At 59.2% G+C, this 41,965-nt stretch carries 34 protein-coding genes (1 of these 34 running past the window's edge); 29 read left to right on the top strand and 5 right to left on the bottom strand.

What is annotated here, in order from left to right; translation table 11 throughout:
* The 7 genes from KF841_15375 to KF841_15405 form a co-directional block, all read left to right on the top strand.
* Positions 1-839, top strand: partial view of an efflux RND transporter periplasmic adaptor subunit gene (locus KF841_15375; GenBank protein MBX3396737.1) — the end only. 1,480 nt of this gene lie to the left of the window's left edge; only the last 839 of its 2,319 coding nucleotides appear in the window; its start codon lies off the left edge, out of view; the stop codon is at positions 837-839.
* 6 nt (positions 840-845) lie between these two features.
* Complete coding sequence (locus KF841_15380) at positions 846-3,920, top strand: efflux RND transporter permease subunit (protein MBX3396738.1); 3,075 nt, start codon at positions 846-848, stop codon at positions 3,918-3,920.
* Between the two features lie 219 nt (positions 3,921-4,139).
* Positions 4,140-4,565, top strand: coding sequence for a heavy metal-responsive transcriptional regulator (locus tag KF841_15385; protein MBX3396739.1), 426 nt, complete (start codon positions 4,140-4,142; stop codon positions 4,563-4,565).
* Positions 4,565-4,882 (top strand): hypothetical protein, encoded by a 318-nt coding sequence (locus tag KF841_15390; GenBank protein ID MBX3396740.1) that lies wholly within the window; start codon positions 4,565-4,567, stop codon positions 4,880-4,882. Before KF841_15385 ends, KF841_15390 begins: the two co-directional genes overlap by 1 nt.
* A 45-nt stretch (positions 4,883-4,927) precedes the next feature.
* Positions 4,928-6,100, top strand: coding sequence for a cation transporter (locus KF841_15395; protein ID MBX3396741.1), 1,173 nt, complete (start codon positions 4,928-4,930; stop codon positions 6,098-6,100).
* Positions 6,101-6,291: 191 nt separating this feature from the next.
* Positions 6,292-6,570, top strand: coding sequence for a MerR family DNA-binding protein (locus KF841_15400; GenBank protein MBX3396742.1), 279 nt, complete (start codon positions 6,292-6,294; stop codon positions 6,568-6,570).
* Positions 6,567-6,866, top strand: coding sequence for a hypothetical protein (locus tag KF841_15405; GenBank protein ID MBX3396743.1), 300 nt, complete (start codon positions 6,567-6,569; stop codon positions 6,864-6,866). The genes KF841_15400 and KF841_15405 overlap by 4 nt, the downstream gene beginning before the upstream one ends.
* A gap of 14 nt (positions 6,867-6,880) precedes the next feature.
* On the opposite strand, the gene KF841_15410 is transcribed toward KF841_15405, so the two are convergent.
* The 3 genes from KF841_15410 to KF841_15420 form a co-directional block, all read right to left on the bottom strand.
* Entirely contained in the window at positions 6,881-7,720 is an 840-nt protein-coding gene (locus KF841_15410; protein MBX3396744.1) for a zf-HC2 domain-containing protein, read from the bottom strand.
* Entirely contained in the window at positions 7,717-8,379 is a 663-nt protein-coding gene (locus KF841_15415; protein ID MBX3396745.1) for an RNA polymerase sigma factor, read from the bottom strand. Before KF841_15415 ends, KF841_15410 begins: the two co-directional genes overlap by 4 nt.
* A gap of 174 nt (positions 8,380-8,553) precedes the next feature.
* Positions 8,554-10,044 carry a SpoIIE family protein phosphatase gene (locus tag KF841_15420; GenBank protein ID MBX3396746.1) on the bottom strand — a complete coding sequence of 497 codons (1,491 nt, stop codon included), beginning with the start codon at positions 10,042-10,044 and terminating at the stop codon, positions 8,554-8,556.
* Positions 10,045-10,343: 299 nt separating this feature from the next.
* Between KF841_15420 and KF841_15425 the strand changes: the two genes are divergently transcribed.
* From KF841_15425 to bcmE, 20 genes are all read left to right on the top strand, one after another.
* The gene (locus KF841_15425) at positions 10,344-11,327 is read left to right on the top strand and encodes an HD-GYP domain-containing protein (protein MBX3396747.1); all 984 of its coding nucleotides are present in this window, start codon (positions 10,344-10,346) and stop codon (positions 11,325-11,327) included.
* A gap of 267 nt (positions 11,328-11,594) precedes the next feature.
* On the top strand, positions 11,595-12,173 hold the full coding sequence (locus KF841_15430) for a hypothetical protein (protein MBX3396748.1): 579 nt from the start codon (positions 11,595-11,597) through the stop codon (positions 12,171-12,173).
* 71 nt (positions 12,174-12,244) lie between these two features.
* On the top strand, positions 12,245-12,553 hold the full coding sequence (locus KF841_15435; protein ID MBX3396749.1) for a glycogen-binding domain-containing protein: 309 nt from the start codon (positions 12,245-12,247) through the stop codon (positions 12,551-12,553).
* A 164-nt stretch (positions 12,554-12,717) separates the two neighbouring features.
* Positions 12,718-13,047 carry a hypothetical protein gene (locus KF841_15440; GenBank protein MBX3396750.1) on the top strand — a complete coding sequence of 110 codons (330 nt, stop codon included), beginning with the start codon at positions 12,718-12,720 and terminating at the stop codon, positions 13,045-13,047.
* Positions 13,023-13,649 carry a methyltransferase domain-containing protein gene (locus KF841_15445; protein MBX3396751.1) on the top strand — a complete coding sequence of 209 codons (627 nt, stop codon included), beginning with the start codon at positions 13,023-13,025 and terminating at the stop codon, positions 13,647-13,649. Before KF841_15440 ends, KF841_15445 begins: the two co-directional genes overlap by 25 nt.
* 416 nt (positions 13,650-14,065) lie before the next feature.
* Entirely contained in the window at positions 14,066-14,344 is a 279-nt protein-coding gene (locus KF841_15450) for a hypothetical protein (protein MBX3396752.1), read from the top strand.
* Complete coding sequence (locus tag KF841_15455; GenBank protein ID MBX3396753.1) at positions 14,345-14,656, top strand: peroxidase-related enzyme; 312 nt, start codon at positions 14,345-14,347, stop codon at positions 14,654-14,656.
* Between the two features lie 643 nt (positions 14,657-15,299).
* Positions 15,300-15,452: a YHS domain-containing protein gene (locus tag KF841_15460; protein ID MBX3396754.1), complete on the top strand. Its 153-nt coding sequence runs from the start codon at positions 15,300-15,302 to the stop codon at positions 15,450-15,452.
* A 61-nt stretch (positions 15,453-15,513) separates the two neighbouring features.
* A complete protein-coding gene (locus KF841_15465; protein ID MBX3396755.1) occupies positions 15,514-16,461 on the top strand; it encodes a hypothetical protein in 948 nt (315 codons plus the stop codon).
* A gap of 63 nt (positions 16,462-16,524) precedes the next feature.
* The gene (locus tag KF841_15470; protein MBX3396756.1) at positions 16,525-17,580 is read left to right on the top strand and encodes a trypsin-like peptidase domain-containing protein; all 1,056 of its coding nucleotides are present in this window, start codon (positions 16,525-16,527) and stop codon (positions 17,578-17,580) included.
* Positions 17,577-17,945 (top strand): hypothetical protein, encoded by a 369-nt coding sequence (locus KF841_15475; GenBank protein ID MBX3396757.1) that lies wholly within the window; start codon positions 17,577-17,579, stop codon positions 17,943-17,945. The genes KF841_15470 and KF841_15475 overlap by 4 nt, the downstream gene beginning before the upstream one ends.
* A gap of 162 nt (positions 17,946-18,107) precedes the next feature.
* Entirely contained in the window at positions 18,108-18,848 is a 741-nt protein-coding gene (locus KF841_15480) for a hypothetical protein (protein MBX3396758.1), read from the top strand.
* Positions 18,849-18,931: 83 nt separating this feature from the next.
* Entirely contained in the window at positions 18,932-19,309 is a 378-nt protein-coding gene (locus tag KF841_15485) for a hypothetical protein (GenBank protein MBX3396759.1), read from the top strand.
* 91 nt (positions 19,310-19,400) lie between these two features.
* Entirely contained in the window at positions 19,401-20,909 is a 1,509-nt protein-coding gene (locus KF841_15490; protein MBX3396760.1) for a TolC family protein, read from the top strand.
* Between the two features lie 4 nt (positions 20,910-20,913).
* A complete protein-coding gene (locus KF841_15495) occupies positions 20,914-23,682 on the top strand; it encodes an efflux RND transporter periplasmic adaptor subunit (GenBank protein MBX3396761.1) in 2,769 nt (922 codons plus the stop codon).
* A 15-nt stretch (positions 23,683-23,697) separates the two neighbouring features.
* Positions 23,698-27,528 (top strand): efflux RND transporter permease subunit, encoded by a 3,831-nt coding sequence (locus KF841_15500; GenBank protein MBX3396762.1) that lies wholly within the window; start codon positions 23,698-23,700, stop codon positions 27,526-27,528.
* 108 nt (positions 27,529-27,636) lie between these two features.
* Positions 27,637-28,356, top strand: coding sequence for a heavy metal translocating P-type ATPase (locus KF841_15505; GenBank protein MBX3396763.1), 720 nt, complete (start codon positions 27,637-27,639; stop codon positions 28,354-28,356).
* 717 nt (positions 28,357-29,073) lie between these two features.
* Complete coding sequence (locus KF841_15510; GenBank protein ID MBX3396764.1) at positions 29,074-29,616, top strand: hypothetical protein; 543 nt, start codon at positions 29,074-29,076, stop codon at positions 29,614-29,616.
* Between the two features lie 502 nt (positions 29,617-30,118).
* Complete coding sequence (locus tag KF841_15515) at positions 30,119-32,134, top strand: hypothetical protein (protein MBX3396765.1); 2,016 nt, start codon at positions 30,119-30,121, stop codon at positions 32,132-32,134.
* An 839-nt stretch (positions 32,135-32,973) separates the two neighbouring features.
* On the top strand, positions 32,974-34,212 hold the full coding sequence (bcmE, locus tag KF841_15520; GenBank protein ID MBX3396766.1) for a thiamine pyridinylase: 1,239 nt from the start codon (positions 32,974-32,976) through the stop codon (positions 34,210-34,212).
* Positions 34,213-34,736: 524 nt separating this feature from the next.
* Here bcmE and KF841_15525 read toward each other — a convergent pair.
* Both KF841_15525 and KF841_15530 read right to left on the bottom strand, forming a co-directional pair.
* Positions 34,737-35,177, bottom strand: coding sequence for a transposase (locus KF841_15525; GenBank protein MBX3396767.1), 441 nt, complete (start codon positions 35,175-35,177; stop codon positions 34,737-34,739).
* A gap of 38 nt (positions 35,178-35,215) precedes the next feature.
* Complete coding sequence (locus KF841_15530; GenBank protein MBX3396768.1) at positions 35,216-37,981, bottom strand: autotransporter-associated beta strand repeat-containing protein; 2,766 nt, start codon at positions 37,979-37,981, stop codon at positions 35,216-35,218.
* 305 nt (positions 37,982-38,286) lie between these two features.
* On the opposite strand from KF841_15530, the gene KF841_15535 reads away from it, so the two are divergent.
* A complete protein-coding gene (locus KF841_15535) occupies positions 38,287-38,871 on the top strand; it encodes a sigma-70 family RNA polymerase sigma factor (GenBank protein ID MBX3396769.1) in 585 nt (194 codons plus the stop codon).
* A 528-nt stretch (positions 38,872-39,399) separates the two neighbouring features.
* A complete protein-coding gene (locus tag KF841_15540; protein ID MBX3396770.1) occupies positions 39,400-41,382 on the top strand; it encodes a hypothetical protein in 1,983 nt (660 codons plus the stop codon).
* Positions 41,383-41,965: the final 583 nt, after the last annotated feature.

Genomic DNA, 41,965 nt, shown 5'->3' on the forward strand with positions numbered 1-41,965 from the left:
TCAACAGCGAGCGGGATTATCAGGCCGCCCAAAGCGCGCTTGCGGCTGCCGAAGCTGATTTTGTCGCCATACGTGAGGAGGTCGGCTTTAACGTCGATCAGGCGCGGCTGTCTGCGGAACGCGGGGTTGAAATAACCCGGACTGCTTTGGAGTCCGCCGAGCGCCGGCTGCACATCCTGGGTTTGAATCAGGATCAGATCGCCAAGATTGGAAGCGAGCCGCACGAATCGCTTTCTCGCTTCGAGCTGAGAAGTCCCGCTTCCGGGCGCGTCGTCGATCGCGCCGTGTCCGTCGGCGAGTCGGTAGAAGCAGATAACGTGCTCTTTGTTGTGGTTGACACCTCGGAGATGTGGCTCATGGCCGATGTGTACGAGCGCGACCTGCGTCAACTGCGGGTCGGACTGCCAGTACAGTTCATCGTGGACAGCATGTCGGGCGCCAACTTTGAGGGAAAGGTCGCCTGGATCAGTAGCCAAGTGAGCGATCGCACGCGAACCGTTCGCCTTCGGGCAAGCCTGCCGAATCCTGAAGGCCTGCTCCGCGCCAAGATGTTCGGACAAGCGAGAATTGTCCTCCATGACAACGAGCATGTGGTAGGAGTTCCCGTCGATGCCGTCCAGACCGACGGATGTTGTCAGCTCGTGTTCGTCGAGGAATCTGAAACGGTCTTTCAGCCTCGCAAGGTCGTGCTAGGCGCCCGCGCCAACGGATTCGTGGAGATTCTCAACGGCCTGAAGGAGGGCGAAGCCATTGCCAGCATCGGCAGTTTCTTGATGAAGACGGAGATCCTCAAGGGCAGCATCGGCGCTGGGTGTTGCGAAGTCGAACCAGGAAGGTGACATCGTATGCTGAATGCAATCATTGAATGGTCGCTACGGTATCGCTTTCTCGTCATCGCACTGACCGCGTTGGTCGTCATTACGGGCGCATTCTCGGCTGCGCATCTTCCGGTTGACGCGTTTCCGGACACGACGCCTGTGCAGGTGCAGATCAACACCGTTGCGCCGGCCTTGACGCCACTGGAGATCGAACAGCAGATCACGTTTCCGGTGGAACAGTCCATCAGCGGCCTGAAGTCGCTCAAGGAAGTCCGGTCGCTTTCGAAGTTCGGACTGTCGCAAGTCACGGTCATTTTTGAGGACGGCGTCGACATTTACTTTGCGCGGCAGCTCGTGATGGAGCGGTTGGGCACGGTTGACCTGCCCGAGGGCCTGCCAAGCCCGACGATGGGCCCGGTAGCGACGGGACTCGGTGAAGTGTTCCACTACATCTTGACCAGCCAGACACGCAGCCTGAGTGAACTGCGTACGATTCAGGACTGGATTGTCAAGCCGCAATTGCGAAGCGTTTCGGGCGTCGCGGAAGTCAATAGCTGGGGTGGTCGTGAGCGCCAGTACCAGGTCGTCGTCGATCCCGCCCGATTGCTGAAGTATGATCTGACGCTCCTCGACGTCTTCGAGGCCCTGCGGCGAAACAACATGAATGTCGGCGGCGGCAACATCACCAGAGCCGGCGAATCACTGTTAGTGCAGGGCGTCGGGTTGCTCACAACGCTTGAGCAGGTCGAAGAAGTCGTCATAAAGTCCGAGGATGGCGTGCCGGTGTACATACGCGACCTCGGCCGAGTCGTTGACGGTCACGAGATTCGCCGAGGCGCCGTCACCTACGCCGGCCAAGGTGAAGCGGTGCTCGGGCTCGGCTTTATGCTGATGGGCGAAAACACGCGCGAAGTCACCGAACGCATGAAGGCGCGAATGGAGGAGATTCGCCCATCGTTGCCGGAAGATGTCAACGTAACCGCGGTGTACGATCGCACGGAACTGGTCGACCACGTCCTTCACACTGTGCAGACGAATCTGGTCGAGGGCGCAATCCTCGTCATAGCTGTGCTCTTTGTTTTCCTAGGAAACCTGCGAGCCGGGCTGATTGTCGCCGCGGCCATACCCTTGTCGATGCTGTTCGCCGCCAATTGCATGCTTCAAGCGGGTATCGCGGGCAGCTTGATGAGCCTGGGAGCGATAGACTTTGGCTTGATCGTAGACAGTTCGGTCATTCAGATCGAGAACAGCGTACGGCACCTTGCACATGATGGGGGCAAGCGGTCGCGAATTGACGTGGTGCGCGACGCCGCTATCGAAGTTCGTAAGCCTACGATGTTCGGCGAACTGATTATCATGATCGTCTATCTGCCGATCCTGACGCTGGAGGGGATTGAAGGAAAGCTGTTTCGCCCAATGGCACTCACCGTCATCTTTGCCCTGATCGGATCGCTCGTGCTGTCGCTTACGTTGATGCCCGTACTCGCCAGCCTGCTGCTACCGAGGAAGCCGCGCGAGCGAGACCCCATTTTGGTTCGGGCTGCAAAGCGAGTCTATACACCGGCCTTGGACTTTGTGCTACGCCATCGCGTGCTGGTACTTTCGGCTGTAGCGATCGCACTCGCCGGTGGGGTCTTTCTGGGGTCTCGACTCGGAACGGTGTTCATTCCTCGGTTATCCGAAGAGGCGCTGGTCATCAACACGGTACGTCTGGCGGGCGTCTCAGTGGATGAGTCAGTCCGGTATGGAACGCAACTAGAGAAACTCATGTTGGCAGAGTTTCCGGATGAAATCCTGCACATCTGGTCACGAACCGGAACAGCCGAAGTTGCAACAGATCCCATGGGACTTGAATTGACAGACGTGTTCCTGACCCTCAAGCCTCGTGATGAATGGACCCGGGCCGGCACACAGGCGGAGCTCGTCGAGCAAATGGAGACAGTGCTTGCCGGAATGCCCGCGATGCGCGCTATCTTCACGCAACCCATCGAAATGCGCGTCAATGAAATGGTGGCGGGCATACGCAGCGATCTCGGGATCAAGGTCTTCGGTGATGATTTTGAAGCTCTGAAATCGATTGGCGATGAAATCGCTGGACTGTTGGAACGCGTGCCGGGCGCGAGCGATGTGACGGTCGAGCAGGTCACGGGGCAGCCCCTATTGGAAATCCGCGTGCGACAGAATCAACTGGCACGCTACGGGATTTCCGCCGGCGACGTGCTCGATTTTATAGCCTCGATCGGCAACCTCCAGATGGGTGAAATCCGACAGGGTCAAGTACGATTTCCGCTGACGGTCCGACTTCCAGACGAGTATCGAACGGATCCAGAGCGGGTCGGCAACCTGCTGATTCCTACTGCGTCGGGCGAGCGCCTGCCGCTGTATCGGCTTGCAGAATTACGCATCACGGAAGGGCCGTCCACCATCAACCGCGAATGGAGCAAACGCCGCCTTATCGTGCAGTGCAACGCCCGTGGTAGAGATATCGGCGGCCTCGTGAAGGATGTCGAGGAGCGGATTGCCTCCGAGGTGGTACTCCCGACCGGTTACTACGTACGATTCGGCGGTCAATTCGAGCATCTGGAACGCGCGAGTCGTCGGTTGATGATCGTCGTTCCGCTGGCCTTGCTGCTGATATTCCTACTCTTATATCTGACCTACGGACGAGTGATGGACGTGATTCGAATATTCATGACGCTGCCCCTTGCCGCGATCGGGGGCATAGTCGCCCTACACCTTCGAGACATGCCCTTTAGCGTGTCGGCCGGCGTTGGATTCGTGGCCATGTCGGGCGTCTCGGTTCTCGGCGATATGGTGTTTGTCTCGTTTCTGCGCGGGCTGATGGAACAGGGCAGGAGTCTCCGCGATGCCATCCGTGAGGCAGCCCTCACGAGGATTCGGCCTGTTCTGATGACAGGATTGGTCGCCAGTCTCGGGTTTGTTCCCATGGCGCTGAATACCGGCGTCGGCGCGGAAGTGCAGCGGCCGCTGGCGACAGTCGTGATCGGCTGCGTCGTCACGTCGACATTCCTGACTCTCTTGGTGCTCCCCGTGTTCTACTCAGCGCTCGGGCGGGACCGCAATCCTCAGAGGGCTAACTAGCGGGACGTCTTTCAAGGGGCCGACCATTAAACGCCCGCGGATCACAGCTCAGTGCCTCATCAGTGTCGATTCGGGTCGGTGCCTACGGGCGTTTTGAGTTCGTGTACGTGGCCGTAACAAGCTACCGCGTAAGGATTTAGAGTCAATCACTCCGATCTCTTCCTGGCGTCTCTTGACCTTACATGTAGGTATAAGGTGTATACTTAGCGAGGTGAAACCATGAGAACGCAAAACGCGGGACAACTAACCATCGGCGAGACAGCCCAATCGGCGGGCGTGGCCACCACGACGCTGAGGTACTACGAGCGCAAGGGGCTCCTTTCGCCGACCGACCGCAGCCGGGCGGGCTACCGCCTGTACGACAATAGCGCCGTCGAGCGACTGGAGTTCATCCGCGCGGCACAGGCCGTCGGATTCACGCTGGACGACATCCGCGCGCTACTGCAGTTGAACGGGGACTCGCCCTGCAAGCAAGTGCAGGCGCTGATCGGGCGGCGGATGGCCGAGGTCGATGAGAAGCTCGCCGACCTGCGCCGCGTGCGAGCCACGCTGGCCGACGCGCTTGAGCGCTGCCGCAAATCGAAGAAAGGGTGCGCCGTCGTGGCGGACTTGAAACGGAAACGCGGAATACGGAGATCGAACTGATGAGTACACTCAGGCCACTCACGCTGGCTTTCGCCGCCGCCGTTGGACTTGTTGCCGTCGCGGGCATCGTGCTGGCACAGTCGCGCGCCGAGCGCCCGGACTGTCCTGGTAAGATCACCTGTCCACAGACGGGCGAGATCGTTTGCCGGGACGAATGCCCGACCGTCGATCCGAACCGTCCTGACTGCCCAGGTCGGATCGTCTGTCCGTTGACTGGGGACCTAGTTTGCAAGGATCGCTGCCCGCTCCACAAGAGCGGCGCGACAGCCGACGCACCACAGGCCGAGGTGCCGCCCTGCTGCGCCAGGAAAGGTTGATCGCGATCGGGCCAATCGCACTCAGGCCGCGTCAGAGGAACACACATGCCGCGTTGCCCTCAATGTGGGAACAATGGAAGTAAGGTTAGGCGCGTGACGCTCGTAAGCCTGCTCCGCCCGAAGTGCAGGGAGGACATCGGGGACGACCCCTACCATGTGTGCTCCACGCCGGAATGTGGGACGGTCTACTTTGGCGCCGACGGCGCCACCGCCTTCGACAAGACCGACCTCTCTGTACGGTTCGGATTGAAGGAGACCGCACCGCCCCGTCCGGTGTGCTACTGCTTCGACCACAGCATCGAGGAAATCCACGAGGAGATACTCCAGACGGGTCTATCGACGGTGCTGGACAGCATCAAGACGGCGATGAAGGGGCCGGGTTGCCGCTGCGAATACATGAATCCGATGGGCGGCTGCTGCCTGAGGAGCGTGCAGGAAGTCGTGGAGCAGGGGTTCAGACTTGCTGGCCGCGAGGATGGGTCGGCACGACGCGGTCTCGGCGACCGCGAGGACTGCTGCGTTTCCGGTGCTGCACATAAGAAACTGACGGACAGGGCCCGCGAGGATAGCTGCCGGACATTATCTGGCGCGCACGGCGTCGAAGTGCCCAGTCGCCGGGCGGGCGTTGTCGCGGCGGGCGGGTCGGTGCTGGCTGCGATCCTCTCGTCGGCCTGCTGCTGGCTCCCGCTGGTTCTGATCGCGTTCGGTGTGTCGGCGGCGGGCGTAGCCGGGTTCTTCGAGGCGTACCGACTCTACTTCATCACGGGCGCGCTCGTTTTCCTGAGCTTCGGGTTCTACACAGTCTACTTCCGTCGGGCAACCTGCGCTCCGGACTTCGACTGCGCGGCCCCCAACCGGAGGCTGCGTGCGGTCAACCGAATCATGCTGTGGACGGCCACGGGCTTGGTCGGCGCGTTCGTGCTCTTCCCGAACTATGTCGGCTACCTGTTCGCGGCTCCGACATCGCAGAGTGCTCTCGCACCGGATGTACCCCTCGCCACGGCCAAGTTCCGTATCGAAGGGATGACCTGCGACGGATGCGCGACCGGGCTGCGCGCGGCGCTGGCCAAGCTCCCGAATGTGGCGTCCGTCGAGGTTGACTACCCGACCAAGACGGCGGTGGTTCGGTACGCCGCCGGCAGTCCGCGTGCCGCCGATCAGGTGGTTGAGGCAATGATTGCCGCTGGCTACGCCACCACGTTGTTGGAGCATCAATGAAACCAAGCCGGCGCTTGGACTGATCGTGGGCTAATGCTAATCGCCGGTGATTGAATGCCAATGGACTCGCGACGTGCAATTCGACCACGGTTCTACGGCGAAGAAACGCGTCGAAATGCGTCAACCTGCAAATCCGACGAATCCCGCTAAGTAGGAGTCGAGCGGGGTATCGGCTCTACGACGATCGGACCGTGGAGCGGCTCCGATTCATCCGCTCAGCTCAAGCGATCGGGTTCGCGTTGGACGACATCCGGAGGCTGCTCGAACTCGACGAGGCCGGTTTGAGTGCCTGCCGATCCAAAGTGCGACCGCTCTTGGAGCGCCGATTGGCTGAAATCGACCGTAAGCTGGGCGATCTAAAGCACGTCCGATCCATGTTGGCTCGGGCATTGAATCGATGCCGCGCCTCCTCGGGCGAATGCGCGGTGCTTCGAGAATTGCGGCCCGCGAAGAAAAGGAGTCGATCATGAAGAAATCGAAGGTCATGATTATCACTTTGACTGGTCTGGGTTTGGCAACGCTGGGTGCAGCAAAGCTTGCCACGGCTCAGGCGGACCGCCCGGACTGTCCGGGTAGAGTCGTCTGCCCTCGGATCGGCGAACTGGTCTGCCGCGACAAGTGCCCAACTGTGGATCACGACCGACCAGACTGCCCCGGTCGCATTGTGTGCCCGCTCACCGGGAAATTGGTTTGCAAGGATCGTTGTCCGGCGGAGCAGGACAAGTCGAATGCTAATGCGGCTGTGCCGTCGTGCTGCCGGAAGTAGCTGGAGCACCGAATTTAGTGGCCTGATGATTCGGAGGGCTTCGAGCGCGGGGCGACTGCCTTCAGTACCGGAGCCAACTCAGTTTCGTCGAGCCGACTAAGTACGCAATGGCAGGTGACCGGATCGGTCACATGGACAAGGCGCCAATCGCCAACCGCCACCGCATGGCCGTGGTGGTCACCGACGACACAGGGATAATCCTTGTGCGTGCCAAACTGCTCTGGGTGGACCGTGGGATGGAAGATCGCAACGAGCAACTCGCCGGATTTCTCGTAGCGCGCGGCGACGCCGGGATTCGAACCGAAGCGCAGGCCATATGTGTTCGATCGCTGAAAACCGCCTGGAAGCATGGCCGGCACCTCGAAGTCCAAATCGGGGGCAAAGGAACGAGCTTGACCAGGCGAAATCTCCACACCTTTGTAGAGCGTCAGGAAACGCGAAAACGCCTTCTGCGGGTCGAGCGGCAGCGCATCGAGAATCACGCCAAAGTCGATGGTTGACGCCTGGGCCGTGCTTTCGCCCTGTCGAACGACGAAAGCGAGTCCGCCCAAGCCCACGACGAGCGCAATCATCGCTGCGATGCGAATGGCGGGCGCGGCGCGTCTGCGGGGCCTCAGTGAGACAGTACCCGATGCCTGCCCGGAAAGACGCCGATCAATTGCCGTCCAGAGTGAGGGAGGAACCTGCGTAGCGGGTCCGTCGGCAATCGCGGCGGCGAGTTCGCGCAGTGAAGCGACTTCGGCGCTGCACGAGTCGCACTGAGCAAGATGGGCTCGCAAGCGCTGTGCATCCGTGGGCGGAAGTTCATCGTCCACGTAAGGACCAAGGTTGTCTTTGATCTCAGTGCATGTCATGGCCGTTCACCGCCCGCGGCGCGACGCTTGGCACCGAATTCTTGTGTTTCCCGGTCACCAGCGTCGACGCCGGTCAATCGAAGATGCCCACTTCCATCATTTTGATGCGCAGGAGCCCGGGTTCCTTCCCTAAAAGAATAGCCGTCCGTCAATGCCTCCCTGAGGCGTTGCCGTGCCCTGGAGAGGCGTGAGGCGACGGTCCCTTCCGCGCACTCCAGCAGTTCCCCGATTGCCCGGTAATCATGTCCCTGGTCATACCGTAGAAATAGGATCAACCGGTCCTCTTCCGAGAGCTGGTCGAGTGCCGTCTGCACGTCGAGCTGCTCGTCCTGTCCCAACACGTAAGCGGACCGGGCCTCGTCCCGGCGGGCGGACGAATTCAGGTGGCGATTCTGGGTTTGTCGGCGGCGAAGGAATGCGAGGGTCTCGTTCACCGCGATTCGGTGAATCCACGTGGCGAGTGAGCACTCGGCGCGAAACTCGTCAATCCGAGTCAAGACCCGAACGTAAACCTCCTGCGTGAGGTCAAAGGCATCGTCGGCGTTCCTGACCATGCGGAAGATGAGGCGGTATACCCGCTCAACCGTCTGGTCGTAGAGCCGCCGCTGAGCGCTGCGGTCCATCGCTCGACATGCTGTGATGAGTTGCCGTTCGTCCACCGCGTTCGCCTTGCTACCTGGTCGGAGTCTGTCCCGCTGGACCGCGTATCGGGTAGCATAAGTCCTCTTACTCCAAGATGATAGCCCAAAGGCCAGCGCCGGCGACGGCGATTTGGGTGGTGCCGCAGATGCTTGGGCGGTTGCGGTATGCGACATGAGCTGGTGAGCCTCGAATCAGTCTCGTTGAAGGATGACAAGCGTCACGTCATCGCCGAACGCAGATGACCCCTGAAATTCCTGTGCCTTCGCGATGATGTGGCTGACCTGTTCTTCCGGTGAGAGTTGCCGGGTAGTTTGCACGAGTTGAAGCAACCGCTCCCGGCCGAAAGGCACGCCTCCCGCGTCAAACAACTCGTGCAATCCATCCGTGTACAGTATCAGCCGGTCTTGAGGCCGAAACGGCACGCTACCGGATTGATAGCCTTCACCCGGTGAAATCCCGAGCGGCAGGCCCTCAGTTTCAAGAAGGTCCACGGAACCGTCCAGATGAAGCAGGATCGCGGCATCGTGACCGGCTTTGGAGAATTGAATGTTCTGGTGGTCTGGTTCGACTCGGACGACAAAGCATGTGGCAAAGTCCCCCGCATCGGACACCGCTTGAAGCTGCCGATTCGTTCTTGAAAGCAGGTCATCGAGGCCGGACGTGCCGTTTATCTCGTAACGCAGCACGGTGCGGAGAAGGGCGGTGTAGAGAGCGGCGGGCACGCCGTGTCCCGCAACGTCGATCACCGCCAGAACGACGGATCCGTCGGGGAGTTCCACGCAATCGAACAAGTCGCCGGCTACACTTGTCGTGGGCAGAAAAGCTGAAAAGAGGCTCAGGCCGTGCAGTCGGGTCTCACGCGGTGGCAAGAGACGTTGTTGGATTTTGCGGGCGCGCTCCATCTCTGCCCTGCGGGTGTTTTCGACCCGGCCTAGAGACTGTGCCATCGCGTTGATTCCCCTCGCAAGGAACTGAACTTCGGCACTACCCACACCATCCGCCCGGGTTTGGAATCGTCCTCGGCCGACCTCGTCGACAACGGCTACAAGTTGCCTGAGAGGGCGGCGAATCCAGAACCATAGGCCGACGCCGGTTGCCACGAAAATCAGGAGTGTGAGGGCACCAACGCCGAAAAGCCGGCCGATAGCCCGCGACCGCAGCAATCGCAGCATCGGATCCAGGGACTGCGCGACAACGATTGATCGGCCGCCCCGTGTCGCAGCGGTTGCCACAAGGTAGACGGCGTTCCGGTGCTTGAATTCCGCCGACGGATTCGGCCCACGAACGGCCGCAATCATCTCCCCTTCGAGGTCAGGATCCGCCCTGGCATGGGCTCGGAGCGGGACCGTTCCGCTCGGGTCGAGCACCAGAATGTGGTGTCCCGGTGACGCAGCAGAGCTCATCTGCGTGCAAAAATCGTCGAGGAAAGGTTGAAAGTCGTCCGGGTTTCCGAAGCGAGATCGGGCAACGCCGAGCACGTCCGCTTCCTCCTTGAGCTTCTCGTATTCCTGTGAGAGTAGCGCCCGACGCTCATGTCTGAAGTCGATGAACTCGGCCGAACCGAGCACCAAGATGGCGGTTGTGTTGATTAACATCGCGATTCGGAACGCAAGCGTGTTCCAGAAACGCGGAGGCCGCGACGGCATGTCCGCTGGGTCGTTAGCGCCGTCAGCACCAGTCATGAAGTCTCCACGGCTTCGGGCAAACCGCGCCGAACGGGCTCGCCGGGCACAGTAGTTCTCCTTCGTATTGGATGCGCCAGTCCCGTATTTCCTTCCGCAACACCGTCGATTCTCAGCCGGTTCGGCGTTCTCGGGACTCAAATTGCAGCGGCGAGCACCGGGGCCGGAACCCGTTTCCGACGGACAGGGAAACCGTTGGGATCGAGAAAGTGCCGTTCCCCCTCGGGCTGAACGGCAAGGTAGCCGCTCCTCGCGGGAAGGACCGAACGCGATGGCGCATCAAAACTGGTTGAATGACGATGAATGAACACGCATCGACGAATCTGCTCCCCGTCGCGGCGGGACGGCACCGGGTGCTGACCGTCGCCTTGCTGATTCTGATCGTGGCAGCAGGACATTGGTGGACGCCTCGCGGCGAAAGCCACTTCCTGGTTCTTCACGTCTTAATGCGAAAGCTCTTCATTCTGCCGGTGCTGCTTGCCGCGATCTGGTTCGACTTTCGCGGTGCCGCAATCTCCGCCGCGGCGGTCATGCTGGTCTATCTGCCGCATGTCATCTTGCAGTGGGCCGGGCATGCGGAGGAGAACGTCAACCAGATCGGTGAGATGGCCACGGTATGGATCGTGGCCGGGATCGCGGGAGTGCTCGTACGTCGCGAAAAGTCGGCGCTCAAGGCAAGGGCCCAAGCGTACTACGGAGCGGTGCGAGCGCTGGTAGCGGCCCTGGACACGCGCGAACACGATACGGGGCTGCACTCCGAACGCGTTTGCTCCTTCGCCCTGCGGATCGCGACGGAGTTGAAACTGGCGGATTCCGAACTCCGTGCGCTGGAACTCGGAGCATTGTTGCACGACATCGGAAAAATCGGCGTCCCCGATGCGATCCTCCTCAAACCGGGCGGCTTGTCCGATGACGAGTGGCGGCAGATGCGCGAACATCCGGAGCTGGGGGCACGAATCCTGAGCGCGACTCCCTTCCTGGAAGAAGCCGTCGTCGTTGTAAGGTCTCATCACGAACGGTTTGACGGAAGCGGATATCCATGTGGACTGGCGGGCGATCAGATTCCCCTGCTCGCCAGAGTATTCGCGGTCGCCGACGTGTTTGATGCGATCACGTCGAAGCGACCGTATCACGAGGCGCTTTCAGACGCCGTCGCTGTTCAGGAGATCGAAGAAAGTGCTGGCAGCCATTTCGACCCGCGGGTCGTGGAGGCGTTCCGGAGTGTCCCCGAGACCGAATGGCGCGAACTTCGGGAGCGTGTGTCGGCGGAATCCGGCGAGTGAGTACCGTCCGCCAGCGAATTGAAGGACGCTTGCCCAAGAGCAGGGTAAACGCCGGTGTCAGAAGTGGTTATGGAGTGGGTCGTGCTTGCTCAAGCAGCAATGGCGGGGCGCGCGGCGCCGGTCCAGGGCCAGCGAACCGACAGGCCGTGGCCCATCGGCTGAACACCGAATTCTGCAGAATACGCGAGGGAAGGAACCGCGGCCCTCGCGCATCCAACGTTGAGAATGGTGGCCAACGTTCACCATCGATTCGCTGGAGACCTGCCCATGATCGCTCGAACAATCGCATGCGGGCTTTTGCTCTTGATCGCTGGGTGCAGGGCTTCGCAGCCTTCGCGCGGTTGGCTGACCGGAGCTGAAAACGGCAAACCCTATCCAGACTTCGTGTACGTGGATGATAACGGAACACAACGCTCTCTCCGCAACCTCACCGGCGACTTCACGGTTCTCGCCTTCACGCAATGCGTCCAGGATACCCACGGCCCTGCGGCAGCCGCGCTTCAGCAGATTGTCTCAGAAAATGCGGGAACACCGTTCGTCCGGGTTGTCGGAGTGGATGTGCATTGGTTCGACGGTCAGTGCGATCACGGCCATTGCCACCTCGTGCAGGACCAGCGGAATCTCTTCAGCATCTGCGATGCGACCGGAGCGGTGCGGCGCCTTTACGGCGTCAACGGGGACAATGCCGCGGTCGTCATCGGCCCGGATGGCCGGGTCATTCGAGTCGCACTCGAAGTTGGAAATGAGGAGTTTCGAGCCGAACTCCGAAGCATGATCGTGGACGAGTCGAATCGGCGCGCAGAGGAGTTGGCACAGGAGTACGAGAACATCTCACTGGGAGGATGACCATCCCCGAGATTGCCAAGGTCGGCAAATCAGCGGAATCAATGAAGCAAGGTCATTAGAAGGAGCTGCTCATGAGCACAAGAACGCAACAATCGTCAGGCGTGAAGCCGGTTGAGTTCGAATGTGACGCACCATCGGCCGAAACCGTGATACTCGTCGGAACTTTCAACGATTGGAATCCGGCGGAAACGCCCATGAAGAAGAATGAAACGGGAAAGTGGACAGCGACACTAGAGCTTGCTCCGGGCCAATACGAATACAAGTTTGTGGTGAATGGCTGCTGGTGTTGCGAGCCGGGCGAACCGGACGCCTGTTGTGGCGGCCCTGATCGCGTACCCAACCTTCACGGCACGATGAACCGCGTGATTCGTGTGAAGTGAGTATGACAACCCGTAATCCTCTTCGACCCGTTGGTCAAGGCACGCGCCACGTACGCCGCACAGTTGTTTCACCGGATCCTCGTGATCCGGCCTTCGGGTTCTGGAGCTGGTTCCACGTCGGCGATGCGGTTTTTCTAGCAGCGGTGGGAGCGGAATCTGGCGTCGTGATGCAGTGGCTTCATCAATTGGCGTGGAATTTTCTCGTCCTTTCGCTTCTCGGCATGGCGGCGGCGATGGGTATTCAGATGCTTATGGCCTTTGGCTTGTCGCCGTTGCTGGGCTCGATCGAGACGATGGCGCCTTCGATGGTCGTGGCGATGATCGTTCCGATGCTCGTTGATGTTGCCGAAGTCAGTGGCTGGATGTTCGGGCGCTCCGATGCTGCGGCCCTTGGAGCGGCGTCCGGGTTCCTGTTTTTTGTCTATTTCGAATGGTACGGGGCCATTTTTCGACGCCGATTGGCGCGAGCATGGCCAGCGAAAGCAGTCAAGTGATGACGAGCGTTTGGGATTTGCGTGCCCGGCTCTACGACGTTTGTGAAGGATCGCAATTACGCCGTGGTACAGCGAAGGCTCGCCTGTTTGCTCAGATGCATGGACAGGTGCTGTTCCTTGCCGTCGGGACCGGCGTGGATATCACCCGCTTCCCCGCCGAACAGAAGATCATCGGCATTGACATCAGCGCCGAGATGCTCCGACGTGCGGAAGCACGCAGGCGCGCGTATCGCGGCCAATTGGTGTTTGCCCTCGGCGACGCGGAGCGACTCGCGTTTGGCGACGGCTCGTTCGACACCGTAGTCAGTTCATGCACGATGTGCTCCGTGCCGCATCCTGTAGTTGCGCTAAAGGAACTCTATCGCGTGCTGCGTCCCGGCGGCCGTTTATTGATGTTCGAGCACGTACGCAGCCGGAGTTGGCCATTGGGGCTGGCTCTCGATGTCATGACCTTATGGACCCGACTGCTGGGAACCGAGATGAACCGCGATACCGTCGCGAACGTGCTGACGGCTGGCTTCCAGATTGTGCGGATCGAGAGTGTTTACCTTGACATCATTCTCTCGATTCATGCCGTCAAACCGATTAACCGGGAGGACTAGACGTGCCGCGTTCTCATTCAATCCGATCGCGATGGATGTGCCTCGTGATGTTCCTTCTGACCCTCGTTCTCAATGGAAGCGCATGTAGCCCCGCGTATCGCGAACCGATTCATTTTATGGGCGAGCGGCCGGAAGGCGTCACACTCTCTTGTCAACAATGTTATGACCACGCAGTTCGCGTCTTAACGGGGCCGCCGAAGCACCGGCGGTACAAGGCGGTGGTGCGGCATGCCTGTCCCGACTGCGCGAGTGAGGCGGTGATCTATAACGGGCCAGACGGTAAGCCAATGATACGATGCGAGCAGTGTGCGCCCGAGGGCGTACCGTGCGACCGCTGCCTGCCTCCGAAGAGGACCAATGGATAAGATTGGCTTGATCTGGTGCGAGTTGCGTGCAGGTTGTGAGGTGGCGAATGAGTGAAGCCAGAACCCTGTGAGGAGGCGATTCCTGTGAGTTGGATAGAGACTGTCCCGGAGTCGGAAGCGGCCGACGTGCTCTCGAACATCTACAACGAGAGCCGGGCCAAGTTCGGGCGTGTGATCAATCTCGTCAAGATTCAGAGCCTGCGGCCCGAGACGATGGCGCTTGGGCGCGAGTTCTATCGGCATCTGATGGACTCGCCCAGCGGCCTGTCGCGCTTCCAGCGGGTGTTGCTCGCAACCGTCGTGTCCAAGGTCAATGGCTGTCTCTACTGAATGGAGAGCCATGAAGGCGACCTCCGGTCGGAGATCAAGGACGACGCGATGGTGCAGGCAATCCAGAACGACTTTCGGCAAATAGACCTCGAATGGGACACGCGCGTCCTGCTCGACTTTGCGATGAAGCTGACGACGCGACCGACCGAAATGCGCCGTTGCGATGTGGAGGCGCTCCGTGACGCCGGCTTTTGCGATGCCGACATTCTCGACGCCGCCCACATTGTCGGATACTTCAACTACGCGAACCGCGTGATGGATGCGCTTGGCATCCAACCGGAACCTGAAATGCATCATCGGCCGCGTAAATAGTCGCTTCAGATTTCCGACGACGCCGGTGGCTAAAACACGGCGTGCTCACAGCGAGGGAAGTCGTTTGTCGAAACAGTGTTGAACGGAAAGTGGCGCCGATTGAAGGCGGAAGCGAGGATACATCATGATGGATCACAACGAGGATTTCCAAAGCCGGATTGATTCGCTGCTGGCGCAGGCGGATGCACAGCGGGACACGCATCAGGACCACATCCGGCAGCGGATGGAGGAAGATGCCCGTCATGCGGATCAGTTCAATCGAATTGCGAGCCGGCTGCTTTCAGGGGTGATCCGTCCGCGCATGGAGGCTCTGGCCGGTCGGTTCGATAACGCAACGTTGCTTAACCCAACGGACACCAGTGGCGCTCTTTGCACGTGTGCGTTCGGGCACACGCCGCGGTTCCCGGCCTCGACTCGCTTGAGCTTGAGCGTATCGCCCGGGGAACGCATGGAGCGGGTATCAATCGTCTATCGCTTGCAGATTCTGCCGGTATTCATCCGCTTCAAGGACATGGATCAGATTGACTTCTCGGCTGACGCGATAGACGAGGCCAACGCAGCCAAGTGGGTGGAGGATCGACTGACAGAGTTCGTTGAAACGTACCTTCAGCTTGAGACCGCCAAGCACTACCAGAGTGAGAACATGGAGACGGATCCGGTTTGCGGGATGCCGGTCAATCGGAATTGGGCCGCTGCGACCGCCGAATACGGCGGGAAGTCCTATTACTTCTGCATCGACGAATGTCGCCGGCGCTTTGCAGAAGACCCCAATCGGTTCGTAAGGGAACCGAAATGATGATGGGACATCCCAAACGGGGCGAACAGCCATGACTTGCAACCGAATTCAAGCGAATAAGATGATCTGGAAAACACGGCAATTCAAGCTCAATAGCGGGGTCCCATTCACTTGGACGTTCGCGGCGGTTGCCGCGATCGGTGTCATGTCCGCCGGGCGGATTGTCCTCGCTCAAACGGAGGGGCCGCGTCGGCCGGTGAACGCGTTGTGCCCCGTGATGACTCAAGAGGAAGTCAATCCGGAGTTCACCACGATATTCGAAGGCCGGGTCATCGGGTTTTGCTGCGACAAGTGTCTCGTCAAGTTCAAGGCGAATCCAAGTCGGTTTGCCGCGCGCATAGTTGTACGTGAAGTAAAATCCACGCCGATCGATGCGGAAGATGATCATGACGAGGAGGCAGAGAATTCGCTCGGCGACCGGCAAGCTAAGGAAGCCCATGGCGACCATGCCCACGGTAACGACGCGGCGCAAGACAACAACCGGGGGGAAGCGCATGACCATGATCACAATGAGGATGAGCATTCTGAAAGCGGCGACAGCGATCATGAGCATGGGCATGCGCAGGGTAGAGGATTCTTTGCCAAGGCGATCGGTTGGCTTGGCAAACTCCATCCGCCTATGGTCAACTTTCCGATCGCGATGATTCTGGGGGCCGCCCTGGCGGAACTGCTGCTGGTCGCGACGAAGCGGTCATTCTTCGTGAACGCCGGTCGGTTCTGCTTGTGGGTTGGCTGCGTTGGTGCCGTGGTGGCAGCCGTGCTTGGCTGGTTTTTCGGCGGCTTCCACTTGATGGACGATTCATGGATTCTGACAACGCACCGCTGGCTCGGCACGACAACCGCGGCGTGGTCCGTGCTGCTGCTGGTTGTCGGCGAGCAGACCCACCGTCGCGCGGACGCCACGCGAAGACGATACCGCGCCTTTCTGCTCATCGGCGCGAGTCTAGTCGGCGTCAGCGGTTTCTTCGGCGGATCACTGGTTTACGGAGTGAACCACTATGCGTTCTAAGTTCGCAAGTAACGGAATCCGGGAGCGCGTCTGGGATACGAGTACGTTGTGAGGACGACGAAAATGCCGAACCGGACTTGGACGCAAGTAAGCACTCTGTCGCGCTATGTCGTAATCGCTTTGCCCCTCGCCATCGGCCTGACTGGATGCGCGACAAGCCAGCGCGATTCGCAAGTAGCGACGAATGGAATAGGTTCCAATCAAGCGGAGCTGCTCAACCTCCTTGAAGCCTGTCGTCGTCAGCACGCAGCGGATTTATCGCGTGAAAGCCTGGCGGACTTGAAGCGCGATGCCGGCGACGTGCGGAGGTTCGCCGAGCAGCAGCGTCAACGCCGCGAGAGCATGCGCCGGGCCATGGAAACATACAACCGCGGCGTCTGCCTGATCCACGGCGCGTTCACGTTGATAGAAGAACGCGACGGGCGCCTTCAGCCCGTTGAGGATGCCGATGGACAGCCTCTTGAGTTCGAGTACCTCGGTTCCGGATTCCTGGTTGATGATCGCGGGTGCGTGTTGACGAATCGTCACGTCGCGGAGCCGTGGTGGAACAACGATGCTGTCGCCCCACTCATTGCTCGGGGGCTTGCTCCTGAGTTCACACGACTGACCGCAACTTTTCCCGGGAACGCGCCCAAAGACGTCGATCCGGACACGATTCGAACGAGCCGTGATGGCGTCGACCTAGCCATGTTCGTCGTCACTACTGATGCTGTGCCCGTGCTACCGCTTATTGAGGGTGATGCACGTGACCTGCGCGGGCAAGGGGTCATGCTCCTTGGCTATCCGACCGGATTGAGTGCCCTGCTTGCGCGGGCGGAGCCTGAGGTTGCGGAAGAAGCGATGAATGCAGCCGCGGACACCGCGAGCCTGATTCGCGAGTTGAGCGCCCGTAACGGCATCGCCCCGCTGGCTACGCATGGCACACTCAACGATGTGACCGACGGAAAGCTGATCTACGATGCGGTGACGACCTCTGGCGGTTCCGGCGGCCCCGTATTCGGCCCCGATGGGACGGTTATCGGCGTGAACTTCGCCATGATGCGCGGCTTTCAAGGGTCGAATTTCGGCGTCCCGATCCGATTCGCCCGACCATTGCTCGATCGACTGACAGAAAAATGAGAGATTCGGACGAGGACAGCATGCACGAGGGCGGATCGAATCTCCTCCCAGGGTACCCGCCCGCGATGGGCGAGCCGTCGGCCGGTAGCGTCCAACAGCTTGCCTGCGTCTATCGTGAATATCATCGGGCGATCTGGCCACGGCTGCTATGCACGCCGTGGGCAGGGAGCCTGGCCGTCGAGTCGGAGGATTCCTGGCGCGAGCTGTGGGGCCGAGTCGGACGAGAATTCTATCGGTGCTTCGCGTTCGGAGACCGTAACATACGACGTGACATGATCTTGCGCGCACTCGGAGCCGGGGCAGACGATCTGGCTGCGAAACTCGATCAGTGGAGGTTAACGCTGGAGTTCGACACCGACAGATAGTCGAGGATCGGGCCCCGCGACGGGTGGTGGTTGAGCCAACGCAGGAGTCGCATGAAGAACAGGGAAGGAATAGTCGGCTTCGCGCATCCAACCAAGGTAAAAGGGCGCGGCCACTGTGGTCTGCGCTCAGGATCGTGAACCCACGCTTTGGAGGCCTCAATAATGTCCAATTGTCGAATCAGCATTGGTGGCGTGCTCGCGGTTATCGCAATCGCCGGTTTCGCCGCGACGGCAGCCCACGCACAGAATCATGAAGGCCATCGCCACGATGATCCCAAGGAAGAGAAAAAGTCACCGGTGCTGCCCAAGTGTCCCGTGATGGACGAACCGGTGGACTTGTTTGTCAAGACGATGACAGCGGACGGCCCCGTGTACTTCTGTTGCAAGGACTGCATCAAGAAGTTCGAGGTGGATCCTGAGAAGTATGCAAAGCAAGTTGTTGAACAGCGAAAGATTCTGGCGAAGCTTCCCAAAGTGCAGGTGACCTGCCCAGTTTCTGGCAAGCCCGTCGACGACAAGACATTCATCGAGAAGGAGGGGAAGAAAACATACTTTTGTTGCAAGGGATGCGTCGGCAAGTATGAAAAGGAGCCAAACAAGTATGCTGCGCAGCTTGCCGACAGTTTTAGCTATCAGACCAAGTGCCCCGTCATGGACGAGGAGATTGATCCGAAGGCGTTCATCCGGCTGAAGACCGGACAGACTGTGTTTTTCTGTTGTCCGGGCTGTGACAAGAAGTTTCTGAAGGATCCGGTAAAATACGCGCCGAAGCTCGAAGCCCAGGGCATCCGGATAGATCCCAAGAAAGTCGAAATCGCAGCGGAGCCCGCAAAAGAAGACACAAACGACTCACATGAAGGACATGGTGGGAAGGGACACGACCACGGGGATCACGACCATTGAAGGCGATGAAATGTGTGCCTTCATGTGGGGCATCGGTCCACGCAAATTCTTAGGTTTCGCCGACAACTCTGTATGGTGAGGGAATGAGCAGTCGCCGACGACGCAGGCAAAAGCGCCGTGGTGGTGGCAGACTTGCAAAGCCGAAGAGACACATCGATTCATGGTGGCCGCTCTTTGGGCTTGGATTGGCGCTGGTGGGACTCATCAGCGCCTATTGGTGGCAAGCCACGGGCACCCGGTCAGAGGAGTCGCCAGTTCGCCTGAGCAGGGTTGGCGAGATTCTATGTCCGGTAGGTGGAATGCCGATCAAGCGCGAGATATCCGTCCTAACTTCGGTGGGTCCGATTTACTTCTGCTGTAAGCACTGCATCGATCGATTCAATGCCGAGCCGTCGGCCTTTCAGGACGCCGTCGAAGCCCAACAACGCTCCATGGCTGCCGATTCGCAACCCGAGGGTTGAGTCGTCGACCTGGAAACGACAACGTGATCCCAGGAGAATCTGCCCTGCCATGAGAATGAGGCACATCCAATCAAGCCGATGGCGTCCAAGCGTGCGGTCAGGCCAACGTCCAATTGCCGCTGGAATCACGGCGTCGGTATTCCTGCTTGCCGCGCCGGCAGGTTGCGCGTTGAACCAACAGGGACATCGCGAGGTCGGCGAGGCACTCGCCAATTATGAACGCCGTCATGCGTCTGCCGTTTCGCAATACGCCGGCGTGCCGAAGGCCGCTGGGCGAACAACGACTGGCCCGGCAACTCGCACTCCCCAGCCCGTTATCGAGGATGGCACCCTGGCGAGCTTGATCGAAGCGGCGCTGGAGCGAAATCCGGACATCCTCGCATCCATCGACACCGCCCGGAGCGTCGCAAGTCGGATCCCGCAAGCAACTTCCCTGATGGATCCGATGCTGTTGACAAAGACCTTACCTGAACCGATCCGAACGGCCGAGGGTGACAACTATTTCATATTGGGCGTGCAGCAAAAACTACCTGTGCCCGAGAAGCTGGACCGGCGAGGTCGAATGGCCCTCGCGGAAACGCGGATGGCCATTGAGACCCTAGAGCAAACGCGGCTGCGAGTGATCGGGGAGGTGAAGCGCGCGTACTTCCAGATCTTTGCGATTGATCAAGCGGTGCTGATTACCAAGGAAAACCAAACGCTCATGCGTGATCTGATCGAAGTCGCACGGGGACAGTTGATCGCAGGTCGGCGACAGCAGGAGGACGTGCTGCGGGCACAGGTGGAGCTGTCGAACCTGGAGAGTCAACTAATTGAGCTCGGACAGCGACGGGTGACAACCGTGGCGCTGATCAATTCGATTCTTGATCGTTCACCGTCCACCGAAGTCCCGCCGTTGTCGGAATATGACATTAGGCGCTTGAATCCGCGATTGGATGAGTTGCTTTCACGAGCGTACGAGAGGAACCCAGAGCTTCAGCGATTTGAGCGTCAGATCGAGCGTGATGAGCAAAGTCTGCGTCTGGCCAAGCTGGAATACTGGCCGGATTTTACAGTCGGCTTCGAGTGGATACAGATGGACCCACGTGGAGCGTTCCGACCGCCCGTCAACCCGCAAACAGGGATGCGCCCGCGCGTCTCGCAGATGAGCGAAAATGGTTCGGATAACTGGGCGATCACGTTCGGCTTCAACGTGCCAGTCTGGTTCGAGCGTATTGAGGGGGGGATTCGCGAGGCTCGCGAGCGGCTTTCCGCATCACGACGGCAATTACGCTCCGCCAAGAACCGGATCACATACCAGGTAGAGGACGCCCTGGCGCGGATTGATTCGCAACGAGACATCGCCGATCTCTTTGCAACGGCCATCATCCCGCAGGCCGAGCAGGCCTATCAGGTAACGCGTGAGGGATACATCACCGGAACGTCGGATTTCCAGTTCGTGATCGACAACTGGCAGAAATGGCTGTTCTTCAGATTGCAATACTACAGAACCCTTGGGGATCTGGAGCGAAGCGTGGCCGACTTGGAGCAGGCCGTCGGCGTCAGCGTCATCGAAACGCAGGGTGCCAACGCGCCCCGATCAAACGGGGAGGGAGGATAGGACCTTGCGAAGAGTCATTGTGAGCGGATTCGGTGGATGGGTGCGCGTCTTCGGAACGATGCTTGTTGTGCTGGCCATAGGCGCGGCGGGCGGGTGGTGGTATTTCGCCAAGTATAAAACGGGTGCGTCGGTAGGCCAAGCGGATGCGACCGCATCCGCCGCGGACGATGTCTGGTACACCTGCGGCATGCATCCCCAAGTGCTGCAGCGTGAACCGGGAATCTGCCCGATCTGCAACATGAAACTGACGCCGATGAAGCAGGACAGCGCCGAAGATGAAGGCGAGCCATCTGGTCCGCAGGAACGCAAGATCCTCTACTGGCGGGCGCCGATGGATCCGAGCTACGTCTCTGATAGGCCGGGCAAGAGTCCCATGGGCATGGACCTTGTGCCGGTCTACTCCGACGAGGGTGAGACCGTCGGCGGGTCCATCATCCGCATTGATCCGGTCACGATTCAGAACATGGGTGTCCGCACGACGCGCGTTCGCCGGGGGCCCTTGGTGAAGACCGTTCGGACCGTGGGCCGGATCGATTACGACGAGCAGAAGCTCGTCTTCGTGGATACGAAATTCGAAGGGTGGATTGAAAAGCTCTACGTCAACGAAACCGGACAAAATGTACGGGAGGGCGATCCGCTTTTCGATGTGTACTCTCCCGACATCTATTCGGCACAAGTGGAGTACATTTCGGCGATTCGCAAGCTGCCTACGTTAGAGCGGAGCACGTTCCATGATGCGGTCGAAGACGCACGGCGAATGGTTGATGCGGCGCGGCTCAAGCTGGAGTACTTCGATGTCCCGTCACAACAAATCGAGCGCCTGAGCGAGGTTCTGACACCAGTAAAGACGGTGCAAATCCACTCTCCTGCGGATGGCATCGTAGCGGACAAGATGGCTCTCGAAGGTATGCGCATCATGCCGGGCATGAGGCTCTTCACCATTGCCGACCTGTCCCGCGTCTGGGTCTATGTGGACATCTACGAGTATCAGCTTCCGTGGGTCCACGTCGGCCAAGCCGCGACCATGACGCTCCCGTACATCCCCCACAAGGCCTTTCGAGGCGAAGTTACCTACATCTACCCTTATTTGCAGAAGCAGACGCGCGTCATCAAGGTTCGACTCGAATTCCCGAATCCCACTCTTGAGCTCAAGCCTGATATGTATGCCAACGTGGTCCTTGAAGGGTTGCTCAAGGACGATGCCGTGTTGGTCCCCCGAGAAGGATTCATCGACTCCGGCATGCGAAAGGTGGCGTTCGTTGATCGCGGCAAGGGTAAGTATCAGCCGCGCGACATTCAGGTCGGCGTTGAAGGCGAAGGTGGCGCCGTCGAGGTACTGCTCGGCCTTGAGCCCGGAGACGTCGTGGTCACGTCGGGGCAATTCCTGTTGGATTCGGAAAGCAAGCTCAAAGAAGCCGTCGCAAAGATGATGGAACCGAGCAAGGCAACGCCGAAGAAACTTGCGGCGCATGAAATGTCCCTGACGGAGCCCCATGGCGGTCATACTCAAACGTCGGCGACAACCGCGCCGACAGACATGGCTGCTCATTCGCATGACGAAGGATCTAGCATGCCCAGTGCCTCCGAGCCCTCGGTTGTTCCGGCTGATGCGAATTACGCATGCCCGATGGACCGGCATCCCGATGAAAAGGACCCGGCGAATCGCGGAGCCTACTTCTCCGCTGAGCCGGGCGAGTGTCCCTTGTGCGGAATGAAGCTCAAACCGATAGAGGAGCTTGAGTGGGCGCGTGCTCAGCTTGCAGCCGGCGGCGGGGATGTTGCATATACGTGTCCGAAGCACCCGCATGTGTTCTCAGAGTCGCCCGGAGATTGCCCGGTGTGCGGTAACAAGCTGCAGCCGTTCCAGGCGCTGTACGCCTGCCGCAATCCAAAACACTCCTCGCAGACGAGTGATCGGCAAGTGGATTGCCCCAAGTGCGGAGAGCTGATGGCTGCTCTCCGCGGTCCATGGCTCGGAGAGGCGATGGCCAAGAGTAGCCCGTCCGGCGAACTACCTTCCGATGCAACACCGTCGGCAATGTCCGCGGATGTCGGCCGATCCATCCCGTCCGATGCCCGATTCGTCTGCCCCATGCAGGAATGCTGGCAGTTCTCTCACGACGAAGGTCGTTGCCCGACTTGCGGCATGAAACTCAAACCCATTGAACAAGTGGAATGGGCCGAAAGACTCGTGAAAGTCACGCCGGCGAAGGGACAATTTGTGTGCCCGATGCATCCGGATCGCGCCACAAGCGACGAGCCGGGCAATTGTCCTATCTGCGCGATGCAGCTTCTGCCCAAAAACCGAATTGTCGGTCTGGAGGATGGGGGCGCGTCCGTCGCACAGCAGGTGGATTACCTCATGGAGCACTACTTGGCACTTCAGGAGCGATTTGCCCGCGACAGCACGGCGGAAGTTGCTCTTCACGCGCTCGGCCTCGTGGACGCGAGTGAGAAATTGCGGGATGCGCTCCAAAGGGAAGCCCCGCCGGGCGAGAAAGAGCTGCTCGCCAGCGTCAATGCCGTTCATGCGGCGGCGTTGAAGGTGCGAGGCGCCGACCTATCCAGTGATCGCACGCAGTTTGCACAACTGAGCGCCGCAATGCGAACAGTGATATCGCACCAGCGTCCCGACTCGAATCGGTGGCCCAAGCTTTTCATCTACCGTTGCCCGATGGCCAAGGCCGATTGGATTCAGACAACTGAGAAGAAAGCCAACCCCTATTACGGCTTCAAGATGCTCGATTGCGGCAACCTCTTGGAAACAAAGTAGGGGACACCCAGCACCATGATCGCAAGAATCATCGAATTCTGTTGCCGCAATCGGTTCCTGACACTCATCCTCACGTCGTTCGTCGTCGCAGGCGGAATCTGGACGGTCTTCAATATCCGTGTCGACGCGATCCCGGATTTGTCCGACGTCCAGGTCATCGTCTTCACCGAGTACCCAGGTCAGGCACCACAGGTCGTTGAGGACCAGGTCACCTATCCGTTGACCACGGCGATGCTGGCAGTTCCGTATGCTAAGGTCGTCCGCGGATATTCGATGTTCGGGTACTCGTTCGTCTACATCATCTTCGAGGATGGAACCGACATCTACTGGGCGCGGTCGCGCGTCCTGGAGTATCTGAACTACGTCGCCGGCCGGATACCGAAAGGTGTGACGCCTCAACTCGGTCCTGACGCGACCGGCGTCGGATGGGTCTACGAGTACTCGCTTCGCAACGGCTACTACTGCCCCAAACATCCCAACGGAATGTACCAGAACCCGGAACAACCGGGTCAATGGTATGCAACCCGTGAGGATGCCCCCGAGGAGATTCGCGATCGGCTTGAACGAGTCCGAATGTTTGAGCACGGGGGCAAATGTCCGTGGGATGGTGATACCGATCTGAGATTGGCGGAGTTTGACCTTTCCGAACTGCGCAGCCTTCAGGACTGGTACCTCCGGTATGAATTGACGGCGCTCGATGGCGTTTCCGAGGTTGCAGCCGTTGGCGGGTTTGTTCGGCAATACCAGGTCGTGGTCGATCCGGACCGGTTGCTGGCCTACAACATCCCGCTCAATCAGGTGAAAATGGCCATCCAGCGCTCGAATAATGACGTGGGTGGCCGCGTCTTGGAGATGTCAGAGACGGAATACATGGTCCGCGGCCGGGGATATATCGCCTCGTTGACTCCGGCCCAGGTGAAGGAGGCGCGGGAAGCCGGCATTCCGATCGATCGAGTCCGGGCTCAGCAAGGCATCCATGATCTGGAGCGGGTCGTCATACGCGCAACCGAAAGCGGAACGCCAGTTTATCTCAGGGATATTGCCGAAGTGAGGCTTGGGCCCGAAATGCGGCGTGGCCTGGCTGAGTCCGCGGGTGAGGGAGAAGTCGTTGGCGGCATCGTCGTGATGCGATTTGGCGAGAACGCGCTTCAGGTGATCCGCAACGTTAAGCACAAGATCGACGAATTGAAACAGGGACTTCCGCCGGGCGTGGACGTGGTGACGGAATACGACCGGTCCGGCCTGATCGAGCGCGCGGTGGAGACGCTGACTCATACGCTGATCAAGGAAATGATCGTCGTCGGGCTTGTCTGCATCCTTTTCCTGCTGCACGCGCGAAGTGAGCTGGTTGCTATCTTCGTCCTCCCGACCGGCGTCTTATGCGCATTAATCATCATGCACTGGATGGGCATCAATGCAAACATCATGAGCCTGGGGGGCATCGCACTCTCCATCGGTGTCATGGTAGACAGCTCCATTGTAATGGTCGAGAACTCGCACAAGCATCTGGACCGTGAAGAAGATCGAATCAAGGAGGAACTGGCGGCTGGGCGCACACCGATACATCGCCCTCGCGCTGAGCTCATTATTGAGGCCGCTCGGGAAGTTGGGCCCACTCTATTCTTCTCACTGCTGATTATCACCGTGAGCTTCTTACCAATTTTCGTCTTAGGCGAGCAAAGTGGACGCCTGTTCAAGCCGCTTGCGTTCACAAAAACATTCGCTATGGCAGCTGCATCGGTGCTCGCGATCACTATTATCCCGGTGCTGATGCTGTCGCTGATTACGTCCCGTGTATTGCCGAAAGAGTGGGGATGGCGGAGGAACCTCTCCATTACGCTGGGCGTGATGTTTATGCCGGCTGCCCTGATTTGGATTGCGCCGCTTGGTGCGTACGACCGGTATCGGCATTGGATCATGCTTGCGTGGATCATTCTTGCGGGAATGCTTCTTGTGCCGCAGAAGATTTTCCACGAACGCGTCAACCCCATCAGTAAGGTCTTACAATGGCTCTACAACCCGTTCTTCGGGTTCGCCATGCAACATCGCAAGAAGTTGATTCTGATGGCGATCCTGTTCGCGTTCAGCGGCCTCTTTCCCCTGATGGGGACAAGTCGGGTGCCGCTCGTGGGATCCACGTTGGCGAAATGGTTTCCGCGTCTCGATGCTACCTTCCCTGGCTTGGGTCGTGAGTTTATGCCGCCACTTGATGAGGGCGATCTGCTGTACATGCCGACGACAGATCCGGCCATCAGCATTACCAAGGCGCGAGAGTTGCTCCAGCAGACGGACGCCATCATCGCAAGTTTTCCCGAGGTGCATCACGTGTTTGGCAAGATCGGTCGAGCTGAGACGGCCACCGATCCCGCGCCATTAAGCATGATCGAGACGACCATTATGCTGGAGCCCGACCGTGAAAAGTGGCGGAAACGACGATTTGACCGCTGGTTTGGATTCCTGCCAGCCTGGACCAAAGACTGGAGCGGTCTTTCGACCTTCTGGCCGGAAGAACGGCCAATCACAATCGATGAGTTATGTTACGGATACGGCGATGGTGAAGAACACGTCCCTGGACTCAACGAGGCGGTGGCATTCCCCGGTTTAACCAACGCCTGGACGATGCCAATCAAGACGAGAATCGATATGTTGTCAACGGGCATCAAGACGCCTGTAGGCATCAAAATCATGGGTGACGATCTCGACGTGCTCTCCGATCTGGCTGAACGCATCGCGGCCGAGGTTCGGACCCTGCCGAATACCTTAAGCGCCTACCCAGAGAAGACCGTCGGGGGCCTATACGCAGACTTCAACATCGACCGCGACGAGATTGCTCGATACGGCCTGACCGTGGCCGATGTCCAGGATGTGATTCTTTCTGCAATGGGCGGAATGAACGTCACTTGGACGGTCGAAGGGCTGGAGCGGTATCCGATTAACCTGCGGTATAAGCGTGAGCTTCGCGACAATCTTCCCGCGCTAAGGCGGACGCTCGTCTCCACGCCCTCGGGTGCTCAGGTTCCCATCGCTCAAGTCGCCGACGTGGAGATCGTCCCCGGCCCGCCAATGATCAAGAGCGAGAATGCACGAAAGACCGCGTGGATCTACGTGGACCTGACGACATCCGACATCGTCGGGTGGATCGATCGCGCCAAGGCTCTCGTACGTGACACCGTGCCCTTGCCGGCTGGATACAATATTGTTTGGTCTGGCCAATACGAGTACATCCAGTCAGCCAATCGTCGATTGGCAGTCGCCGTGCCTGCCGCACTCGGCGCGATTATTTTCCTGCTGTATGTTGGGACACGATCCTGGTTCCGGACCATTCTTACACTGGTCACCTTTACCTATACGCTGGCGGGCGCGTTCTGGTTTCTCTATTTCTTGGACTACGACATGTCGTTGGCCATCGTAGTCGGCCTAATAGCCCTGGCGGGTCTCGATGCAGAGACGAATCTCGTAATGCTTCTTTACCTAGATAGCGTTTATGACACCTCCAAGGCTCAGGGCAGGATGCGTCATTTGCAGGATCTCTGGGAAGCAATCCACGAGGGTGCGGTCATGCGAATTCGCCCCAAGACCATGACGGTGGCAACGACATTCATGGGTCTCGTTCCACTCATGTGGGCCGAGGGCACGGGTGCAGATACGATGAGGCGGCTTGCGGCCCCCATGATCGGCGGACTAGCAACGAGCTTTTTCGGCGAGTTGTTGGTGTTTCCGGCGATCTATTTCGTTTACAAGCGTTTCGGAGAAATGAGACGTGAGGGTACGGCCGTTTGGCCAACGTCGAACACCATTGAGAACGATCATCCTGGCACTCCATCGACGGCTACGCCTCCGAGCTAGGATCGGCGATTTGGCGTTCATGCAAGTTCATATCAGCTGGTCGATTGAACGCGGCCAAGAGCTGGAGATACACGAAATATGGAGAAGACGCAGTTTAGGATCACCGGAATGCACTGCCAAGCCTGTGCCACGAAGATTCGCACCGCGCTTGAGGCTATCTCAGGCGTTGCAAGTGCGGAGGTCACACTGTCTCCACCGCGAGCAACGGTAATGCTGGAAACGCCGATTGATGAAGATGCGTTGCGCTCCGCCGTTCGTACCGCCGGTGACTACGATCTCGTTCGGCTTGGTCAAGCGGAGGAGGGGAACGCCGCGACCGGCGCCGCCGACACAATTAGCGATGCACAGGAGGAGAGCCTCTTTCCGCTGGTGTTGATCGTTGGCTTCATTGCAGGAGTGACACTGCTCGTCGGAATTCGGGCCGGTCGGTTCGATATGCAGGACATGATGAGCAACTTCATGGCGGGTTTCTTCATCGTATTTGGGTTCTTCAAGCTGCTGGACCTTCGTGGTTTCGTTGAGACCTACCGCACTTACGACTTGATCGCGATTGCGACGCCGCGCTGGGCGTGGGCGTATCCGTTTGTGGAGTTAACTCTCGGCGCAGCCTATCTGCTTCGCGTGGTGCCGACCGTCATTAATGTGGCCACGCTCGTCCTCATGCTGATTGGCGCCGTCGGGGTGGGTCGAGCGCTGACCAAGAGGCAACGAATCCGGTGTGCGTGCCTGGGAACGGTTCTTAACCTTCCCATGACTACCGTAACGCTAGTCGAGGACCTCGGCATGGCCGTAATGGCCGGCCTGATGCTCGTCTTGCAGTTGCTTTGATCTTGAAATTGCTCCAAGGAGAAAACCATGCAATTCTTCGACCTATTTACCATCTTCTTTGCTCAGTTTCTTAACTTCATTTTCGGACTACTCAGCAATGCGCTATCGCCATAATGCTGTCGAAACACCAGTCGGCGTGTCATCTATCACTTGAAACCGGCCACCAATTATCGAATCAAAACCAGCCAGTTGTTATTGATATACATCATTTCATCGGCTTTGACCAAGTCGCCGGTGTTTCGTTTGTTTTCCTTTTCGATCGTGTTTTGCCGGTGCTGTCGGCTTGAGTCGGCGCCCCATCGGATTTTACGTCCGATCGAGTTTGCGCCATGTCGGCTTTGTTTCGGACACCGCGGTCTTTGCGTTTTGTCCTTCGACCCTGGCATTCGGTCCGACAGTCTTGGCCTCTTGTCCAGCCCGGTCCTCGAACAGACTTCATAAACGGGCTTCCGTAGAGCAATACATCGCCCTTATCCTCCCACCATGATCGATGATCGAGTGCCAATCTTCAAGTTAACGTCCTCTGCTTTGGAAGCTTTGACGAATACACGGTTCCACCGTGGCTTCCCGTGCTTTGGCGTCTCAGACGACGGTGCACTGCTGAGGTTTCCTGGATCACTTACCCACCCGCGGTATGTCGAGGTATCGCCTGAATCTCGCTATCTTGCTCGTCAACTTCGAGGATTTCTACGTGAGCTGTGCTTTGACGGAGTGGACTTGAGTCGAGTGACGATCGACTTCGATGCCAGCGGCGCATTCGTCGTTACGGTCGGACCAGGACGTTCTAGCAAGCAATGGCTACCCCATGGCGGAGCGACCGCGAATCCGGCTCCCGGTCTCGTGATAAACCTCCAACACGGCATCTTGCTTTCGATGTGGAACACGTCGGGGAAGTTGGACGTTCACGATACTGCCTTTTTTCTCTCCGAGGCGGTGCTGCACTTCAAGAACCACCGTGATGAGTTGAAGTCGGATCCCTACCCAGGCGGTTCCTTCGAAACCCAGCTTAAGACCGGCCGTCAAGTCCGGGGCTTTCTTCAGCTTTTCCGCCCCGGCACCCATCCACTCTCCATAGCAGCGTGGGGCGATGCGGTGATCGATGCATACACCAAGGCCAATACGGTTGAGCAAATGCTAGAGGACCTGCCGACGATTCAGCAGGCTGCCAGCGGCAGCAGCGCCGAATTCCGCGAACTAATCGCCCGGCTTAGCAATCCCGGAGGAGACTTGCTCTTATTGGCAGCGATGTTCAAACGCTGAGGCCGCCGAGCGCCGCGCTTGGCCTTGGCGCCGGTGATTCCGTGATCTGAAGCCGGGGTCCGCGAAAGCAGGATGGGGTTGGGCAGCGAGGGGGAACCCCGCCAGGAAAACCGACCGATCTCCCAATTAGCCGATCCCAGCCAGCCAAACCCGCTTGGTGGGGTCAAAAACGCGGATTCCGGCCAGAAAAAGTTCAACTGGTGTCCAGTCGCCCCGAATCAAAATCAGAGATCGGTTCTGCTACGAATTCTCCGCGGCTTTCTCCTTGTCATCAAACAACTTATCATCGCCCCGTTGAGTTCAAAACGAGCGCCGAAAATCGGCGATGTTGAGGGGGGGCGACTGGACTGTCGAACTTTTCACGGTGAAATTGGTCTCACGATGTTCGGCCGCTTCCTTGTCCGAGGGATGCGGTCGGCATCGGTGGCGTGTTCAGGAAGAAAAGACGCGGAAGCCCGGCTCACAAACAGGACGCCGCAATTCCAGAAGGCGAATCTTCATCATGAAGTCAATCCTCCAATGTTCGCTCCGTTGTGTTCAGGGCCTGCTGGAAGGCATGGGAGGCAATGCCTTCTGGGACGGCTTGAGCGAGTCACTGAAGGGATTGATTTCGCCGACGGCTGGCGTTGCGGTTGCCGGGGTCGCCGCGACTCCGAGCGCACCACTACTGTTGCCTATGGCGGCTGGGACCGGGCTTGTCGTTGGTTCACTGGTCCTTTCGCATCGAAGCGCCGTCCGCGACGCTAAGGAGAAGCTCCGACACGAAGCGACCTTGAAGATTCTGCGAAAGCGAACGAAGGCTTCGATCGACCGATTTGATGATTTGGATATTGCGATCAAGCTTACCAATCAGAACTTTCTTATTCGCCTAAACGAATTGGAAGAACTTATCGACGCAAAGGACGACGACGAACGTCTGAAAACGCTGCTTGAGACGAACGAATCTCTGTTCATCGCGCTTGACAAGGTGATTGTCGATAACCACTCGCAATTGAAATCCCTGATTACGGACATCGATCGCGATGTCGCCGAGCTTGGTCAGGATTTGAATGAGCGACTTGCCGCCATGCACGAATCGCAGCGGCATTTGTTTGGCGAGGTGGGCTCTATAAAGCAAACGGGGGAAGATACGAACCAGATTGCCCGAGGCAATTCTGCCAAGCTGGATCAAATCTTGGCAGCCCTTACCAATATCCCCGGCGATAGCCCTAATCCGCGGCAGCAAGTTATGCAAGTCCTTGAGCAAGCCCAACATACCGAAGACGGCGCGACGGCAATCCCTAGTGCTGAAGCCGCTTCTCATAAAGCTGTGCGCGTATTCGCGGGAACGCTCGCGGCTCAAATCGCCGACATGCAATCCACCGAAAATGGAATGAATGTTAGATTCTTCTCTATCCGCGAGACCCTTCGAGAGAAATTCGAGCGCATAGGGGTTGATGTTGACTCCATGCTGATTGAGGTAGAGCGTTTGCGTGAGATGTTTCGATCGGCGCGTTTTTCCACAGGTGGCGGTTCGTCTCCCACAACAGTGGAACAGCTTAGAGTGCTTCGCCGTAATCTACACCTAGTAGCCTTAGAAATGGCGCAGTTCCCAACGGACCTGCTGGAGCGTGCTGCAAAACATGGAGTCTACTACTACCAGTTTGGTGGAGGACTCTCGGAAGCTGGTTATTTGCACCGACTTTTTCCCGACGCACTCGCAATTGAAGATCCCAAGGAAAGATGGAGGGCGGCGGCTGAGATCGGCTTGGATCCACAGCACGATGAGTATGGACTAGAGAATCTCGGGCGAATGCTCAGAACAACAAACGACATCTTATCACTTTCGCCATTAACATTCAGCGACGGTCTTGCGCAGCATGGATGGCTTTCGATTGACGACTGGAAAGCCGACTCTCGTTGCGTGCTGGCTTTCGGCTGCTACAGGAATGCAGATCAGACAAGCTCCGCGACGGCCTCGGCATGGCCGAGTGTCCTGCTGTTCAATTGTCGAGCAGACTGCTCTGTGTCACCGATTGGATGCTTGGTGGCCAGACATGTGAATCTCCGCAGCATCTCTATGCACGAGCGAGATTCCGGCGGGTTCTGGATGTACGCGCGAGACCCTGATTATGCGTATGAGTGGAATAACTCCGCGTCGACGCCGGCGCGAGTGTGGTCGGCACCGACCCGAGATACCGCGCCGATTTTCGATGTAACAAGTTACTCCGATGAAGGCGAACGGAAGGTAGCTGTACGCCGTAGGAATGACATCATATTCGATGACGGAGAAAACACGACTGTGATCGAAGTGCAGGGGCATTATCGTTGTGAACCACGTCTTATTATCGATGAAACGAACAGCGAGTTGCTTGAGGTCGATCGAGTAGCAGAGCATGCGTACTCTGAAAGGCCTAACGCATTCGTTCCGGAATATTTCCGAGTGCAGGTGCCCTTGAAAGGTGCTACCCGATTTTGCGTTCGAATGAAGATTGACGACCAAGCATATCTCGACAGGACTAACCGCCCCATCGTTTGAACCGCTGCGTCGTTAACTGCGGGAGAGCGCCACCCGGATGGCGGTGCACCGACGTTTGTCCTCTCCGCGAGCGAGACCTTGACACGGTTTGATGGTTGGCACCTTCGGACCGTCGGGAAAGTGCCAATCCTCATGCTAAGAGCACGTTCTCAGCCGCGCGGAATGGACAATCCGGAGTCACGGTGGTTGTTCCTGATTGACATTTCCGGGCAGGAACCCAGACTATTCACCCAGCCCATCCGGACTAATGCGAGAATTCTTTCCTCGACCGTCATCGAGTGTGGAGAAAGCATCTTCGCTTTCTGTTCGCTGCTTTCGGACCATGAGTTGAGGCGCGGAGTCGCAGGATGGAAATTGAACAAGCGGTCGGGTTCGTGGGAACCCAGCGGATTCTGGTACGATACAGACTTTTCTAAGTGGAACTTGGAAGATGTTCTGGACATTCATGCAATAGCGCGAGGTAGCGAAGCCGACGTTTTTTTTGTTGTCCGACGTCACAGGGGTATGGAATACAGGCATGTTTTGTGCCACTTCTGCTCCGCAGGCCGGGACGTGAAGGAACTGATAGAGCTACCAAACAACTTCAACGAAGGCAGCTCAGCTATCCTCGCGATACAACGGCATTGACCGTTTGATAGCGAGCTTTTGTCTATGGCCGCGAGCACAAATGGGCCTTTTCATCGCAAAAACGCACAAAAAGTTCAACTGGTGTCCAGTCGCCCCGATTTCATTCACGGTTTCACGATCAACGTGGCTCGGGCCTGACGCTGGGGCGAAGTCTCTCGAAGAATTCGGAATTCACGTAGGCTGTCACCACCTGATTCAGAGGGAGGCCCTGTATGCGGATCACGCGATTATTCGATGCAGCCATCGTGGCGTTGTCACTGATTCTGGTCGTGGCAGGATGCGGTTCGACCGGACGAACGACGGGGGAAGCAGCAAGTAGCTCGAAACCGGTCGCGGAGGCCCCAAGACCACTCCGGGTGGCGCTGTTCCCTTACGTACCCGACAAGAAGCGAATGGAGGAATTGCTCATCGAGCGATGGCGCAATGTGTCGATCTATCCGATCGAGTTCGTGGAGTTCTGGGACGGCTACTCCAGTGACCCAACCGAGGATCTCGACGTGTTCGAGTTCGACGCGATGAGCTTGGAGTATTTCGTCCGCAACGGGTTCGTGGCGCCTGCCGATCCGGCCACCGTCCTTGCACCCGAAGACATTGCGGACTTCGCTTGGGACGCGGCACATGTTGACGGTGTGTTGTACGGCGTTCCTCGACTGGCCTGTACGTTTGCACTTTTCTACCGCGACGGCGATATCGACCTTGAACAAGCCAAAGGGCTGGCCGATCTAGAGCGAGTGCTTGCTCCGGAGGCGGGAGGCGGGACGCCCCCTGAAGCTGGACGCGGGCTGCTGATCGACTTGACGGGTTCGACCGACTGCGTCAGTCTCTATTTCGATGCGCTGCTGGATACAACCGGCAAGTACTGTATCCGGCCTCCACTGCCGTCGGTCGCGCAGCTCGATCAGAACGCTCTCGCGAACCTGCAGGTGCTCGCCCGAACGGCGGGCAGACCGCAGGCGACTTTTGAGGATAACACATATCGGCAACGGTCTCAGTGGTTCGCTGAGGGGCGTGGCCGGGCGTTCGTCGGGTATACCGAACGCGCAGGCGTAGTGCCTCCTGCCGCGACAGCCAAGTGGCGTGTTCGTCTGCTACCTATGGGTACTGAGAACAAAGTCAACATGTGCTTTGTGGATGTGCTGTCGGTCTCACCGCGACTACGCGGAGAGCGGCAAGCTGTCGCACAGCAGTTTGTCGCCTTCGCTACGGCGAGCGAGACTGTGCTCGCGTGCCTTATGCCGCCCTCTGACGGACGAACGCCATCCCAATATCTGCTGCCAGTTCGCCGGTCGGTCGCCGCGGACCCCACCTTGCAGGCCGCAGCCCCGCTTTACAGGGACCTGGTCTGGTTCATTGATCCAGAGAGCAACCCGCGGGCTCATCGGTTTGGGGAAGAGGGGCGAGCATGGCTGGAAGCGAACAAGAGGGCAATCCGCGCGAAGCTGTTTCCGTGATCCCCACGTAATGGAAGCGCGGCGGGCCACGCCAACTTCACCCCTCAGTTCAAAGTACGAGAGTGAGCGGGAGCGGTCGGTCCTCTATCCCGTGCTTTTCACGGTTTCACGGCAGGAGAATCCGCGTTTCCGGCCTCCAAGAGCGGCTTCCCTCGACAAAAAGTTCTATTGGCGTACTGTCACCCCGATTGCCGCCACAGGCGGCAATAGAGCAGGAGAGGAGTGAAAGGAGAGGGTAAAGAAGGCGGGCTTTCTTCCTCCTCGATTGGACGCCCTGTCGGCGCGGTTGCCCTCTCCTGCGGTCTCCTTTCTACTCTCTCCTCTCATGGCCTTCACGTTCGAGAAGCTGATCGTCTATTGCTCCGTTGAAAACCTTACGCGGCACGCCTGAGGATGCTCAGGTCATGAGTCAGCACCTTCCAAAGCGCCTCTTCAGTTCGGCCGCGGTCGCTGGTCGCGCGCAGTTCGCAGCCCAGGCAACGCTTCATTTGCGAGATCGCACTCTCGACGTGCCAACGCCGCCCTTACACGCGCTTGGGAAAGGCCCGCTTCATCTGCCGACGATACCGGGCCGTCGGCCACTTGCGGGCATTGCGTCTGTTCAATTTGATGATCGTCGAGCGGATGCCCAGTTCTTCGCGGGCCAGTCGATGGTTGTGTTCGCCATCGTACCCGGCGTCGGCCAGCAAACGATCGATCGGAAGGTGGTCGCAGGCCAGACGCACCGCCGGCGGAAACTGCGGCGAGTCCTGGCTCGGTCCCGGACTGACCACGGCTGCCGCGAACAAGTAACTATGCGTGTGACAGACCAGAGTGAGTTTGGGCCAGGCATGTCGAAGATGGGGCCGCTGGCCGCTGCGCCAGACGAAGTAACGCGACGTGTGGCGTCTCTCCAGCCCCGTAGCGTCGATGACCGCCTCCGGCCGCGCGTCGATCAGGCCGCCTGCCGGGGCGCGGTCGAAGATGGCGGCCAGGAGAAGTTGGAAGCCCCTTTTTTAACCGGCTAGGAACCGAGCACCGCTGCCAGGAAGTCCTGCACGTCCAGTCCATCTACCGCCAAGTCCTGGTTCATGTCGCCGTGGGCGATGTCGCACGCCGGGTAGGCGTCGACGAATTCGTCCGGGTCGAGCAGCGCCATGATGAAGGGGTCCACGTCGGCGAGGTCGACGACGCCGTCGCAGTTCATGTCGCCGGGCGCTGTCGGAGCCGGCGTGTAGTCCAGGAAGATCAGCCGATCGTCGCGGCGCACGCTGAACGTGCCGCTGTGTGCGTTCGCGAATTCGCTCGTGTCGATCGTGAACGCGGTGGCGTTGAAGTTGGGGTACTGGTTCCCCGCGCCGCTGGCCGAGCCGTCGATGATCAGCCAACTGTACGGCTGGTTCGGATCGAACCCATCGGCCGCGCCCGGCAGACCGGTGTTCGGATCGATGGTCGTCACGACGACGGTCACGCCCGGGGTACTGGTGAAGTTCAGCGGGCTGCCGAGGGTTAGAACGTCCCAGCCGATGCCGGCGCCGCTGACTGCGTCCAGCGCGGCGTCCTTCAGGTTCCAGTGGTAGATGGAACCGCCGCGAAACTCGGACTGCACGGTGACGTGCAGCGACCCGACGGCGTCCGGCGCCGGACCGGGCGAGAGCACGCCATCGGCCCGCACCGACAGCGAGCCGTTGATCACCCCGTCGCCGCCCAGCGTGCCGCCGGCCAGCGCGCGATTGGCCGCGCTGGCGACGGAGCTGTTGATGAACAGCGCGCCGCCGGAAACGTTTGTCGCGCCGGTATGCGTCTTCGGCTCGCCCGCGAGGATGACCACGCCGTCGTCACCGATCACGACGAGGTCGCCCGGACCTTGCACCGGCCCGTTCACCGTCAGCGTCTTGTTCCATCCGACGCACAATCGCCCCTCGCCCTCGGCGAGAACGATCGTCCTCGCGGATGAGAGATTGAGGTCCGCTTCCTGATTCATCAGCACGCCGCCGGTCTTCAGCGTAACCGTGCTCGAGTTCGCGCCCAGCGATCCGTTGGCCACCGCCCGCAGGACGCCCTCGTACACAGTGGTGCCGCCGGTGTAGGTGTTGTTGGTGCGCCGAAGGATCGTCGTTCCCGGACCGCGCTTGACGATTTTTGTGCTGCCGGTGATTTGGTAGGACGCGTTCGCGTTGTCCCAGGTCGAGTATTCGCCGGTGTGGTTGAAGTGAATCGTGCCTTCGCCGTTGCCGGTGGTGATGCTTGGCGCGTCGACGGTTCCGGGCAACTCGGCTGGCGATCCCGCGGGGGCGCCGAGATTAAGTACGCCCATGCCGCCGGCCTGGTTGCCCAAAATAATAGCCGGGGAGCTGGCAAGTCCGCCGTCTACAAGCGTCAGTTCGCCGGCGCCGCCATAGCCGATGTACCGCGTACCGGTCGAGACCCAAGCCGAGCCGGGACCGGTGATGCTTGCCGATGCGATCGATGTCGCCTGGGTCCCAGTCCACGTCGTTCCCGAATTCACGTAGCCGCCATTCGAAATCGTCATGTCGGCCTGACCGCTGCTTCCGATGGCGAGGTTTCCGGATACGTCCCATTGCGATCCCGGCCCGCTGACGAGCACGCTCGCCGTTGAACCCGCGGTGGCCCCGGCGCTGGCAGACGCGCAGGTCGCCACGCCGCCGTTGGTGATGTTTAGTTCGCCGTGACCTGCCGTGCCGATGTTCAAGCCGATGCCTGTGGTGACCGTGAGCGACGACCCCGCCCCGCTGATGCTCACGGTTCCTACGCTTCCGGATTGAAACGCCGACCACAAATTCCCGCACTCGACGGCGCCACCGTTCGAGATAATCAAACCGGCGGCGCCCGCGTCACCCAGGTGGAAGCTGCCGGACGTCAACCAATGCGACCCTGGTCCGTCGACGAAAATGCTCGCGGTCGAGCCGCCCCAGTTCCCCGCGACTGCGAGTTGGCTGTTCAGTACGCCGCCGTTGGTGATGATCAGTTGGCCATGGTCTCGCGAGCCGATATAGGTGGTTCCGCTGGCGGCGACAGTCGCCCCCGCCCCGCTGATGTTGACGGTTCCGTCGCTGCCGGATTGCGTTGCCGCCACAAGGTCCTCACATTCGACCGTACCGCCGCTCTCAACCGTCAACGTCCCTAGACTGCCGTTTTCATAGCCAACGTGTATGGTCGTGCCGGTGATCGCGTGCCCGCCTTCGGCGACAGTCATGGCGCCATAACCTCGAAACCCCACAAAAAAATCGAGGTTACTTTCAAAATAGGAGCCCGCGCCTTCGACGAGGATCTCACCCTGCGATCCAGACCAATACCCGACCTGGACGGAGTAGCCGCCGTTGATTTCGCCGCCATCCACGACGCGCAGCACGCCGGCGCCCGATTCGCCAACGGTGAGGGGGGCCGCAAACGCACCCACCGCCCAGGTCGCCGGCCCAGCGACCTCGACCCGCCCCAGCGAGCCTGCCTGCACGCCGATCGAGCTGCCTCCTGATGTACTCAGCGAGCCATCATGGATGCGGAGGTCACCGAACACGCCGACCTGTCCCACGGCCAAGGGGCCCGAGGTCATGCCAGGCGCGACAATGATGCAAGGTATGGCCGATGCCGGCGAGACGATCACGGTATCTGCCGCGGTCGGCACCCCACTTGGCGTCCAGTTCGCCGACACATTCCAGAATTCGGACGACGACCCGCCCCACTGCTTGGTTGCTCCCAAAGCCCCACCCCGATCGAAGGCCCACGTCGCTGCAAATACCAACATCCAGACAACCTGTTTCGTGTTCAATTGTCATCCTCCGCGTGGCTCGTAAGTGATCGATTCGAAAACCAGTACAGGCGACAATCCGCCGCGCATCCATCACACGGTCGGGGACGCAAGGGCGCAACAAAAATGAGTGGTCGTGAGGCGCCGCCGATCCCGACTACGGGCTGCCTCGTGCCGGTTCGACTCATAATGCGATGAAAACAAAGGATTTAGACGCGGCGACCGGCTTGAAGCCCGGTGGCCGGAAGCGGTATCCTCATTAGGAGTCGCCCTCGCGGGCTGCGGTGTCCACCTGTCCGACGCGGCGGATCGACTGAGAATCGCTCATGAGCGGGATCGAGTCCGACGGAAACGAGATCACCTGCCTGCTGGAGGCGGCCGGGCGCGGGGAAAGCTCGGCCGCCGAGCGCCTGCTGCCGCTGGTCTACGAGCGCCTCCGAGCGCTGGCCGCGAGCTATCTCGCGCAGGACCGTCCGGGGCACACGCTCCAGCCGACCGCCCTCGTACACGAGGCGTATCTGAAGCTGGTCGGGTCGGAAAACATCCAGTGGGAAGGCCGCTCGCATTTCTTCTCGGTGGCCGCCAAGGCCATGCGGCAGATCCTGATGAACCACGCGCGCGACCGCCGGGCGTTCAAACGCGGCGGTTTGGGAGAGCGGGTGACGCTCCACGACGCCCAGGCGTCTTCGTCGGACATCGATGTCGATCTTGAACGGCTCGACGGTGCGCTGACCGAGTTGGAGCGCGTGGACCCGCGTCAGAGTCGAGTCGTGGAGTTGCGATTCTTCGGCGGAATGACCATTGAGGACACGGCTGCCGTAATGGGCCTGTCGGAACGTACGATTCAACTCGAGTGGCGGATGGCCAAGGCCCGGCTGAAGACCTACTTGGATGGCGCGAATCCGTCATGACGCCGGCGAGCAACGACGAGCGGATCAAGGAAGTTTTCTTCGCGGTTTGCGAGGCCCCGCGCGGAGAGCGCACGCGCCTGCTCGACAGGCTCTGCCAGGGCGACGCACCGCTGCGCGACGCAGTCCGTACCCTGCTGACTGCCGACGAACAAAACCGCCCCGGGTTCCTGGAACAGCCCGCGCTGGGCCACCTGCTGCGCGCCGACTCGCTCATCGCGCCGGCGGCGGCCATCCCACTGAAGCACGTCGGCGCTTACGAAATCCTGCGCGTTATCGGAGAGGGCGGCATGGGCGTCGTGTACGAAGCGCGGCAGACCAGTCCTCGTCGTTCTGTTGCGCTGAAAATGATCCGCCCGGGCGTCGCCTCGCGCCAGGCCGTGGAGCGCTTCCGCCGCGAGGCCGACGTGCTGGCGCGGTTGCGCCACCCCGGTATTGCTCAGGTGTATGACGCCGGCGTGTTCGGGGACGGCGAAGCACAGCAACCCTACTTCGTTATGGAGTTGATTCAGGGCGATCCGCTCGACCGCTTTGCGGATAAACACCATCTCGACGAGCGATCGCGTCACCATCGAGACGCCGTTCGATCGCGATCACCTTCTTCGGGTTACCCAGGCCGGCAACCGGCTGACACATTCCAGCCAGACTGCGTTCGGAAACGTCGGCATCTATGATTACGAATATCAGTCGAACAAGCAGTTCAACGTCACCGAGGAGGACCAGGTCACCGACACCTATCAAATCGATAAACTCGAAGCCGTCCGGACCTATGGCTACGACATGCTCGACCGGCTCACGTCGGCCGCGCTGACCGACTCATCCGACTGGAGCGCCGTGGCGACGCAGACGACGACGTGGTCCAGCCTCGACGATCTCGGCAACTGGCTGACCCACAGCGACCGGGGCGCGACGGCGATCAACCGCACGTTTGACAAGGCCAACCGCATGAACGACTGGGGGATCGTCAACACGAATACCCTCCACAACGCCGCCGGCAACCAGGTCAAGCTCCCCACCGTCGCCGGCGACGCCCTGCACCCCGTGGTATACGACCACCTCAACCGCCTCACGGCTGTGCGCAACGCGCCCGACACGCAGAACACCGGCACCTTCGACTACGACGCCCTGGGCCGGCGGATTCTTGTGGCCGACGGCCGCGTGCCCGACCTCGACCGGTGGTATTATTACGATGGCGTGAACGAGATTCTGGAGGCGGCCGACAGCGGGGCCACCGTGCTCCGCTGGTACGTCCACGGCGTTTCCTACATCGACGAGCGGCTGATGATGTACGCCGAGTATGATGTGACCGGAACGAACGCGGCCGACTTGTCCTACTTCTACGCCATCGACCGGATGTACAACGTGCGAATGCTGCTCGATGCGACCGGGGCCATTTTAGAGAGCTATGCGTACGACCCGTATGGTGAGCCGCTTATCCGCGAGTGTGCCGGGCGTGGCGATATGTCAGGCGACAGCATAGTGAGCAAGGATGGGGACGAGGATGCGTTCTTGAATGCCCTGAGTTGTAGCACGTTCGACCCGAGAGCGGACGTGGATGATGACGGCGAAGTGGACCAGGATGACGCAGCCCTCTACGATGCTAAGATCGCCATCTGGGACGGCGGGCATCCTCAGCCGGTGAAAACGGCTCGGAGCCTGATCGGCAACCCCTACATGTTCCAGGGCCGGCCGAATTTTGTGTTCGGCAGCGACATCGGCGGCGAGAACCCGAAGTTCACCCTTAATGATCATCGCAGCCGATTTGTCGACCCCATGACGGGAAGATGGATGACGAGGGATAGCTCTGGGTACATTGATGGGTACAATCTTTTTGCATTCGCACACACCAATCCTGTGCTATTTGCTGATCCACTGGGAGCACAAAGCACTCAGCCTAGTACGCAACCTGCAAGCCAGCCCGCTTCTCAACCAACCGAGAAAAGTGCCTGCGACAAAGCCCTAGAAGAAGTGAAGAATAGCGCGTTTTACAAACAGTATAAGGCCCTCAGTGAAAAGAACACTGAAGACTGTCCTATGCCTGAAATGAGCTGCGCGCCATGTTCGGATCCCGGCCCGGACAAACCAGTTCCTGCGGGGCAGTACGATTGGAAAACGCGTAATCTGCAAATGTGCACAAACGCTCGAAAGATCGGCGGCGGGGGCGGCTTGAGCCAACAAGAATTCAAGGAGAACGTCGAACACGAACTCTGGCACGCATTGCAAGATTGTACGATTAGGATTAACAATCGGACTGGTGGCAAGAGTGGCCGCGTGCCTCCCGGTTGTCCTCCAGACAAAACAATAGATGATTGTCAGTTTTCTGCCGCCGTGGAAGCCGACGCTTATTGGAATACTAACAACAACGCGGGAGGTAAAAACCCAAACGATCCGGCAGTTCATAAAGCGCGATGCAATGCAACATTGAATGGTTGCCGGGCATCGGCGAAGAGTTGTAAGGACTCGGACAGTGCATGCAAGAACATACTCAGAAATCACTATAATTGTAAGTTTTGATTGATTGTTTTCGTTGCCTAATTTCGGAGTCTGTGAATCAGTGCGGCACGGAGCCAGTAAACCGAAGCGTTTTCGTGCTTCGTACAGTGTGCTTCTCTTGGCATCTTTTGCGATTTGTACTGGCTGGGTGATTAGTTATGTGCGGCCTTACGCAGTACGATTAGTAAGCGCTGCAGTGTTGGAGTCGCGTTATGGCGTAGTGTCGGTTTTGCTTAAGAAGCCCGGATCTCAACAGGCCGAAGACTGGTCAAGAATTGCAGTCGAGACACTCTGTGCAGATACCTTAATTGGCGAAATAGGCGAGCCGGAGCGCCCTCCGCTGTATCCAGCCAGGGTATGGCACCCATTTCTTGCCATCGAGCAACACGAATATCTGGGTGTGTTCTTAGATCCGCATAGTCGATTTAGCGTTTCATATTCACTGTTGGCACTTTTTCCGCTTGTCTTGGCGTTGACTGTCTTTGTCTGGCGAAGGCGGATCTTGAGTATAGACCAGATTAAGCCAGTGTGTGTAAGTTGTGGTTACTCATTAAGGGGCAACAGTAGTGGGACTTGCCCTGAATGCGGAGCAAAGATTCAGGAG

Source organism: Phycisphaerae bacterium (assembly GCA_019636475.1).
Taxonomy (GTDB): domain Bacteria; phylum Planctomycetota; class Phycisphaerae; order UBA1845; family UTPLA1; genus JADJRI01.

Coding starts and splice junctions, on each gene's coding strand:
- KF841_15485 (MBX3396759.1), top strand. CDS start 18,932: ATGAGCAGTCGCCGACGACGCAGGCAAAAGCGCCGTGGTGGTGGCAGA.
- KF841_15390 (MBX3396740.1), top strand. CDS start 4,565: ATGAGTACACTCAGGCCACTCACGCTGGCTTTCGCCGCCGCCGTTGGA.
- KF841_15380 (MBX3396738.1), top strand. CDS start 846: ATGCTGAATGCAATCATTGAATGGTCGCTACGGTATCGCTTTCTCGTC.
- KF841_15465 (MBX3396755.1), top strand. CDS start 15,514: ATGATCTGGAAAACACGGCAATTCAAGCTCAATAGCGGGGTCCCATTC.
- KF841_15535 (MBX3396769.1), top strand. CDS start 38,287: ATGAGCGGGATCGAGTCCGACGGAAACGAGATCACCTGCCTGCTGGAG.
- KF841_15425 (MBX3396747.1), top strand. CDS start 10,344: ATGAATGAACACGCATCGACGAATCTGCTCCCCGTCGCGGCGGGACGG.
- KF841_15430 (MBX3396748.1), top strand. CDS start 11,595: ATGATCGCTCGAACAATCGCATGCGGGCTTTTGCTCTTGATCGCTGGG.
- KF841_15445 (MBX3396751.1), top strand. CDS start 13,023: ATGGCCAGCGAAAGCAGTCAAGTGATGACGAGCGTTTGGGATTTGCGT.
- KF841_15470 (MBX3396756.1), top strand. CDS start 16,525: ATGCCGAACCGGACTTGGACGCAAGTAAGCACTCTGTCGCGCTATGTC.
- KF841_15385 (MBX3396739.1), top strand. CDS start 4,140: ATGAGAACGCAAAACGCGGGACAACTAACCATCGGCGAGACAGCCCAA.
- KF841_15410 (MBX3396744.1), bottom strand. CDS start 7,720: ATGACATGCACTGAGATCAAAGACAACCTTGGTCCTTACGTGGACGAT.
- KF841_15455 (MBX3396753.1), top strand. CDS start 14,345: ATGGAGAGCCATGAAGGCGACCTCCGGTCGGAGATCAAGGACGACGCG.
- KF841_15460 (MBX3396754.1), top strand. CDS start 15,300: ATGGAGACGGATCCGGTTTGCGGGATGCCGGTCAATCGGAATTGGGCC.
- KF841_15475 (MBX3396757.1), top strand. CDS start 17,577: ATGAGAGATTCGGACGAGGACAGCATGCACGAGGGCGGATCGAATCTC.
- KF841_15420 (MBX3396746.1), bottom strand. CDS start 10,044: ATGACTGGTGCTGACGGCGCTAACGACCCAGCGGACATGCCGTCGCGG.
- KF841_15435 (MBX3396749.1), top strand. CDS start 12,245: ATGAGCACAAGAACGCAACAATCGTCAGGCGTGAAGCCGGTTGAGTTC.
- KF841_15405 (MBX3396743.1), top strand. CDS start 6,567: ATGAAGAAATCGAAGGTCATGATTATCACTTTGACTGGTCTGGGTTTG.
- KF841_15500 (MBX3396762.1), top strand. CDS start 23,698: ATGATCGCAAGAATCATCGAATTCTGTTGCCGCAATCGGTTCCTGACA.
- KF841_15515 (MBX3396765.1), top strand. CDS start 30,119: ATGAAGTCAATCCTCCAATGTTCGCTCCGTTGTGTTCAGGGCCTGCTG.
- bcmE (MBX3396766.1), top strand. CDS start 32,974: ATGCGGATCACGCGATTATTCGATGCAGCCATCGTGGCGTTGTCACTG.
- KF841_15395 (MBX3396741.1), top strand. CDS start 4,928: ATGCCGCGTTGCCCTCAATGTGGGAACAATGGAAGTAAGGTTAGGCGC.
- KF841_15505 (MBX3396763.1), top strand. CDS start 27,637: ATGCACTGCCAAGCCTGTGCCACGAAGATTCGCACCGCGCTTGAGGCT.
- KF841_15480 (MBX3396758.1), top strand. CDS start 18,108: ATGTCCAATTGTCGAATCAGCATTGGTGGCGTGCTCGCGGTTATCGCA.